We start from the raw sequence: 52,404 nt of genomic DNA, 5'->3' as shown, positions 1-52,404 counted from the left end.
TCGTGGTCGCGCGGGACGGCGAACGCCTGGAACATGTACTGGAGGGCGACGCGCATCTCCCCTTCGGCCCCGCCGATGGCCTGCTGGAGCATCTTCGCGAAGCGCGGGTTCGGTTCCTCGACTTCGACCTCGAACTGCAGGTCGTCCTGGTGGAAGAACATCTGTACTTCGACCGATACGACGCACGTGCTTCGGTGGCACGCTTGCGGAGGCAACGGCTCGTCGTCCGGTAGTTTGTGACCACCGAAAGAGTGGAAGTTTCCGCGCAGCTTACCGTTCGTCGACGCTCAGGACCTTCCCGGCGGCGATGGTCTGGCCCATGTCGCGGATGGCGAAGCTCCCGAGTTCGGGAATCTCGCTCGACGGCTCGATGCTGAGCGGCTTCTGCGGGCGCAGGGTGACGACGGCGGCGTCCCCGGCCTTGATGAAGTCCGGGTTCTCCTCTGCGACCTCGCCCGAGGCGGGGTCCAGCTTCTTGTCCAGTGACTCGAACGTGCAGGCCACCTGCGCGGTGTGCGCGTGGATGACCGGCGTGTAACCCGCCGTGATGACCGAGGGGTGCTGCATGACGACGATCTGCGCCTGGAACGTCTCGGCGACGCTCGGCGGGTCGTCGGCCGGGCCGCAGACGTCGCCGCGGCGGATGTCGTCCTTGCCGATGCCGCGGACGTTGAACCCGACGTTGTCGCCGGGGCCTGCCTCGGGCACCTCCTCGTGGTGCATCTCGATGGTCTTCACCTCACCCGAGACGTCCGACGGCTGGAACGAGACGTTGTCGCCGACGTTGAGCATCCCCGTCTCGACGCGGCCCACGGGTACCGTCCCGATGCCCGAGATGGTGTAGACGTCCTGAATCGGGAGGCGAAGGGGCGCGTCCGTGGGGGGTTGCGGTTCGGGCAGGTTGTTCAGCGCCTCGAGGATGATGGGCCCCTCGTACCACGGCATATTGCCCGTGCGCTCGGCGATGTTGTCGCCCTCGAAGGCCGAACACGGGATGAAACTCGCGTCGTCGGACTCGAAGCGGACCTGCTGGAGGAGCTTCTGGACCTCCTCCTTGACGACCTTGAACTCGTCCTCGCTGTAGTCGACGAGGTCCATCTTGTTGATGGCGACGATGAGGCGGTCGATGCCCAGCGTGCGCGCGAGGAAGACGTGCTCCCGGGTCTGGGGGGCGACGCCGTCGTCCGCCGCGACGACGAGGACGGCGTGGTCGGCCTGACTCGCCCCGGTGATCATGTTCTTCACGAAGTCGCGGTGGCCGGGCGTGTCCACGATGGTGAAGTAGTACTTGTCCGTGTCGAAGCGCTGGTGGGCGATGTCGATGGTCACCCCGCGTTCGCGTTCCTCCGCGAGGTTGTCCATGACGTAGGCGAACTCGAACCCGCCTTTGCCCTTCTCGGCGGCCTCCTCTCGGTACTGGTCGATGACGTGCTCGGGGACGCTGCCGGTCTCGAACAGCAGTCGCCCGACGAGCGTGCTCTTTCCGTGGTCGACGTGACCGATGATAGCCAAGTTCTGGTGTGGTTTGTCGCTCATGAGTGCCTCCACCCGCGGACGCGGGCAGTGTCAGGTAGGATAGATGTCGAGCGGGCAAAACCGTTGCGCCGGGGGTCGAGCAGTCCGAATTCGAGAGAGTCGGCGTTCCGATTACACGGCCGGTCAGTCGCCGCCGGGGCGCCCGCGACGCGAGAGGTTCCAGTAGGCCGTCGCGGCGGCGCTCCCCGTCGCGGTGAGCGTCACCGGAACGCCCTCGCGGTGGCTCCGGTCGACGGCGGGGTCGTGCGGGATGGCTGCGAGGACGGGCGCGTCGAGTCCCGACCGGACCGGTTCGATGTCGGCGCGCTCCCGGACCGAGGTGACGACGCAGCCCTCGACGCGACAGTCCAGACGCTCGGCGAGGACGCGCGTCTTCTCGGCGGCGGCGACGGCGGCGTTCGCCGGCGTCGTCACGACGAGGACGCGGTCGGCGAGTCCCAGCGGGACCGCCGTGTCGTGCGAGAGGCCCGCGCCCACGTCGAGGACGACCACGTCGTAGCGCTCGCGCAGGGTCTCGACGGCCGGGCGCAGGCGCTCGACGTCCGCCCCGGCGAACGCCGCAACCGAGCCGTCGCCCGGCACCACGTCGAACCCGTCGAGGCTCGTGACCACCGACTCGACGCCGACGTCGCCCGCCAGCACCGCGTGGAGGGTGTCACCGCGCGGGGGCGAGAGGTCGAGTTGGTCGGTCAGCGAGGCCGTCGCGAGGTCGGTGTCGACGACGACGACGGAGCGCTCGCCGGAGCCGAACATCGCGGCGAGGTTGGCCGCCGTCGTCGTCTTGCCGACGCCGCCTTTCGCCCCCGCGACGGCGTAGACGAGGCCGAGCGGGGCCGACCCGGACGCGTCCGACGAGTCGAGCGGGGCCGGTCGGTCCTCCTCTCGCCCCTCCCCGGTCGCGTCGGCACCCATCTCAGAGGACCTCCTCGTGCCCGTCGGCCGTCGAGACCCGCACCTCGCCGGTCGCGGTGTCGAACTCGACGGTCCGCCCACGCGAGCCACCGACCGCCATCCCGGCGAGCGCGACGTCGAGGGCGGCCAACTGCTCGCGGGCGGCCGCGACGTTGCGCTCGCCCGCCCCATCGGCGATGTCCGGCAGGGCGAATATCTCGGCCCCGCCGACCAGCCACGCCTCCGCCGCCTCGTAGTCGCCGCCGCGAGCGACCAGTTCGCGCAGCATCGTCCGCACCGCCTCGTCGGCGTACTTCCCCGGCGACCCGCCCTCGGCAGGCTGGTGGGGGAGCATCGTGTGCGCCAGCGCGCCGACGCCCGCCTCGGGGTCGTAGAGGGCGACGGCCACGCACGCGCCCAGCCCATAGGCGACGAGCGTCTCGCCGTCCTCCGCGACCACGTAGTCGGAGACGCCGACGAGAAGCCGGTCTGGAGCCGTCGGCGCGTCCGCGGCCGCGGACTCGAAGGTCTTCACAGGTCCACCCCCTCCATCTCCGCGAGTTCGCGCAGGTCCTCGCTGTCCGGGCCGTCCGCGGCAGCGGTGAACTCGGCGCGCGTGGGGGTGTCGTCGACGCGTCCGACCTCGAGGCGTTCCAGCGCCCGCTCCAGGTCGCCCTCGTCCGGGATGGCGAAGATGTCGAGGTCGAACTCGATGTCGGCGTCGACGGCCTCGATGCGCGTGTCGAAGACGAACGCGAACTCCTGGCCCTCGCTCAGGCCGACGATGAGCGGGTCGACGACGGCCGCGCCCATGTCGTGGGCGTACGTCGGGGTGGTGTGGTCGATGGTCGTATCGAGCAGGTTCGCCCAGCCGTCGAGCAGGCCCGAGGCCATCACGTTCGACAGCTCCTGGACGGCGTCCTGTCCGAACGCGCCGATGCCGGACTCGTCGAGTTCGCTCTCGCCGACGGTCGCCGAGACGAGCGACCGGGCCGAACGCTCGCCGAACAGGAAGAGGAGGTAGCCCGAGGGGAGGCCGTCGAAGCTGAACGCGACGCTCACCTGCGGTTCGGCGGGAACGTCCTCCGGGATGGCGTCCAGCGAGACGAAGTTGATGCGCCGGATGTCGACGTCCATCTCGATGCCCGTCATCTTCGTCAGGTTCTCGGCGACCGTCTCGGCCCCGCGGTGGGCCATCCGGTCGAAGCCGACCAGCTTCTCGTACTCCAGGGCGTAGCCCGCGGTCCGACGCTGGAACAGCGCCTCGATGGACTCGGCGGTGGGGACGAAGTAGTGTCTGAAGGCGAACTCCGTCCCGACGGCTTCGATCTGCGAGCGGAACACGACCGCGAGGTCGTCGCCCGTCGCCACGTCGTCGGGGTCGACGAACGCCTCGGGTTCGGTGCCCGCGACGAGGTCCGGCGTCGAGACGTCTATCTCGGTCCGGAGGACGTCCGCCCAGCCGTCGACGAAGCCGCTGTTCATGATCTGGCTCACCTCCGCGATGGCCGAGCGCGTGAGGGCCTCGTCGCTCCCGTCGAGGCCGTCGGTGAGGGTACCAGCCACTGCCTCGGCGCTCGCCTCGTCGAACAGGAGGAGGGCGGTGCCGTCCATCCCCCCCGTCAGCTCCACGCGGATGCCCACCTTCTCGACGTCGTCGTCGAGTTCGGCGCGGATGGCCTCCCCCGTCGTGAAGTCGAGGCGGGTGACGCCCACCCGCGCCTGGATGTCCGTCATCGGCGTCAGGCGGTCGGCCGCCAGCTGTGCGCCCTCGCGAGCCATCTCGTAGAACGTCCCGAGGGCGTCGACGTCGAGCCTCACGGCACCACCCGTTCGACGTCGATGCGCCGCAGTATCTCGATGAGGATGTCCGTCCGCGGGAAGAGGTACACCTGCACGGTGATGTCGTACGCCGGGAGGGTGAGCCGCGAGGCGACGTATATACCGAGGTCCTCGTCCTCCTCGATGAGCGTCCCGACGATTTCGGCCTCCGTGTCCTGGATGGGCGTGGGCGCGCCCACGTCGATCTCCTGTTCGAACGTGTCGGCCCAGGCGTCGAGGAAGCCGCTGGCGATCATCCCGCCGAGCTCCGTGATGGCGCTCTGGGCCATCTTGTGGCTGGGCGCTTCGCCCTCCGAGAGCACGTCCCGTACCATGAGTCGCGCCGCGTTGTTCGCACTCGCGAGGGGGAACAGGACGAGGGCGCTCCCGAAGGGTGCGCCCGGCAGTCGGCTCCTGACGCCGACGCGTTCCTCGCCGACGAAGGTCGCCTCCAGCAGGTCCGCACGGGCGTAGCCGTGGGCGACCTGCTCCGACGTGACCGTCGCCTCGGGATGGAGTTGCTGGAGACGACGCTCGACGCCGCCGATGCCGATCTCTCCGAGTCGGTTCATGACGGCGAGGGACTCGACCGCGATGGTCCGCTCCGCCGGGGTCGGGGAGTCCGCTCGCCCGCTCGTCTTGGTGTCGTTCGGTTTACTCGTATTGCTCATATCGTTGCTACGTCGATGATGTTCACCAGCTCCCCGCCGCCGAGGAGCGTCGCGCCGCTCACGCCCGTCACGTCGCCGAGTAGCCCCTCGTAGGGGCGGACGACGACCTCCCGCGTCTCCAGTACCTCGTCGCACTGCAGGGCGACCCGCCGCGTCTCGGGGCGCAGTCTGACGACGGTGCCGCCCTCGCTCGCGGGACCGGGCGTCTCCAGTGCGGTCGCCAGTCGGACCAGGGGGTAGCGCTCGACGCTCCCGTCGGCCGGGTCGCCGTCCTCGTCCGTCCGCGTGACCGCCAGCGTCGCCTCGCCGTCGACCGTCTCGACGGCGTTCGCGCCCGCCGCCTCGACCTCCTCGACGGCCGTGAGGGGGATGCCGTAGCGCTCGTCGCCGACGCCGACGAACAGTACCTCGGCGACGGCGACGGTGACGGGCAACTGGAGGCGGACCGTCGTCCCCGCGCCGGGCGTGCTCTCGACGGTGACGCTCCCGCCGAGGTCGCTCGCCACGCGGTCGACGACGTCCATCCCGACGCCGCGGCCGCTCACGTCGGTCACCTCCTCGGCCGTCGAGAACCCCGGTTCGAGGACGAGCGGGAAGCACTCCTCGTCGGGGAGGTCGGCGGCCGCCTCGGCGTCCAGCAGGCCGGATTCGACCGCCTGCTCGCGGACCGCCTCGGCGTCGATGCCGCGGCCGTCGTCCCTGACCTCGATGACGACGCCGTCGCGGATCCGTTCGGCGCGTACCTCGACGCGTCCCTCGGTGGGCTTGCCGGCCGCCTCGCGGGCCTCGGGGGCCTCGATGCCGTGGTCGACGGCGTTGCGCACGAGGTGGACCAGCGGGTCGCCGATGCGGTCGATGACCGAGCGGTCCAGCCCCACCTCGCGGCCGGTCACGTCGAGGGTCACGCGCTTGTCCTGTGCGCGGGCGATGTCGCGCACCAGGCGCGGGAGGTTCCGCGTCGCCCGCTCGAACGGCATCAGGCGCACGTCCATGACGGTCCCGCGGAGGTCGGCCGTGACGCTCCCGAGGGCCGTCAGCGCCTCCAGCGCCTCCTCGGAGACGGTCCCGCCGAGGGACGACTCGAGGCGGTAGCGCGCCGTCGTCAGCGCCTCGACCTGCGAGAGCAACGCGTCGGCGTCGGCCACGTCGACGGAGATGGACTGCACCGCGTCGCCGGACCGCTCCGGGGTCGGCGGCGCGTCGGGCGCGAACGTGTCCCCGACGCTACTGTCGTCGATGGTCGTGACCGTCCGCGTCGGCGTCGACGGACCCTCGCCGAAGAGCCCGCCGAATCGGTCCTCGAACGCTGCCGTCTCCGCGTTGCGCTCGAAGCCCACCGGTTCGTCGTCCGCCTCGGCGAACGGCGCGTCCAGCAGGTCCTCGACGTCCGGGTCGATGCCGTCGTCCGCGCCGACCGCGTCGGCGTCCGCCTCGGTCTCCGCCGGGGCGGGGTCGGACTGCTCGGAGTCGAGTCCCTCGAAGGAGTCGTCGAGGAGCGCCGCCACCTCCGGGTCCACCTCGTCGGCGGCCTCGGCGTTCGGGTCTGCCGCCGCGGACGCCGGCGACGGGTCGTCGCTCCCGGTGCGGACGACCGCCGGGACGAGGTCGTCCGGGTCCGCCGGCGGGTCCACGGCCGGCACGACGGCGGGACGCAGGTCCGCTGGCGGGTCCACCGGCGGGTCGGGCGCGACCGCGCGAACCGCCGAGGTGAGTCCTACTGGGTGGTCGGACGGGGCGGGCGGGGCGGGGGCCTCGTCCGTCGCACCCTCCGGGGCGGGGACGATGGCGGGACGACCCGATCCCGCGACGGCGTCCGCCGGCGGGTCGGGTGCCGTCGCGGGCACGATGGCCGGCAACGCCTCGCCGTCGGGGACGGCGGGCGGGTCGACGGCCCGGACGACGGCCGGCGTCAGGTCGTCCGGGTGGGCAGGTGGCGACGGGGCGGGCGGGACGCGGACCACCGCAGGTTCGAGCGAATCGAGGGGGTCCGCCGGCGGGTCCGGCGACGGGGACTCCCCGCTCGTCCCGGCGGGGTCCGTCCCCGTCTCGTCCGGCCCGGGCGGCGTCCCCGCCGCAGAGCCCTCGATGAGGTCGGCGATGCCCAGTTCGTCGTCCTCGTCGAACTCCCCGAACGACACCGCGTCGATGTCACGCTGGAGGTCCGCGAGGTCAGCCGGGACCGACTCGGACTCGACCTCGGCCTTGACGGCCGCGAACGGGTCCTCGGAACCGTCGGAGCCGACGGAGCCGTCCGGGTCGGCGTCGGCGGGGTCCGGGCGGGACGCCGTCGAATCCTCGGGGGGCGCGAACGGGCCGGAGCCGTCGAAGCCCGACTGGCGCTCGGGGTCCGCCGCGGACCCCGCCCCGAACGGGTCGAAGGCGTCGGACTGGTCGTCCGGTCCGCCGTCCAGTTCGCCCTCTAGTTCGCCGCTCGCCGTCTCGTCCGACGCGGGAGTGTCGTCCGCCGCGTCGTCCGCTGCGGTCCCGGTCGGGTCGTCCTCGCCGAGGCCGGACCCCTCGATGAGGTCGGCGATTCCCAGTTCGTCGTCCTCGTCGAACTCCCCGAACGACACCGCGTCGATGTCACGCTGGAGGTCCGCGAGGTCAGCCGGGGCCGACTCGGACTCGACCTCCGACTTCACCGCCGAGAAGAGGTCCTCGCCGTCCTCGGGGGCGGATGCGTCGTTGGCCAGCGTCGCCGCCTCCGGGAGGTCCGGCAGGGTATCCGGGTCGTCCATCGTCCCCATCAACTCGTCGAGGTCGTCGTACTCCGCGACGCTGTCGAGCGCCGAGCGCACCTCGTCGTCGAGCGACGGGTCGTCGAGGCCGTCGTCGGGGTCCGACGGCGGGGTCTCGGGAGTCGGGTCGGCGGACGACGCGCCGTCACCCGGGTCGACCGCCCGGGTCGCGAGCGACGCGCGGAGCGCCTCCGCGACCGCCTCGGCGTCCACGTCGGCCGAACCGCCGTTTCCGGCGGCCCTGACGACCGCCTCGATGGCATCGGTGGCGTCCAGCGCCGCGTCCACGAGGTCGGCCTCGGGCGTGACCTCGCCCACCCTGACCGCCGCGAGGAGGTCCTCGACAGCGTGTGCGAGCGTGCTCGCGCCGGTCAGCCCCGCCATCGCGCAGTTGCCCTTCAGGCTGTGGGCGGCCCGGAAGGCCGCGTTCAGCGTCTCCGGGTCGACCTCGCGCTCGATGGCGAGCAGCGCGTCGCTCACGTCGCGCAGGTGCGCGGTACTCTCGCGGACGAACTCGTCGCTCACCGACATCGTCGGAGTGGGTCGTCCTCGTCGGTCCGGGTGCCGGTCGTCATGCGAGGATGCCGTCGATGGCCGTGACGATGTCCTCGTCGTCGAACGGTTTCGTGACGTAGCCGTCGGCACCCGCGCGGGCGGCCAGTTTCATCTTCTTGCGCTGGCCGACGCTCGTACACATGAGCACGCGCGCGTCCGGGTCGATGTGCTTGATGGCGGCGGTGGCCTTCACGCCGTTGGCCTTCCGCATCACGATGTCCATGAGGACGACGTCGACGTCCTCGCGGTGTTCCTTGTACTTCTGGACCGCCCACGCGCCGTTGGGTGCCTCGTCGACGACGACGTACGTGTCCTCGTCGAGGACGCTCTTCAGACGACTCCGCATGTAGTCGGAGTCGTCGACGATGAGGATGCCGATGGGATCGCTGTCTGTCATTTGAAGTCTCCGTGTCCGCGGGTGTTCGCAGTCGATACCGTCTCGGCGATGCGCTCGACGGACAGCACCGTCAGCGGGCCGGACTCGCGGTCGGCCACCGCCTTCGCCCACCCCGTGTCGTCGGGACCGGGACGACCGAGCGTCTCGACGGGACAGCGCTCGATGTCGGCGACGGCGTCGACCAGGAGGGCGACCGGCTGGGGCTGGTCGCCCCGGTCGAGGACCACGAGTCGGTCGCTGCCGTCGTCGGGCGAGGAGTCGAGGGCGACGCGGGCGTCGACGACGACCGTCACCTCGCCGGCGACGCTCGCGACGCCCCGGACCGCGGGTGCGGTCCGCGGGACGCGGGTGGTCGGCGGGCAGTCGTCGACCTGTCGGACCCGGCCCACCTCGAGGCCGTACCACGACTCGCCGACCCGACACGCCACCACCTCCAGCACCTCGACGGGGTCGACGTCGGGCGTCCCCCCGACCGCGCTCTCGGTCACTCGTCCCCTCCGCCCGGACGGTCGGCGGGCACCAGTTCCTCCTCGGGGCGGGGGTCGGCCTCCTCGACGGCCCCGGCGACCGACTCGTCGGCGTCCTCCAGTTCGGCGTCCCCCTCGTCGGACGCGCTCTCTGCCGTCTCGAAGCGGTCGAGGGCGTCGCTCAGGCGCGTCGCCTTCTCGGCGAGGTCGCCGGCGCTCTCGGACATCTCCTCCAGCGCCTCGGTCTGCGTCTCGGCGGCCGTCGCCACGAACTCGGACTCGACGGCCGTCTCCTGGCTGATGGCGGCCGCTTCGTCGACCGTCCGCACGAGGTGTTCCGTCGAGGCCGCCTGCTCCTCCGTCGACTCGGAGATGGCCTGCACGCCGTCGTTGGTCTCCTGTGCGTAGCCCGCAATCTCGTCCAGTGCGTCCACCGCGTCCTCGACGGACCCGGTGTTCGCGGAGACCCGGTCGCTGTTCTCGCGGACCTCCGCGACCGTCCGCTCGGTCTGCTCCTGGATGCGTTCGAGGCGCTCCTCGATGTCGCCCGCGGCCGTCTTCGTCTCGCTGGCGAGGGACTTGATCTCGTTCGCGACCACCGCGAACCCCTCGCCGGACTCGCCGGCGCGTGACGCCTCGATGTTGGCGTTCAGCGCCAGCATGTTCGTCTGCTCCGCCACGTCGGAGATGAACTCGATGAGTTCGTCGACCTGTTCGACCTCCGCTTCGAGGCGCTCCATCTCCGCGACCGTCTCGCCGGAGTGCGCCTCGATCTCGCGCATGCTCTCGATGGCGCGCTCGGCGGCCTGTCGCCCCTCGCGGCCCGTCTCGGCTGTCTCGCGGGAGATAGTCGCCACCTCGTTCGAGGAGTCGGCCATCGCCTCGATGGTCGTCAGGTGGCCGACCATGTCGTCCGAGGCCGTCTGGAGCGTCTCGTTCTGCGCGTTCGCGTCCGCCGAGATGTCCGTGAGGGAGTTGGTCGTCTCCGCGGACTCCTCGCGGATCATCTCCGCGGAGGTCGCCACCTGCTGGGTGGAGTGCGCCACCCGGTCGGAGAAGGCCTTGAGGCGGTCGACGGTCGCCTCTATCTCGTCCATCATCTCGTTGAACTCCTCGGCGACGGCGGTCATCGCCTCGCTCTCCCCGTCGACGTCCATCCGGCGGGTGAAGTCGCCGTCCGCACACGCCTGCATCACGTCGCTGTACTCGTCGGCCTGCCGTTCGAGGGCGACGTTGAGCGACTCCGTCTCCGCACGCGCGTGTTCCGTCTGTTCGATCTGTCCGCGGAGCGCGTCGCGCATCGACCCGAACGCCCCGTAGAGGCGGCCGATGTTGTCCACGCGCTCGGTCTCCAGTTCCACGTCGAAGTCACCGGCCTCCATCCGCTCTGCCTTGCCGCGCAGGCGGTCGATGGAACGGGCGGTGTTCATCCCGATGGCCGTCCCGAACGCGCCGATGAGACCGACGCCCACGAACGTGCCGAGCAGCCCCCAGCTGACGATGTCGGTGGGGTAGGCGACGGCCATCGGCGTCTCCAGGAGGACGGTGAACGCGCCGTCGTCCGTGCTGGCGTGGCCGACGAGGTCACCGGACCCGCCGAACAGCAGACCGCCGAAGGGGCCGGGGGCGCTCCCCTCCCGAATCGACCCGGCGGACTCGGCGTCGCGCGCCGCCGTCAGGGTCTCGCCGGAGTAGTCCTGCACGCCGGCACCGGCGGTCGAGACGCCCCGTCCGGCGCTGTCGACGAGGGCCACGTCGCTCGCGTCGTACTTGCCGACGACGTTCGCGCCGAGGTACTGGTCGAGTCGGTAGGTGGCGACGACGTACGCCCCGCGGAAACTGGGGACGGGGACCGCGTACGAGACCACCGGGACGGACTCGCCGTCGACCGTCTCGGTGTAGACGTCCGTCACGAAGATGTCGTCGTGCTGGACGGCGGGTGCCGTCTCGTCCTCGTCGAGGCCGCGAAGCGACGTCTCGCTCCCCCACGGGGCGTCGACCGACTCGAGGTCGGCCCCGCGGTCGGCGGCCGTACTCGCGACGACGGTTCCCGACTCGTAGCTCACGTACCGCACGGCCTGTGTCTCGTTCGCCATGCGGTGAATCCACGCCTCGACGCCGTCCTGTCTGGCCTCGTCGTCCGGCGCGTTGAGTTCGTTCGACTCGGCGGCCCGGCGCACCTGATTGCGGTTGGTGCTGTGCCAGCTCTGGAGGGCCTGGGCCTCCTGCGAGGCGAAGCTCGCGTACTGCTGGTCGGCCCGGTCGTTCAGTTCCTGTTGCATCTGACCGGTCGTGACGATGCCGGCGAGCAGCACCGACACGCCGAGGACGGCGAGGATGACGGCGAACTTGCGCGCGTAGCTCTCCCGAATGGCGTCGGGGACGAGCGCGCGAAACGGTCTCGACATACGTCGACAGTCGACAGTATTGTAACTTAAACTTTGTCTAAATTCTATAAGTCTCAGAGCAAAGGAATGAGCGGCGGTGCCCGCCCCGCGGGAGGGCGACGACGAGGCCGCGAATCACGCCGCCCGGTCTGTGAAATCCCAGCGCGCACGGCCGTGCCGGTCGACGGGAGAGGACGCATGGACGAATCCGAGGTCCGCGACGCGGTCGCGGACCGACTCGACGACAGCGACGGCAGCGAGGCGGCGACGGTCGCCGTCTTTGCCACCGTGGACGACGCGGTGCGCGGAGGCGAGATCGACGACCTGCGCGACCAGTTGCCCGAATCCTACGGGGCCGTCCTGACCGAGGCCGGCGTGGACGACCCGTACTAGCACGGCACGTCGCCTGCCACGGCAGGGGGTGGATACAATCCGTCGGCGCGAGTTCCGCCCTGCATGGACATCTCGAACATCGCGACTCGGCAGTACGTCGACGTCACGCCCGACGAACGCCTCGGTCAGGTCCGCTCGACGCTGAGCGGCGACGAGGACGGCGTGCTGGTCGTCGAGGACGGCGACGCCGTCGGCGTCGTCACGCCCGGCGACCTCCTGCGCTCGCAGTACGACGACGACACGACCGTCGAACGCGTCGCTCGGGCCGTCCCGAGCGTCGACCGCACCGCAGACGTCCGCGAGGTGTCGCGCCTGCTCGTCGAGGGTGGGTCCACCCTCGCGCCCGTCGTCGAGGGCGGCGAGGTGTGGGGCGTCGTCACGACCGACGGCATCCTCGACGCCGTCACCGAGAACCTCGACGTGCTGACCGTGAGCGACGTCCAGACCACCGAGGTCGTCACGGTCCGCGAGGACGCCACACTCGGCGAGGCCATCAACCGCCTGCGCGAACACGGCGTCTCCCGCCTGCCCGTCGTCGAGGAGGACGGCACGCTCACGGGCGTCCTCACCACCGACGACATCGTGGAGTTCGTCGTCCGCGAGGGCGACCAGCCCAACAAGGGCGAGCGCGTCGGCGAGGACCAGCCCCTGCTCGACCTGCCGGTGTACGACCACATGAGCCGCCCGGCGGAGACGGTCGAACCGGACGCTTCCGTCGCCGACGCCGTGGCGACGATGCTGGAGAAGGGCTACGACGGCCTCGTCGTCTCGCCGGAGTACGCAGAGCGGGTCGCGGGCGTCCTCACCAAGACGGACGTGCTGCGCGCGCTCACCTACACCGAGGCCGAGCGCCTCGACGTCCAGATAACGAACGCGGACCTCCTGGAGACGACGAGCCGCGAGGCGGTCTACGAGCGCATCGAGGAGGTCGTCGGCAAGGACGAGGAGCTCGACGCCTACCACGTCCACGTCCGCTTCCAGCGCCACGACGAGGAGTTCCGCGGGACGAGCCTCGTGCGCTGTCAGATTCGCGTCCGGTCGGACGTCGACGACGTGGCCGGCACCGGCGAGGGCTACGGCGCGGAAGAGGCCCTCTCGCTCGCGCTGGAGAAACTCGAGCGCAACGTCCTCGAAGCGAAGGGCCGGCGTAACGACGAGGAGTACCGCGGACAGCTCCTCCGGAAGCTGAACGAACTGTAAGTCAGAGCGAGGTCCCGCCGCCGAGCGTCTTCCGGATGAGGCCGTCGTGGCCCCGACGGAGTCGTTCGGAGAGCGCCTGATGGGAGATGTCGAGGTCCTCGGCGAGGTCGCGCAGGCCGACCTGTCGGGGGATGTCGAAGTACCCGCGCTCACAGGCCGCCAGCAGCGCCTCGCGCTGCTGCCCGGTGATGCCGAAGCGCTCGGCCTCCTCGCCGTCGAGCGTGCTGACGTGGCCGAGTTCGAGTTCGATACCGTGGTCCAGACAGGCGTCGTGGGCGCGAGCGAGCGCGTCCCGGTCGGGGTAGAGCATCCGGAGCGCCCACTCGCCCTGCCGTGCTTCGGCGTCGACGATGGTGGCGTTCTCGCTCGCGACCAACTGGAGGACGAGGTGGAACCGCGAGTCCCACTGGACGCGATAGAGGTACTCGCCGTCGAAGTCCGCGAGGCGGTCGAAGCGCTCGACCGTCTCGTCGTTCGCGAGACCCTGCTCCAGCGACTCTCGGTCGGCGGCAGTCGCCCGGAGCAGGGGCATGTCGACGCCGTCGCCCGAGGCGACGGTCGGCTCACAGCTGAACTCCGCGTCGGGGACTGCCCCCAGAGTCCCCCCGAGGACGAACGAGTCCGCAGAGACGGTGACGCCCGCGACAGTTGTCATATGAAGCTTGCAGACTCGGGACGCCCGGCTAACTCTTGTGCTTCACGGGTGTGTGTGTGAGATATAATTACAACGACATCCGGAGGCGGAGTCGGTACCCCAACAGCCCTCGGGAGCCTCACGTGTCGCCCGTGTGACGGTGAGCCTCATATCCCTCCGCGGGCAGTGGAGGGCATGAACGCCCAGTGGGGGCCACTCGACCGACTCCGGCGGCCCGAGTACACGGGGGCGAACCGCTGTCTCCCGTGTACCGTGGTGAACGTGGCCCTCGCGGTCGGACTCTCTCTCGTCGTCGCCCTCGTCTCGCCGGAGGCCGCACTCGCCGTCCTCGTCGCCTCGCTCGCCGGAATCTGGCTCCGGGGGTATCTGGTCCCCGGCACGCCGGAACTGACGAAGCGCTACCTCCCGCGGCGGGTGCTCGCGTGGTTCGGGAAGGTGCCCGTCGCGGTGCGGGCGACGCCCGACTTCGACCCCGAGACGGCGCTCTCCGGGATGGGTGTCATCGAGGACGACCCGGAGACCGAGGACGTGCGCCTCGTCCCCGCGTTCGCGGCGGCCCTCGACGAGGCCACCCCGTCCCCGGACGCGGTCGACCGCCGGTCGCTCGCGGCGGCCCTCGGCGCACCGGACGCCGCGTTCGAGGACTACGGGGAAGCGGTCGTCTCGCGGGCGCGGGCACGCGACGCTGGCGAGGGGACGGCGGCGGACGGAGACGGGGTGGAGAGCGACGGCGAGGGCGAGAGCGGTGACGACGACTCCATCGCGCAGTGGGAGTCGCGCGCCGCCCTCGCCGCGGACGCGGGCGCGGCCCGAACGCTTCCCGGGTGGGACGAGTCGTGGGCGCGTCGCCCGCCCGCCGAACGCGCCCTGCTCTGCCGGTCGGTCCGGACGCTCCTGCCGACCTGTCCCGCCTGCGACGGCCTCCTCGCCCCCTCCGCCTCGACGGTGGAGTCCTGTTGCTCGCGCTACGAGGTGCTGGCGCTCTCGTGTACGGCCTGCGAGGCGCGCCTGTTCGAGACGGCGGTGGCCTGATTTCTTCCCGACACCTGCGCGTCGAAAGGGTTTTGCGTCCTCTCGGGATATGTCAACGGAGCACTGAGTCGAGCACGATAGCCCTGACGCTCGACGTGGAGCAGTACGACTGCCCGTTCATCGCCGCGAGCGACGCGCACGACGTGGCGTTCTCGGCGGCCCACTGGGAGTTCGACCGGACCGCCGACCGACTGGAGACGCGGATGGTCGTCGAGGGGCCGGACCGCGAGGGGTGGGCCGACATCGCCCTCTCGGAACTCGACCGGGACAACGGCGTCGTCTCGCGCGAACGGGTCGAACTCGCCGAGTTGCAGGGGTTCGTCCAGAACGTCGGCGCGGCGATGACGCTCATCGAGGGCTGTCGCGACCTCTCGGACCGCGAACGCGAGACGCTCGAAGCCGTCGACGCGGGCTACTTCGACAGTCCCCGCGGGGCGACCCTCGACACCCTCGCCGACCGCTTCGAGGTGTCGAAACCCGCCGTCTCGAAGACCCTCCGTCGGGGACAGGCGAAGACCATCTCTCGCGTGACGGAGGTGCTGGAGTCGCTGGACGAGGAGGAGCGCGACGGGTGCGACGGCTGAGAGAGGACCCGGCTCAGGCCTCCCGGTCCCAGCCGTGGTCGGCGCGTTCGCGTTCCGCCTCGGCCAGTTTCGTCCGCTGGATGCGCTCGCTCGGCGTCTTCGGGAACGAGTCGACGAACTCGACGTACCTCGGCACCTTGTACGCCGCGAGGTGGGCGGCCACCTGTTCGACGACGTCCCGTTCGGTCACGCCCCCGTCGACTCGCTTGACGAGCGCCTTTATCTCCTCGCCCCGAACCTCGTCGGGGACGGGGATCACCGCCGACTCCTCGACGCCCGGCAGTTCGTCGACGACGTCCTCTATCTCGCGGGGGGCGATGTTCTCGCCGGACCGCCGTATCATGAACTTCTTGCGGTCGACGTAGTAGCAGTAGCCATCCTCGTCCGTGCGGGCCACGTCGCCGGAGAAGATACGCCCGTCGCGGAGCGTCTCGGCCGTCTTCTCGGGCATCTCGTAGTAGCCCGCCATCGCGCCGGGGTCGGTGCGGGTGAGTTCGCCCTCCTCGCCGGGGTCGACAGGGTTCCCGCCCGCGTCCACGAGCGTCACCTCGTGGCCCAAATCGGGGAACATCGGCATCCCGATGGCCCCCACCCTGACCTGTTCTGGGTCGGGGTGGTTCATCAGCAGGGTCGGACTCTCCGTCTGGGAGTATATCTGGACGACGCGGAGGCCGAACTTCTCCTCGAAGGCCTCCCACAGTTCGGTGCCGATGGGGCCGATGGCGAGTTCGAGGTCCGTGTCGGGGACCTCCTCCGGGTCGAACGCCGAGTCGAGCATCTTCGGCGTCCCGCCGAGGACGTTGAACGAGGTGACGCCGTTGTCGGCGACGTGGTCCCAGAAGGCACTCGTCGTGAATCGCTCGGCGAGGACCCACTCGGTGCCCGCGAGGAGGGGGCCCGTCATGGAGTAGAACTGGTTGTTCCCGTGGAAGAGGGGAAACGGGTTGTAGTTCACGTCGCCCTCGGGGAACGGCGCACCGAGGAAGCTCTTGCCCCCGAGCAGGTACGACCGGTGGGTGAGCAGGGCCGGCTTGGGGAGGCCCGTCGTCCCACTCGTGTACATGATGGCGAACGGGTCGTCGCCCTCGAGCGAGACGGTCGGGACCGCTGCCTCGGGCAGGTCAGAGAGTAGATGCGTCTCGGCTCCACTGACGCCCTCGAACCCGTCTGGGGCGTCGTCGGCCAGCACGACGTGTTCCAGCCCGTCGAAGTCGGGGGCCACCGAACCGAGGATGGCGAGGTACTCGAGGTCCGGGTCGGCGAGGACCACGGAGAGGCCGGCGGTGTCGGCGGCGTGGCGCACCTCGCGTTCCCGGTACTGCCAGTTGACCGGGACCTGCACCGCGCCGAGTTTCGCACACGCGAAGATTCCGACGACGTAGGTGGGGGAGTTCGTGAGGTAGAGGCCGACCCGGTCGCCCCGTCCGACGCCGAGGCCAGCGAGTGCGCCCGCCACGCGTTCCGCGCGGGCGTCGAGTTCGCCGACGGTGAGCGTCTCGCCCGTCGGCGCGAAGGTGAGGTACGGCCGGTCGGGCCACTCCGCCGCCGCCGTCGAGAGCACGTCGACCATCGACTCGGCCTCGCGCATCGCCGGGTGGAGGCGCTCCTGGACCGCCGCGTACTCGTGGGTTCGTCGCATGGGTCGAGGGAGCACTCCGGGGGTCGAAAAGGGGTGTGTTAGCGTCCGGACACGAACGGACCGGGGCAGGCAGTCCAAGAGAGCGGGTCGACGGACGCCGAGAACTGGGGCGCACCTATCATGCCCTCGGAGGCGGACGTGACCGCCGAGTCCGTGCCGTGGGGGCGGCGCTACCTCCGCGAACACGTCGTCCACGTCGCGGTCATCGCGTTCCTCGCGGCCTACCCCTGCTGTACGGGTGGGTCGTCGACGGGTCGCTGGCCGCCTTCGTGGGGGCGGAGCTCGTGACGCTCCTGCCGCGCGTCCAGACGAGGATCGTCGTCCTCTACTTCGGCCTGTTCGCGATGAGCCACCATCCTCCCACGTTCACTTTCGGTGAACGAAGGACCGACCGCCGCCGGCCACGTACTTCGTTTCGTGAGTGTATCCCACACTTTCACTTTCGCCCCGGGGACGGCTGAGGTTCAAGCCCCGAGCGGTGCGAGGAGGGGCATGGCAATCGACGTCGTGCGGATGCGGGAACGGAAGGGAACGCAATCGCGACGCGTCCTCGACGTGTCCGACGTGCCGGCGACGCGGGTGGCGGAGTACGCCCGCGAGGCACGCACCCTCGAGGACGCGGCGGAGACCGACGTCTACCTCGAACACAAGGGCGGTCGGACCTTCCTCGTCGCGGGAGGGCCTACGCGATAGACCGGTCGTCGCCGGGAATCGCCTCCTCGTCGAGGATGGCGATGAGGTTCGTGTACGGGACGAACGCGACGAACGTCCCCTCGTAGAACAGGTCGACCCCGAACTCGGCCTGTTCGTACTGGTCGCACTCGATGTCCCCGTCCGGAAGGATAGCACGGTACACCATACCACGATATTGGCGCGGAGACACAAGAACCTGTCACCGAAGCTCTTCGTCCCCGTCCGTCACCTCCCGCCCCTCGTCCGCCAACTGGTCGTCCAGTCCCCACTCGTCGGCCCGGCGCGCGGCCTCCGAGCGGGCCTCGGCCCGGATGGCCTCGATTCGCTCCTCGTCGGCGAGGAACGCCTCCACGGCGCCCGGCCCGTCCGACGGGGCGTCCCCCCGGTCGTCGGGGGCCCGCTCACGGGTCCGCTCCGCGAGTTCGTGGTCGCCCGCGAGTCGTTCCGCGGGCATCCCCGGCGGCACCCGCAGGGCGGGCGTGTCGTGGACCGTCTCGAGGTGCGCCGTATCGAGGCGGTACAGCGCCGCCCGACACGGACCCGACGCGGGGAGGTCCGCGAGCGCCTCGGCCCCGCCGACGTCGCTCGCGGTGTGGTAGGCGAGGACGGGGACGCCCGCCTCGAACGTCACGACGCCGCGGCCCGCGTCGTCGAGCAGGAGTGACGACTGTGGCGCGAGCACGGCGTACCCCGTCAGATCGCGTTCGAGAGCGTCCGCGAGGACCGTTCCGACGCCGGAGACCACACGCGAGCGGACGAGCGTCCCCTGCGGGAGGTCGAGCGCGTGACCGGGGAACGGCGAACTCATGGCGCGTCGGGGATGACCGCGCTCCGGAAGCGGGCGGCCACGTCGTCGGCGTCCCCCCCGCGCACGTCCAGCGACCGGGCGGCCCGGCGGTACGCCTCGGCCGCGTCGCTCCCCGGTGCGTGTGCGAGCAGCGGTTCGCCCGCGCGTCGCGACGCGCGGGCGGCGTCGCTCTCCGGGACGCGCGCCAGCATCGGCCCCTCGAAGTAGCGCTCGGCCTGTTCGGCGATGCGGGCGACGGCCTCGTCGTCGCGCACCCGGTTGAACAGCACGCCAGCGGTGCCCGTCCCGTAGGACGCGGCGTACTCCTGGACCTTCAGGCCGTCCGAGAGCGACGGGACCGTCGGCTGGAGGACGACGACGACCCGGTCGGCGAGGACGACCGGGAGGACGGCCCCCTTCGACCCGAGCGCCGCCGGGGAGTCGAGCAGGAGGACGTCCGTGTCCGCCGCGAGGTCCGCCACCGCCGTCCGCAACCGTCCGGGGTCGGCGTCGCGGAACGCCGCGAGACTCGTCCCGCAGGGAACGACGCGCATCCCGAAGCGGTCGTAGGCCGCCTCCGAGACGGGCGTCTCGCCGACGAGGACGTCGTGGAGCGTCGTCTCGACGCCGTCGAGTCCGGTGTGAAAGAGCAGGTTCGCCATCCCGGTGTCCGCGTCGACGACCGTCACGTCGTACTCCCGGGCGAGGGCCATCCCCAGCGCGAGCGTGGTCGTCGTCTTGCCGGTGCCGCCCTTGCCGCTGGCGACGGCGAACGCCTCCACCATTTGTCCGAACTGGACACCTTCTCAAAAATAAACCTTCGGGCTCGCGCTAGTCGTCCAGCGCGCCGGTCGCCAGGGGGAGTTCGACGACCGACCGCGGGTCCTCGTCGGGCGCGATGCGGGCAGCGTACCACCGGGTGAGATCGCCGAACGCCTCCCGGACGTCGTCCGCCCTGACCTCGTGGGTGGCGACGCCGTGGTCGGTCTTGACCGCGAGGTCGGCGGCGAACTGTTCGGGGACGCCGTCGGCGCACACTGCTTGCTCGACGCTCACCCCCGGCGCTTCTCGAGAGCGCAGAAGGCCCGCTTCGCCGTCGCCGCGGCGCGGGCGAGGTGGTCCACGTCGGACTGGGCGGTCGCTCGGCGTGAGTGAACCACGAAGCTGCGGGTGGGGAAGACCCGCAGTGAAAGGGGAGCGTGTGGCTCCCATCCTCCATCAGAGTGGGGGTGGCGGTCCGATAATGAGTCTTCTGTTCCCACGTCTTTCGTCCGCGTGACGGCTGTCCGACGACGGTCCCGCGCCTGACACGTCGCCGGTAGTGGGTCGCTACTCGCCCCCCGCGGGCGACTGGGGACGCGTCGTGTCACTCCGTGCTCCGACGATGCGTCACCCCCATCGTGGCACACGAAACGACTGTTTTCCCTCGGTACGTCTCTCATAACTATGGGTACTGTGAGAGAAAGACACGCCATGTCCCTCAGCGTCTCCGTCGAGTGTCCGCGCTGTCGGCGCGTCGTCTCCGCCGAACCCGACGAGTCCGTCGGGCGACGAGCGAACCTGCGCGGGACCGAGGTGGCCTGCGACTGCGGCCACAGCATCGACCTCTACTACTACTAGACGAGCAACTGGACGTCGGCCTCGCCCATGCGCTGGAGCGCCGTCGCCGCACCGACGCCGACCGTAACGCCGTCGTAGAAGTCGTTCTCGTCGTAATCGAGCAGGTCGATGGTCATCTGGCAGGCCTGCAGGTCGACGCCCATCTCCAGTGACGTCTCGACGAGTTCCTCGATGGTCGGCGTCTCGTTGTCGGCGATGCGCTTTCGCATCAGCCGCGTGGTCACCTCGTCCATGCCCGGGAGCGCCGCGAGGGCGTTCGGGACGGGCATGTTCGGGTTGCCGACCGAACTCAACTTGAGGTCCGCCGAGTGCTCCTCGTGGAGCAGTTCGAGCCCCCAGAACGTGTGGAAGACGGTGACGTCCCAGTCGAAGGCGGCCGCCGTCGAGGCGAGGATGAGCGGCGGGTAGGCCATGTCGAGGGTCCCCTTCGTCGAGACGATGACCATCGACTTGCCGTCCTCGCTCGTCTCGGACTCGACGTCCGCCAGCCGTGATTCGAGGTCCGCGACCCGGTCGCGGAGTGCGGCCACCGTCTCCGGGTCGGCATCCTCGTTCGCGTCCTGTGTGTTCGGTGTGTCCGTGCTCATCGGTTCAGGTTCACTCGGTCTTCCGCACGTAGTGGACGTAGACCTGGTCGCCGGCCTCGGTCGTCTCCTCCTGTTCGAGCAGTTCGACGCCGGGCGTGCCCTCGGCCCACCCGGCGATGTCGCTCACGCTCCCGGAGTCGGTCGCCCGGACCTCCAGAACGCCGTCCGGTTCGAGGCCGTCGATGGCCTGCTTCGTCTCTACGACCGGCATGGGACACGACAGCCCCGTCGCGTCGAGCGTCTCGGTGACGGTGTATTTCTGACTCATGTTCCGTATTGCCTCTGGGCCACAATACTGGGCGACCACTGAAAAGTGTATTGGTCGTTAGTCCCAATGCTGAGCCGGACCGCACAGGAGCACACCCCCACATCAGCACTTTCCTCCCGATAGTACTCCGACATCCCCTACTTCTCGCCACATAATCTTGTACCATTGGTGAAAGACTGTCCAAACCTTTTTCCGGAGGCAGCCGGTAGTCAGGGGTGATGAGTGAGCAATCGTTTCCCGACCCCGGCGTCCCCGTCGACTCGATGGACGCCGAGACGCTCAAAGGGCGTATCGACGACGCGCAGGACGTGACCGTCCTCGACGTGCGCGCCGAGAGCGAGTACGAGACGTGGCACGTCGACGGCGAGCGCGTCACGGACGCGAACGTCCCGTACTTCGAGTTCCTGGAGGGTGCGACCGACGAACTCCTCGAACGGGTCCCAGAGGCCCCCGACGGCGAACCCATCGTGGTCGTCTGCGCGAAGGGGCAGTCGAGCGAGTTCGTCGCCGGCCTCCTGAAACAGGAGGGCATCGACGCGGTGAACCTCGCCGACGGGATGAACGGGTGGGCGCGCCTCTACGAGGCGGCAGAACTCGACGCCGACACGGACGCGACAGTGCTCCAGTACCGCCGCCCGTCCAGCGGGTGTCTGGCCTACCTCGTCGTCAGCGACGGCGAGGCGGCCGTCGTCGACCCGCTTCGCGCGTTCGCCGACCGCTACGTCGAAGACGCACGGGAGTACGGCGCCGAACTGCGCTACGCGGCCGACACCCACGTCCACGCCGACCACGTCTCCGGCGCCCGCGAACTCGCCGAACGGGGGGTCGAACTCGTCTTCCCCGCACCGGCCGCCGCCCGCGGTGTCGAGTTCGACACCGAATACCGGGCCGTCGAGGACGGCGATTCGCTGACCGTGGGGAGCGTCGAAATCGACGTGCTCCACACCCCCGGCCACACCTCCGGGATGACGAGCTATCTCGTGGACGACGCGGTCCTCCTCACGGGGGACACCCTGTTCACCGAGAGCGTCGCCCGGCCCGACCTGGAGGAGGGCGACGAGGGCGCACCCGAGGCGGCCGCGCGCCTCCACGAGACGCTCCAGGAGCGCATCCTCACGCTCCCCGAGGACGTCCTCGTCGCCCCGGCGCACTTCGGCGACGCGGCGACGCCCCGCGAGGACGGCACCTACGCCGCCCACCTCGGTGACCTCGACGCCTCGATGTCGGTCCTCTCGATGGACCGCGACGAGTTCGTCGAGTTCGTCCGCTCGGACATGCCGCCGCGCCCGGCCAACTACGAGACCATCATCGCGACGAACCTCGGCCGGGAGGAGGTGGGCGACAACCGGGCGTTCGAACTCGAACTCGGGCCGAACAACTGCGCCGCGAGTTCGGACGCGATGACGAGCGACTGAGATGGTCGGACTCCAACTCGTCGCCGCGGACCTCTTCCCGCGCGGGGTCCTCCCGTACCTGCTCGGCGGCCTGTTCATCGGTCTCGGCGTCGCCGTCATCTACGTCGGGACGGGCATCTCGGCGGGCGCGAGTACGTTCCTCGAATCGACGCTGTCGTACGCCTCGTCGGTGCCCCGCTTCCAGCGCTACCGCGCCTCGCGAGACTGGCGCGTGCTGTTCACCCTGAGCATCGTCGCGGGAGCGGCGATGTACTCGCTGGCGTTCGGCGAGTTCGGGTGGACCACCGACGTCCAGCCGTGGCGACTGCTCGCCGGCGGCGTCCTCGTCGGCGTCGGGACGCGCGTCGGGAAGGGGTGTACCTCCGGCCACGGCGTCTGCGGCGTCGGGTCGGCCTCGCGGACGTCCATCGTGAACGTCGCGACGTTCCTCGCCGTCGCCATCGGCGTGGCGCAACTGGTCGCCGCACTGGGGGTGTCGCCGTGAGCGAACGCAGTGAGCGAACGGCGGCAGAGAGCGACGGAAAGCGGAGCGAGCCGGACGACCGAGGGAGCGGCACCCTCGCGCGCGACGCCCTCATCGTCGTCGGCGGGTTGCTGTTCGGGTTCGGTCTCGCGGCCAGTCGGATGGCCCGCCCGGAGATCGTCCTCGACTTCCTCCAGCTAGAGGACCTCGGCCTCCTGTTCGTCATGGGCGGGGCGTCCGCCGTCGCTGGACTGGGCTTCTTCCTCGGTCCGCGCCTGTTCGACGGCGCCCCGCTGACCGGGAAGGCCTACGAGCGACGGCTGAAGTCGATGGACCGCGACGTCCTCGTCGGGGGCGTCGTCTTCGGCGTCGGCTGGGGAATCTCGGGTATCTGTCCCGGTGCGGCCTACGCCAGCCTCGGCATCGGCAACGTCGCCATCCTCTGGGCCATCGCCGGGATGTTCGTCGGCGCGTACGCACAGGGGTACTGGCGCGCGCATCGGAGCGCGACGGGTCCAGAGGGACAGGGTGCGGACTGAACGGTGGCCGGGCAGTGTTGTGCCGGTTTCGCACAAGTGTTTTACCGGTGGATAGCCAACGATCACCAATGGTAGACTCGATGGGCGAGATGCTCCGGCAGGACATGGAGTGCGAGGGCCTCCTGGAGTGTTTCCACGGGCTGAAGGAACTCGACCGGGAGTGTTTCCGCGTGCTGGTCGAGGCGGAGGGACCCCTCACGGTGGACGAGGTGGCCGAGGTCGTCGACCGGGAGCGCTCGACGGCGTACCGCGCGCTCCAGCGTCTCAAACAGGCCGGCTTCGTCCAGAAGGAGCAGGTCAACTACGAGCAGGGCGGCTACTACCACGTCTTCCGGCCGACCGAACCGGACGCCGTGGCCGACGAGATGCAGCGAATGCTCAACGACTGGTACGCCATGATAGGTCAACTCATCGGCGAGTTCCGCGAGAAGTACGACGAGGAGACGCCGACGACGCAGGCGACCGCCGAGAACTGACGCCGGTACGTCGCCCGCGCTGCCTCGAACCCGCGTGCGGGACCCGACCGACGGCTCCGAACCGACGGCCGCCGAGGCCATCGAACGCCGTATCGCGAGGAACGCGGGGTCGGGGCGCGGTTCGGCGTGGCGTTTCAATTCGAGGCGGTGCCCCCGTCGGAGTACCGACTCAGCCCGAGAAGGGGTCCTCGAAATCGTTGCGGATGAAGTAGCGGACCCAGTTGCCGTGCGTGCGGTCGGCGGGGTGGTCCGCGACCTGTTCGTACTGGACCGTGCCGTCCTCGTCGATGACGTACACCGCGGCGATGCCCGTCAGGCCGTGGCTGGTCTCCTCGGTCCCGCTGTACTGTTCTGCGACCTCGCCGTCCGGGTCGGCGAGCAACTGGAAGTTCAGGTCGTAGCGGTCGCGCATCCCCGTGACCGGCCCGATGGGGTCCGTGACGACGGGTAGGATGTCGACGTTGTCGTTGAACCAGAGGTCGTACTCCACCTCGCTGAAGGTCTGGAGCTGTTCGGCGCAGAACGAACACCAGTGGCCGCGGTTGACGAGGACGACCGTCGGGCCGTCTTCGAGGGTGTCCGAGAGCGTGATCTCGTCGCCGCCGGTGTGTTCGAGCGTGAAGTCGGGCGCCTGCTCACCTTCGAGTGACATACGCGGGACGACGGCCGCCTCGTACATAGGCGTCCGGCGGTGTGTCCCGTGGGGTACACGGCAGCGAAAGGTACCAGTGGGTTTCGACACCGGCAACGCTCAGAGCGAGTCGACGAACCGGTCGAACGCGCCGCTGTCGGCGTGGACGTGCGCGTACGTGCCGAGCGTCCGGTGTTCCGTGAGACCGTCGTGTTCGCCGTCGACGCCGTGACCCCGGACCACGTCGAACGCGAACCGAGCGTCGCCGGCTACCGCGGCCCGCGAGTAGTGGAACTCGTGACCGCGGACCGTCCCCCCGGAACGGGTCGTGAGCGCCCCCGACCGGGCCCGGAGTTCGACGTGGTCGAGCGCCTGCGGCCGGTCGGTCATCTCGACGTCCGCGGGGAGGACACCGGCCATCTCGTGGGTCTCGCCCGCGACGGCGAGCGACTCGGCGAGAGCCATCAGCCCCCCGCACTCCCCGAGGACGGGCAGGCCGTCGGCCGCCCGGTCGGCCAGCGTGTCGAGTGCCGGACCCCCCGAGAGCGCCGCCGCGTGGTTCTCGGGGTAGCCGCCGGGGAGGTAGACCCCGTCGCAGTCGGGGAGGTCGTCCCCGTCCGCCGGCGCGAACGGGACGACCGTCGCACGCTCGCGGAGTCGCTCCAGAGTCGCGGGGTAGACGAACCGGAAGGCGTCGTCGCGAGCGACGGCGACCCGCTTTCTGGTCGGTCCCGACGATGGGGGCGGGGCGACGTCGGGGCCGGGACGCGGCGGGGGGCGGGCCACCTCACGGAGTCCGGCGACGTCGACGTGTTCGGCGGCCGCGTCGAGTGCGTCGGCCGGAACCGGGGACTCCCCGCCCCAGTGCAGGCCGAGGTGGCGCTCCGGTATCGAGAGGTCCTCTCGCGGAGGGATTCGGCCGAAGTACTGGAGTCCGTCGGGGAGCGCCTCCCGGATGCCCGCCTCGTGACGGCCGCCGTGGGCGCGGTTCGCGACGACGCCGACGACGTCCACCTCGGACGGCGTCCGGGCGGCGTACTCCCGGAACCCGAGTGCCGTCGCCGCGACGCTCTCCATGCCCGTGTTCGCGTCCACGACGAGGACGACGGGCAGGTCGAGGGTGGCGGCGACGCGGGCCGTCGAGACGTCCCCGTCGTACAGCCCCATCATCCCCTCGACGAGGCAGACGTCGCCCGCCCCCCGCCAGTAGTTCCCGAGCATCCCGTCGTCGCCCGAGAGCCACGGGTCGAGCGTCCGACTCGGCCGGCCGGTGACGGCGGCGTGGTGGCTCGGATCGATGAAGTCCGGGCCGGCCTTCGCCGTCGCGACGGTACGGCCCGCCCGCTCGAACGCCCGACAGACCGCGAGGGTGGCGACGGTCTTGCCGACGCCGGAGGCGGTCCCCGCGAGTACGATGCCGTCCATGCCCGCCGAACGGGGCGAGGGGGCTTCATCCCTCCCCCGGGTCGAACACAACCCCGCTTGTGGCTGTCGACAACCGGGGTGGGACGGGTCGGAAAGCTACTTGCGGCACGCGCCGGACGGTAGGGTATGACCGACGGCCTCGGCGAACGCGACGTCTCCGTCCTGCGGAGCAAGCGCGACGCCTCGCGCTACCAGATTCTCGTCGCCATCGCCGCCCGTCAACCGGCCGTGAGCCAGCAGGAGATAGCGGACGCCGTGGGCGTCACCGCGCAGGCCGTCAGCGACTACATCGGCGAACTGGTCGAGGCGGGCCACGTCGAGAAACACGGGCGAGGGCGCTACGAGGTGACCAAGGAGGGCGTCGACTGGCTCATCTCCTGTACGGAGGACCTGCAGGGCTACACCGAGTTCGTCGCACAGGAGGTCATCGGGCAGGTGGAGGTGGAGACGGCCATCGCCACCGGTTCCGTCCGCGAGGGCGACCGCGTGACGCTCACCATGCGCGACGGCACCCTCCACGCCGGTCCGGGCGAATCGGGGGGTGCGACGGCCATCGCCATCACGGACGCCGAGGAGGGACAGGACGTGGGCGTGACGGACTTCACCGGCCTCCTCGATTACGAGACGGGCCACGCGACGGTCCTCGTCTTCCCCGACGTGCGCAGCGGCGGGAGTCGGGCGCTTGACTCCGACCGGGTGGCCGGCCTCGCCGCGGACCACGATGTCGTGGCCGCCGCCGGGACGGAGGCCCTCGCGGCGGCACGGGCCGCCGGCGTCGAACCGAACGTGCGCTTCGGAACCGTCGTGGCGGTTCAGGAGGCCGCCGCGCGGGGCCTGTCGGTCCTCCTGCTGGTGACGACGCGTGAGCTCTCGACGCACACCGACAGGCTCCGCGAGCACAACATCGGGTACGAACTGGTCGACGAGCGATAGCGAGCGAGGAACAGCGTGACTCGCGCCACACCCCGCCTTCCTCGCACGCGCCATCCGGTCGATTCGACACCGGTAGAATCGCGGTACTGCGCGGTGGCCGAGCGAACTACTATCAGTCGAGCTATGTTTATCTCCTCTCCCACCCTACGGCCGCTCGATTATGTCCTACACCTACGGTCAGCCAGTGTACATCCTGAGCGAGGGAAGCCGCCGGACCCGCGGGCGCGACGCCCAGTGGATGTTCATCCGGGCGGGCAAGGCCGTCTCGGAGGCCGTCCGAACGACGCTCGGCCCCAAGGGGATGGACAAGATGCTCGTCGACCCCTCCGGCACCGTCGTCATCACGAACGACGGCGTGACCATCTTGGAGGAGATGGACATCGAACACCCCGCCGCCCAGATGATCGTCGAGGTCGCCTCCACGCAGGAGGAGGAGACGGGCGACGGCACGACGACGGCGGTCATCATCGCCGGCGAACTCCTCGCGAAGGCCGAGGACCTGCTGGACGACGACATCCACCCGACGGTCATCGCCAACGGCTACCGCTTCGCGGCCGCCGAGGCGCGTAGCGTCCTCGAAGCCCTCGCGATGCAGGTCGACGCGGACGACGAGGACACCCTCCGGAAGATCGCCATGACCGCGATGACCGGCAAGGGAGCCGAGGCCAGCAAGGACCTCCTGGCAGGCCTCGTCGTCAGCGCCGTGCAGGCCGTCGCCGACGAGGACGGCATCGACCTCGACGACGTCGTCATCGAGACGGCAGTCGGCGGGAGCGTCGCCGACTCGCGCCTCGTCGAGGGCGTCGTCGTCGACAAGGAACGCGCCCACGAGAGCATGCCCACCCGCGTCGAGGACGCCTCGGTCCTCCTGCTGGAGACCCCCATCGAGGTCCGCGGTCTGGAAGCCGACGCCGAACTCTCCATCACGACGCCCGCCCAGTTGGAGGAGTTCATCGCCCGCGAGGAGGGCGAACTGCGCGGCGTGGTCGACAGCATCGTCGAGTCGGGTGCGAACGTCGTCTTCTGCCAGCAGGGCATCGACGACCTCGCGCGCCACTTCCTCGCCCGGAAGGGCGTCCTCGCGCTCCGGCGCGTCAAGAAGAGCGACATGCACGCCCTCGCCCGGGCGACCGGCGCGAAGTCCGTCGGTGACCTCTCGGACATCGAGTCCGCACACCTCGGACACGCGGGCCTCGTCGAGGAACGCCGTATCGGCGACGACACCCTGCTGTTCGTCGAGGAGTGCGAGAACCCCAAGAGCGTCTCCATCCTCTTGCGCGGCGGCACCGACCACGTCGTCACCGAGGTCGAACGCGCACTCACCGACGCCCTCGGCGTCGTTCGCGTGACGATGCAGGAAGGCACCGTCGTCCCCGGCGGGAGCGCGCCCGAAATCGAACTCGCCCGCGCCATCCGCGACTTCGCCGACGGCGTGAGCGGCCGCGAGCAACTCGCCGTCGAGGCGTTCGCCGACGCCCTCGACGTGGTTCCCCGCACCCTCGCGGAGAACGCGGGCCTCGACCCCATCGACACGCTGATCGAACTCCGCGCCCGCCACGACCGGGGCGAGACGAGCGCGGGCCTCGACGCCTACACCGGCGAGGTCGGTGACATGGAGGACCTCCACGTGGTCGAACCCCTGCGCGTGAAGCTACAGGCCATCGAGAGCGCGACGGAGGCCGTCGAACTCCTCCTGCGCATCGACGACGTGGTCGCCGCTCGCCTGAACAACAGCGGCGGCGACGACTTCGGCGAAATGGACTTCTAAGGTCCGACCGCGAACACCGATTTTTCGGGTACTATCGCCACCAGCGACCGCTCCAGCGAGAACCTACACCTCGAACAGCGACGCCCGCCGCGTCGTCGCCACACCGTACTCTGCGTCCTCGACGCCCTCGGGCCACTGGCCCTCCGGGTAGCGCGCATCGAGACTCGCGCCGACCGCCTCGCGGACGCAGGCCCGCGCGCAGGCCCCGACTTCGGTCGCGCTCCCGGCGAACGCCTCGGGCGGGCCGGTCCGCTCACACCCGACGACGGCGGCATCGCTGGTCGTCCCCGGCACCCCCACCCGCGCGAGGAGCGTCGCCGCCTTCGCCTCCGCGGCGAGGGCGAGGAGGGACGCGAGCGCCCCGTCCGTGAGCGCCCGTCCCGTCCACAGGAGGACGTTGACGGTCCCCGGTCGGGACGACTCGTCGCCCCCGTCCGCCGACCCGTCCGGGTCCATCGGGAGTTCCGCGGGGTTCGAGACGCCCGCCGTGGCCACCGCCGCCACCGGGCCACAGCGCGCGCCGCGGGCGTGACGCATCTCGACGCCCGTGAGGAGCGTCGGCCCCGATTCTGCGAACCCGGCCCGGTCCCGGCGCGCTCTGATGTACCCGTCGAGGTCGGTGTCGGTCCACCCCTCCGGGACGGCGACGTTGTACGCCGTCTCACCCTCCGAGAAGCCGCCGCGCCACCCCGAGGAGAGCCACCGCGTGTGGGGCCGCCGGACCCGGAGAACGCCGTCGCGGACCGCCGTCTCCACGTTCGTCATTTGGTGCACTCGTCCAGCGCGCTCAGCAGTCGGTCGTGGTCGTCCCGGGTCCGGACCGCGACCCGGACGTGCGTGTCCAGCCCCCGGAAGGTGGTCGCGTCGCGGAGCGCGATGCCCCGCTTCCGGAGGGCGGCGAGCAGGTCCGAGGGGTCCTCGCCCACGTCACAGAGGAGGAACGGGGCGTCGGAGGGAGCCACGTCGAAGTACTCCTCCAGTCCGGCCCGGAGATACCGGCGTTCCTCGCGGACTCGCTCGCGGGTCGCCTCGACGAACCCCGACTGCCGCATGCAGTACGCCCCGACCCGCGCGGCGGGGGTCCCGAGCGCCCACGCCGGGACCGCCCGTCGGAGTCGCTCGCCCAGACGCCCCGTCGCCACCGCGAACCCCGCCCGCAGGCCGGGAAGGCCGAACATCTTGGTGAGCGAGCGGGCGACGACGACGCCCTCGCGGCCCGCGAGGGAGGGCCTGTCGGTGAAGTCGAGGAACGCCTCGTCCGCGAGGAGGGGCGTCCCCGCCCCCAGACAGCGCTCGTGGAGGCCCTCGAGGGCCTCGGGAGAGGGCAGTTCCCCCGTCGGGTTGTTCGGCGTGCAGACGACGACCATCGCGTGGTCGGCGGGGTCGGCGTCCCGGACGGCGTCGTGGGCGACGAACTCGGGGACGCCGCCCTGCAGACGGACCTCGCGGGCGTACTCGCCGAAGGAGGGTGCCGGGACGAGTATCGAGTCGCCCGGCGAGACGGTGACGCCGAGGGCGAGGCGGATGGCGGCGAGGCCGCCCGCCGTCGGGACGACGTCCCCGGGCGAGCCACCGACGTAGTCGGCGGCCACCCGACGGAACTCGGGGGAGTCGTCGCGGGGGTACGACCGCGAGGCGTCGAACGAGTCGGCGAACACCGCCCGGGCGCCCTCGGGGACCATCGGGTTGCAGTTGGCGCTGAAGTCCAGTTCGACGCCGTCGTCGCTCCCGTGGGGCACGCGCTCGACCGACCCGACGCTGTCCGGGTCCATCAGGGCTCACCCCCCTCGTCGCCGAGCAGACGGTCGTACACCGTCACGATGCGCTCGCGGACCGCGGGAAGCGAATCCTCGCGGTCGGCCAGCGCGAGCACCCCGCCCATCCCGACGCCCTCCTTGCCCTCGCCCGCGAGGTAGCGCGCCATCGCGACGTGGTCGTCGGTGAACCCCGGGTCGGTGACGGTCAGCGAGAGGTCGAGGTCGGCGCAGGCGGTCGCGAGGTCCGGCGTGGCGTCGGCGACGAACGACGTGGTGGCGACGTCGAGGGGCGCGTCGCTCCAGTGGCGGACCAGCGCGCCCGCCGCGACCAGCTGGGTCCCACCGGCGAGGGTCACCTCGGTGCCGGCCTCGCTCGCGCCGACGACGAGTCCGGCGACGGCGGTGAGGACCGGGTCGCCGACCGCCCTTACCGCCCGAATCGGGTCCCCGGTCCCGTCGTCGAGGCCGGCGGCGGCGAGGCCCTCGGCGACCACTCGCTCCTTCAGGTCGAGGGGGTTGTCGGGGAGCGAGGAACAGACCGAGTGGTCGTACCCGAGAGCGCGGAGCACGCCGAGGGCCGTCGTCGTCCCGCCGGGAACCGTCTCGCCAACGAGGAGGGGCCCCGGGAGCGACGCGCCGAGTCGCCGGGCACGCTCGAACACCCCCCTCGCGTCAGGGACGGTCCGACCCTCGCGGACGTCGTTCCCGGGGACCGCCCCGAGGTCGACGGTCGGTGCGCTCGACGGTGCCCCGAGGCCGGCGTCGAGGACGGTGACGTCGAACCCGAGTACCTCACGGACCGCACGGGTGACGACGGCGGGCGTCGGGCACCCCGTCGGACTGACGGGCGTCGGGTGGGCCTCGCCCTCGGGCGGGGCCACCGGCCGGCCGTACGTCAGTATCTCGGCGTCCGCGCTCGGCGTGTGGCGCAACAGGTCCGGGTGTGCGCCCGCGGCGCTGATGCCCTCGATTCCCGCGGTACGGGTCGTCCCCGCGACGAGGACTAGTCGCACAGCGCCTCCGCCACGCGGGTGTCTCTCGGTCGGTTCACGTTCACTGCCAGTCGGTAGGTGTCTCGTGTCACGATGGTGTCCTCCGCGTCGGCGACGACGTTCAGTCCCGTCGGAGCGAGCGCCCGCCCCCCGCGCTCGAACGTGGTGTCCGCGCTCACGCCCAGTCGCTCCTTCAGCGCGAGGGGGACGCAGACGACGAGTGCGCACTCCCCCGTCATCGCGCGCTCGCGGTACTCGGCCAGCACGGCGTCGACGGTCGGCCCGTCCAGCAGGGGCAGGTCCGCGACGACGGTGAGGGCGGGGCGGGTCACGGCACCCGCGTCGAGTGCGTGGGTCAGGTCCGCGACGTACCCCTCGCCGGGCGTCTCCACCGTCGGGACGCGCTCACGGACGTGGTCGGCGGTCCGGGGGGCGTTCGGGGAGACGGCGGCGACGGTCCTTTCGACGTCCGAGTCGGTGAGAGCGTCGAGCACCCGGTCGACCATCGCCCGCCCGCAGATAGAGAGGAGCGGTTTCTCGGTCCCGAGCGAGAGGCGCGTCCCGCGCCCGCCGCACATCACCAGAGCGTCCACGCGACCACCCCCGCGTGCAGCGCACAGACGCGACCGACCTCGTTGGCCGCGCCGAAGACGTCGCCGTTCACCCCGCCCAGTGCCCTGCGTGCCCACCAGAGGACGGCGAGGCCGCCCGCGAGACCGCCGACGACGGCGACCCCCGCGGCGGGCGAGGGGAGTACCAGCAGGCAGGCGGGGAGCGCCGCCACCGCGGGGCCGAGCAGCAGTGAGGGGTCCGCCCGGCGGGTGAACGCCGCCCCGAGGCCGTCGTGGGTCGCCTCGCCGAGGCAGGCGATGGCGGCCATCGAGAGCTTCGCGCCCACCTCGCTCGCCACGACGACGGCCGCGAGCGTGAGGGCGGGGAGCGCCGCCAGCGCGAGGCCCGCCAGCGCGAGACCGACGAGGACCGTTCCGAGGGCGAGGACCGCACCCACCCCGACCGTCGTGTCCTTCAGCACGCGCCGTCGCTCCTCGGAATCGCCGTGGACGACGGCGGCGTCCCCGAGGTCCGCCACCCCATCGGCGTGGTTGACGCCGGTGACGAGGACCAGCGCGAGGAGGTAGAGCAGGGCGAGCGTCGGGGCCGGGAGCGCGAGCGTCGCGCCGACGGAGACGGGGACGGCGACCAGCGCGCCCACGAGGTAGCCCGCCAGCGGGAAGGCGACCGGCGCGGCGCCGAACGCGTCCCACGCATCGCGCGAGCGCCCGACCGGGAGTCGCGAGAGGAAGCCGAGCGCGCCGGCGAGGGCGAGGCCGAGGCGTCGGGCGTGTCCCGTGGCGGGGGACGCCTTCCACGTCTCGTCCCCGGTCCGCCCGGTCATCCGACGACCTCCGCCAGCGCCAGCCACGCCGCGCCCAGCGCGAACGCCAGCAGACTCGCGAGCGAGACGACCCGCAGACCGCGTTCGGCCGGTTCCCGTTCCGGGAGCGGCGCGTCCGGGTTGAGCGTGTAGACGCCCGGTTTCTCCAGTCTGACGCCCGTCGCGGCCGCGAGCGTTCCCATCGGCCATCCGGAGTTCGGCGAGGGGACGCCGTCGAGCCACGCGCTCGCGGCCCTCACCGAGCGACCCGACCCCGCCGCGAGCGCCAGCAGGAGCGCGCTCGCCCGCGCGGGGAGCCACATGACGACGTCGTCGAGGCGGGCGCTCGCCGTCCCGACGGGTTTCGAGCGGTAGCCGAGCATCGAATCGAGCGTGTTGACCGCCTTGACCCACGCGGCCGCCGCCGCGCCCAGCGGGAGCGAGACGGGCGCGAGCAGGCAGAAGGCGAGCAGTGGCGCCACGAGACCGTCAGCGAGGTTCTCGGCGGCGCTCTCGACGGCCGCGCTCCGGACCTGTCCGGGCGAGAGGTCGGTCGCGTCCCGGCCCGCGAGTGCGAGGAGCGACCGGCGGGCGTCGGGGAGGTCCGTCGCCGACCCCGCGACCACCTCGCGGGCGGCGTCCAGCAACATCCGGCGACTCGTGGTCGCGAACAGGACGAGTCCGGCGGCGAGCGCACCCGTGAGCGGAGAGCCCCGGTCCGCCAGCGCGACGGTCCAGTAGGTGACACCGCCCGCGAGAAGCGGGAGGGCGAGGGCTACGAGGCCACCGACGAGTCGGGGGGCGCGCCACTCGCGGTCGACGGGCGCGACGAGGTGGCCGAACCACGCCACCGGGTGGAGTCGGGTCGGTGGCTCCGCGAGGAGGGTATCGAGTGCCAGCGCCAGCAGCACGCTCCCGGCGGCGAGCATGTCAGGCGGGGTCCTCCGCGTTCTCCCGCGCCAGCCAGTCCGGGAAGTCAGCGAGGGAGACGGTCGAGACGTCCACGAACCGCCCGCCGACGGCTTCGATACCGCCGTCGGTCCGCGGGTCGTCGCCCACGTGGACGAGGGGCGCGGGGGGGACGCCGAGGGCGTCGGCGACTCGCTCGAACATCTGTTCGGAGGGCTTTCGCCACCCGCAGGCGACGCTCGTGACGGTGGCGTCGAACAGCGACCGGTCCACCTCAGAGCGGATGAGCGTGCGCGCGGCGAGTTCGGGGACGCTGCAGTTCGAACAGAGGGCGACGGGGCCGACGTCGGCGGCCGCCGCGACGGCCTCGGGCGCGCCGGGACGGGTCGTCACCTCGGGGTCGAACGCGGCGACGACGGCCCGGCGGGGCGCGTTGCCGGGGGCGTCGACCTCCCGACTGGCGAGGGCGCGGGCGACGTGCGCCGGGAGAGGCACCTCCGCGCCCTGGGGGGCTTCGACGTGTCGCTCGCGGTAGGCGGTCGCCCAGTCGTCGGGGACCGCGACCCCCCGCGACGCGAGTTCCCGCGCGACCGCTCGCGCCGGGTCCTCGGGAGTGCGAACCGAGACGAGCGTGCCGAAGAGGTCGAACGAGACTGCCACTGGGCCGAGATTAGCGCAACTCCACTTGAAGACAGCGGTCGGAGCCCTCCTAGTATCCGACGACGGAGAGGTCGGCGTGATCCCGGAGGAGGGCGGCCGCGCGGTCGTGCGGCGAATCCGTCGTCCCGCCCGCGGGCCGGTCGAGGCCGGCACGCGCGAACAGGCCGCCGAGGAACGCCTCGCGGGGGGCGGGGTTCTCGAAGAGGCCGTGGAGGTAGGTGCCGAGGACACCCTCGACGGCGGCCCCCTCTCCCTCGAACGGGCGGTCCGCGGGGCCGGTGAGCGTCGTCCGGCCGGTGTGAATCTCGTAGCCCGAGACGGGTCCCGACGCGCCCGCCAGCGGCCCGACTCCCCGGAGGTCACGCTCGACCCGTTCGACGCACTTCTCGCCGGAGAAGCGCGTCTCGACGGGGAGGAGACCGAAGCCGGACAGGGCACCCTCGGCGTCGGCGCTCTCGCGTTCGACGCTCGACAGCCGTTCGCCGAGCAACTGGTAGCCCCCGCAGAGGCCGACGACGGGCCCGTCGAACCGGTCGAGTCGGTCGTCGAACCTCGCCTCGCGGAGCGCGAGCAGGTCGTCGACGGTGTTCTTCGTCCCCGGCAGGACGAGGGCGTCGGCGTGGTCGAACGGGTCGGCGGGGGGGAACACCTCGACGCGGACGCCCGGACACTCGGTGAGTGGGTCGAGGTCCGCGACGTTCGAGACCCGAGGGAGGCGCGGGACGGCGACGGTGACGCACTCGTCGGCGGGCGTCGGGTCCCCGTCGGCGCCGAGAACCGTCCGCTCGTCGGCGGGGAGCGAGACGCTGTCCTCGGCGGGCAGGCCGGGGTCGTCGTACGGGAGGACGCCGACGACGGGGACGCCGTAGCGCGCCTCGAACATCTCGATGCCCGGGTCGAGCAGTGACTCGTCGCCACGGAACTTGGTAATCAGACAGCCCCGGACCCGCTCGCGCAGGTCGTCGGGCATCAGGTCGAGGGTGCCCGCGAGCGCGGCGAAGACGCCGCCGCGCTCGATGTCCCCCACGAGGAGGATGTCGGCGTCGGCGAACCGGGCCGTCTCGACGTTCGCGAGGTCGCGGTGCCGGAGGTTCGGTTCCGCGATGCTCCCCGCGCCCTCGGCGACGACCACGTCGTACTCCGCGGCGAGGCGCTCCCACGAGCGTTCGGCGGCGGCGCGCGCCCGTCCCCAGCGCTCGTCGAAGTACTCCCCCGCACGGAACGTCCCGACGGCCTCGCCGTGTATCACCAGTTGCGAGCGCCCGTCGCCGCTCGGTTTCAGGAGGACCGGGTTGCAGTCCGTCGTGGCGGTGACGCGGGCGGCGCGGGCCTGTACGTACTGGGAGACGCCGATTTCGCCGTACGCGTGCCCGCTGGCACGAGCGTGCCCGCTGGAACGAGCGTCCTCGCCGGCACGGGCGTCCCCCGAACGGGTGTCGGCGGACTCCCCGACGACGGGCACCGCCCGGGCGTTGTTGCTCATGTTCTGGGCCTTGAACGGAGCGACCGACACCCCGCGGTCGGCCAGCAGGCGACAGAGACCCGCGACGACGGTGGACTTCCCGACGTGGCTCGCCGTCCCCGCGACGAGTATCGTGCGAGTCATCCTCACTCCCCGCCGTGGCCCTCTTGTTCCTCCGAGGTGGAGACGGGACATGGCCGACCCGGACCCCTCGACCCTCGCCGCACGACTCCACGAGCACCTCGCGGCGACGGCCGAGCGACCCGTCGAGCGGTCGGCGAGTCGGTGGCTCGGCGAGGCGGAAGCGGTGGCGGCCGACGCGGCGCGCGAGGACGCCTCGCCCGCGGTAGTCGAGAAGCGCGTCGGGCAGGTCCGGGACCTGCTGAGCCACGTCGACGGCACGGGTGACCCCGAGGCGGACAACCACGTCGCCGCCGCCCGTGACCTCGCTGCGCGCGTCCTCGACGGATGGTCGGGAGAGTAGTCACGGTCAGAACTCCGTCCCCTTCCGGGCGCGTCGCCCGGCGTCGAAGGGATGCTTGACTTTTCGGACCTCCGTGACGAGGTCGGCGGCCGTCAACAGGTACTCCGGTGACTCGTGGCCGCCCGTCAGGACGAGTTCGAGGGATGCGGGTTTCGACTCCACGAGGTCGACCACCGCGTCCGGGGCCACGAGGCCGCGTTCGGCGGCGTACAGTAGTTCGTCCACGACGAGCATGTGGACCCCGTCCTCGGGCGGGCCGTCGGGGGAGAGCGGGGCGGTCAGGTCCGCTTCGCCCGCCGCGGCGACGAGTTCCCGACAGCGCTCGAACCCAACTCGTGCCTCCGCCTCGTGGTCGCGGTCCTCGCTCCCGTCGTTCAGGGCGTGCCAGCCGTAGTGTCCGAGGTTCTCGTAGGAGATTCCGGGGACGGCGGCGATGGCGTTGTACTCGCCGCGGTCGGGTTCGACGCTCGCCGCGCCACCTTTCATCAACTGGAGGAGGTGGACGCGAAAGCCGTGGCCGGCGGCGCGGAAGGCCATCCCGAGGGCCGCGGTGGTCTTGCCCTTACCGTCGCCCCACCACACCTGCGTGCACCCGAACTCGTCGGGGGCGCTCGGTTCGATGGGACGGGCCTCGGGGCGGACGCCGCGGCCGGGGTCGTCGGGTGGGTTTGCGGACTCCGGCGGGTCGGACTGGTCGTCCATACCTCCCGCTGGCGGGGAGTCGAGGTGGGGTTTTCGGCGCGACCCGTCGGTCGCGGGCGAGTCGTCGGGCGTCGGAAGAAGGGGCGTTCGCGGGCGGTTCAGACGAGTTGCCGGATGTCCCGGCTCTCGCAGTAGGGGCAGGCCACCTCACCCATGTGGGACTCGGTGGACTCGAAGGTGGCGTCGCAGTCCCGGCAGTTGTACGTGAACTCGGTCTCGCTACCCGCACCGACCGCCGACTTGACGCGTTCGAGGATGCTCATAGTCCAGTTCGAGAGAGACCCGAGCGGCGCGTAAACCCGGGACATCGTTGCACCGTTGCGGATAGTTCCGGACGGTTTCCGACTCGAAGATAGTCGCCGAGCGGGGGCGGCGAGAGTCGGGGACGGGTCGCTCGCGGCCCGGCGAACCGTTCGAGGTGGGGTGAAACAGTTACCCGTGGGAGAGAGTCACAGGTCGAAGGCGTCCCGTCGGGAGTCGAACCCGACGCGCTCGGGGGTCCCACCGGGGACCGGGACGCTGGTCGGTCGGTCGTCACCACCCGTCGTGCGGTCACATGTCGATGCTCGCCTCGATGACGCCGAAGCCCGATTCGAGTGTCGACTCGTCGGCACCGGCCGCGAGAGCGACCTCCGCTTCGAGGTCGACGCGGATGTCGGTCGCCGTGGGGCGGAAACCGACCACTTCGAGGCGGTCGACGGCCGCGACGCTCTCGACGCCGTCGAGGACGTCCCGCGCGCCGCCAGCGAGGTCGCCGGCCGCGCCGCGGGGTACCCAGACTCTGACGGCCACGGACGTGGCCCTGAGTTCCACTGACATGGATGCGTCCGCCGGGGGTCGAACCCGCGCGGTGGCCGCTCCACGCGGACGCGTCCCTGCTCACGTTCGCGACACGAGTGCGTCGCTACGGCGGAACGTCGGGAGAAAGACCTGCTCGGTCCCCCACCCGACGCACTGCCGGACGAGGTGTCGCGTCCGGATTACGCGAGCGGGGTGAACCGAGCTGCGTTGTCGCAGACCTTCCCCGTCACGCCCGCCCCAGTGCTGCCGCTGGCGGAAGCGTCGCCAGCGTACATCCGGGGTGCGTGAATCGAGGTCATCGGTCTGCAGCCGCCCGTTGCGGGCGGTCGTACCACCTGCTTTCGCTGGCACCATAATATTCTTTGGGTGGGGTTGACAGGAAGTGACACGCCGAGCGTCGGGCGAACGACACCACGACTGCTACGAGGTGGGCGAGACGTACCTCGGCGACCCCGTCGAGATTCCGGTGACGGTGGTCAACGTTCGAAAATCGCCGTTGCGATTTTCGAGCCAGCCGAATCGTGAAGCGATTCGGTGACGGGGAGGAAGACGGGCCGACGCTGTTCTGTTCGGCGACCATCCACGGAGACGAACTGAACGGGGTGAAGGTGTGTCAGGAGGTGGCGACGGCGTACTCGCCCGCGGACGTCCGCGGGACGCTGGTCGTCCCGCACGTCCTCACCGTCCCGGGCTTTCTCGCCCAGCAACGGTACCTCCCCATCGACGACCAGGACCCGAACCGGGCGTTCCCGGGACGAGAGGGGTCGGCGACGGCGGGGCGGATGGCCGCCCGCATCTACGAGACGTTCGTCTCGCAGTGCGACTACGGCCTCGACTTCTACACCTCGACGCGCGGGCGGACGACGATGTACCACTTGCGGACGGACCTCTCGAACCCGGAGGTGGAGCGTCTGGCCCGCGCGTTCGGCGCGAACGTCATTCTCTCCGGGACGGAGGACCCGGGGTCGCTCCGGGGGACGGCGACTGCGGCGGGCATCCCGGTCCTCACGGTGGAGATGGGCAAGGCCCACCGCTTCCAGCCCTGCTCATCCGGAAGGCCCTCGACGGCGTCACCGGACTACGTCTGGTTGCCTGCCGAGCGTACGCTCGGCAACGTCGAGAGCGTCCTCGCACAGCTCGGGATGCTCCCGGGGCGACCCGTCCAGTGGCCGGGGTGGTGGCAGGTCGTCCAGGGCGACGGCGAGAAGGCGTGGCTCCGGCGGACAAGGGCGGTCTCGTCGATATGAACGGGGGGCCGTACCCACTCGTCGAGGAGGGCGACACCATCTGTACCGTCTCGGACCACTTCCACGAGGAGGAAGAACGGGTCGTCGCGCCGTTCACCGGTCTCGTCGTCGGCGTCCTCGAGAACCCCGTCGCCGCGCCGGGCCACCCGCTCTGTCACCTCGTGCGTATCGACGAGACCACCCACCAGGAGATTCGCGCCGAGATCGACCGCGGGGAGTTCGACGGCTACCGGATGCGCGGCCCGACGACGTGACCGCCCGGCGACGATTGTCATGGGTTAACAAGCGACACAACACTTTTGCACTGTCACCGAGTACCACACGAACACTCATGGAGCGAACACCACTCCAAGCGGCGGGTACGGAACTCGTCACCGCCGCGGGCTGGACCGAGGGGCGGACCGAGCGACGGCTCCACGGCGAGGTCATCGAACTCGCGAAGCTCGGCGTCGGGGACGAGCCGACGCCGGAGGCGCTCGACGGCCACGTCGCCGCCCTCCGGGAGCTCGCCACCGAGGCGGGACCCGGCGCAGAGCACGTCGAGCGCGCGCTGGCCCACGTCCGCGAGTACCGCGAGACGGTCGAGTAAGCGCGGTCGGCCTCCCCACGAACGTTTTTGCCCACCTCCGCTGTACGGTGAGCCATGAGCCGCGAGGAACTCCGGGACGCCGCCGAGACTCTCCGCGAGGGAGCGACGCACGCCGACGGTGACCGCCGACGCCGCATCGAGGGACAGGCCGACGCCCTCGAGACACTCGCCGACCGAGAGCGGGGCCCCGACCAGGGGCGGCTGGACCGACACATGAACATCCTGCGAGAACTCGGCGAGGAAGAGGACGGCGCGACGGACTACGTCGACCGCGCGCTGGAGTACGTCAGACAGTACCGCGAGGGCGTCGGCGGCATCTGAACGCCGACGACGGTCCCTACCGGCGGGACAGGAACAGGCCGACGTTGAGCGCGATTCCCGTGAGGAACAGCCCCCAGTTGACCAGCGGGTCGTTGTACCAGACGACGTCGATGCCGAACGACTGCTGGTAGAGCGGCCAGAGCGGTTCGACCGAGTCCGCGATGTCCGGCGCGGAGAGCATGTCCGCGAAGACGTGCGCGACGCCGGCGACGAACACCATCACGACGCCGAACCCAGTGGCGTGGTCGACGGCATCGTCGGAGAACCAGTCCGTCCCGCCCAGCGTCCGCTTCAGGACCGCACCCAGCAGGGGACCGATGAGGGCGGCGAGCACCCCGGCCATCAGGACGGTGTGGAACACTCCGTGGTGTTTCACCGTCGGGAGGATGCCCTTGAGGACGAGGTCGACGTCCGGTAACATCCCGAACCAGACGCCCACGGCGGCGAACGTCGCTGCCGTCTTGCGTTCGTCGATGATGAACCACGCCGGCACGAACCAGATGAGTGCCATCCCGAGATGGCCGACTACGTCTACCATGCACCGACTTTCACGAGTTAGTGTAATACCTTTGGTGCCTGTCGTGGCACGCGAACGTCCGGCGCTGGACTACGCGTCACCCGCGAGCACCTTCCGGAGCGCCACCGACACCTCCTCGAAGGCGTCGATGTCCATCTCGTCGGTCGTCAGGAGGACGCCCCGGTCGCCCACGACGACCCGCCCGACGAACCCCTCGGAGAACAGTCGAATCGTCGCCTCGTACTCCCCGATGGCGGGTTCCGCTCCGGACGTCGTCGCGAGGTCGCCGTACCCGTCCCGCTCCGCGAACACCCCGCGCTCGATGGCGACGAACCGCTCGATATCCGGCCGGACGTCACGTTCCTCGTCCCGGAGGTCCGACCGGAGGTACAACGGCGTGCAGTCCTCGGGCGTGAACGCGACGACGGCACGGAGCGCGTCTCCCAGTCCCGTCCGCGCGGTGCCGACGACGCTGTCGCTCAGGGTAGTGTTGTCGCCGATCATGGCACTCTGTAGGACGCGCGAGGAGATGAACCCGCCGTCGGACGGTTCCGCGTCCGTCCGTTCGAGCGCCGGCGCACGGGACCGCCCGCCGAGTCGAAGGGACTCGAACGAATCGTCGACCGGACTACCACGCGAACAGTTACCACATCGGCGACCCCACGACTCCTGATGACCAGCATCACAGACATGTTCCGTCGGGTGCGAGAGGGGCGTGAGGCCACTCCACCGTTCCTCGGCGACGCGACCGGGGGCACGCTGGCGGTCGCCCGGGACTGCTTCGAACACCCCGAGACGGTGACGCTCCCGGACGGACGCACGCTCGGGTACGCTGAGACCGGCGACCCCGACGGGACCCCGGTCCTGGCCTTCCACGGCGTCCCCAGCGGTCGGCTAGGTGCCGCAGTGTTCGACGGGGCGGCACGGGCGGCCGGCCTCCGACTCGTCGCCCCCGAACGTCCGGGCGTCGGCGTCTCCGACCCAGACCCGGACCGAACCCTGACCGACTGGCCCGCCGACGTGACCGCGCTGCTGGACGCCCTCGGTGTCGAGGAGGCACCCGTGGTCGGCGTCTCCGGCGGCGGACCGTACGCGCTCGCGTGTGGTGCCCTCGTGCCGGAGCGAGTCCCCCGGGTCGCCGTCTGCTGTGGTGTCGGTCCGATGGCCGCAGTCGGGCCCGCAGAGCGCCTCCTGTTCCTCCTCGCTCGGGGCGTGCCCGGCGTCGTCAGGGCGTTCCTGGGAGCGGAGGAACGTTCGGCCCGCTACGCACCCGAGCGGACGGTGAAGCGACGGGCGGCGGCCGCCGCGCCCCACGACCGCGAACGTTGGTCGGGAGAGATCGGCAGGGTGCTCGTGGCGTCGATACCGGCGGCCTGCCGGCATCACGGCGTCGAGGCGTTCGTCAGGGACCTGCAACTGTTCGCGAGCGACTGGGGGTTCGACCTCGCGCTCGACGTCCCGGTCGGACTCTGGTACGGCCGCGCCGACCGGTACGTCCCGGTCGCGATGGGTCAGTACCTCATGGAGGCGGTTCCGACCGCCGAGGCGCACTTCTACCCCGACCTCGGACACCTCTCCACCGTCATGGAGAACGACTCCGCGATGTTCGGTTGGCTCCGAGAGTGACGGTGGTCTGGTCGGAGGCGGACCTCACTCGCTCCTTCTCTCCTCAGTTCGAATCCCCCTCCCGAACAGATTTGTGACTCACCGTTGGGTTCGTCACAAAATCTGATGGGCCCGGGCGGATTCGAACCGTGAGGACTTCGCTCCGCTCGTCCTCTGGGTTCGGAATCCGTGGCATCAGGAGAATACCGCTCGCTGTCGCTCGCGGATGCTCATGGGCCCGGGCGGATTCGAACCACCGACTTCGGCCTTGTAAAGGCCGCGTCATAACCAACTAGACCACGAGCCCTCGGTTCGTGAAACCCGACCCACCGGAATAACGCTTGCGACCCACCTCTCGGGTGTTCTGCGTCGCGTGCGTTCCCGTCGTACCAGCCACGAGGCGACCCCAGAACCCTTACGCCGGACCGCCGCCTCCTTCGGGTGATGGCACCGAGTCCCCGTCGCGTCGGCACCCTCCTCGCGGGCGTGTTCGCTGCCCTTCTGGTCGGCGTCGCCCTCGTCCTCTCGGGCGTGATTCCGCTCCCGGCACCCGCAGCGGACGACTACGAGCGAACCACCGTCGCGGTGTACGACGAGGACGGGACCGAACTGGGGAGCGTCGACGCCCGCGTCGCAGATACGTTCCGCAAGCGCTACACCGGCCTGAGCAGTACGACGTCCCTCCCGCCAGGCGAGGGGATGTGGTTCGCGTTCGACGAACCGGGCGAGCACACCTTCGTGATGCGCGACATGGACTTCGGCATCGACATCGTCTACGTCGCCGCGAACGGGACCATCACCTCGATTCACCACGCGCCGGAACCGCCCGAGGGGGCGGACGGCAAGGACTTCCGCTACCCCGGCGAGGGGCAGTACGTCCTCGAGGTGAACTACGGGTGGACCACCGACCACGGCGTCGAGGTGGGCGACCGAGTGGTCGTCGGGGACGACGCGTTCGGGCCGACGAACGAGACAGTGAGGTCGGTCGCCCCGCCGGAACCCGTGCGGGTCGCCGCGGCCTGAACCGGGCCGCGCCACCAGTCGCACACTCGCTGTGCGGCACGGTCACACCCTTTGCCAACCCTTTTCAAAACGCCACCTGTAGGAACAGCAATGGGAATCACCGCCGACGAGGACGACCCGTTCGAGGAACAACGGGAGAAGGCGGACGACCCGATGAAGCGCCTGTTCTTCGAGTACGGGGGCGAGAACCGCCTCGCGTTCGTCGTCGGACTGCTCTCCAGCGTCGTCGCCCGCGTCCTCGACCTGTTGCCGCCCCTCCTGCTCGCGCTCGCCATCGACGCCGTCTTCCTCGAGAACCGTGCGTTCGACCTCTGGCTGGTCCCCGAGGTGTGGGAGCCAGCGACCAAGACCGGGCAACTGTGGCTCGCATCCGGGCTCATCGCCTTCGCCTTCTTCGGCGGGGCCGCCTTCCACTGGAGTCGCAACTGGGGCTGGAACTCCTTCGCTCAGAACATCCAGCACGCCGTCCGCACCGACACCTACGACAAGATGCAGCGCCTGAACATGGACTTCTTCGCCGGGAAACAGACCGGCGAGATGATGTCGGTGCTGTCGAACGACGTGAATCGGCTGGAGCGATTCCTCAACGACGGGATGAACTCCGCGTTCCGCCTGTCGGTGATGGTCGTCGGCATCGCCGTCATCCTGTTCGTCACGAACTGGCAACTTGCGCTGGTGGCCCTCGTCCCCCTGCCGCTCATCATGTACTTCACGTACAAGTTCGTCCAGATCATCCAGCCGAAGTACGCCGACGTGCGCTCCTCGGTGGGGAAGGTCAACTCCCGACTGGAGAACAACCTCGGGGGCATCCAGGTCATCAAGACGTCGAACACGGAGAACTTCGAGTCCGACCGCGTCGAGGGCGTCTCGAAGGACTACTTCGACGCCAACTGGGACGCCGTCGAGACGCGCATCAAGTTCTTCCCCGGCCTCCGGGTCATCGCGGGCGTCGGGTTCGTCGTCACGTTCACCGTCGGCGGCCTCTGGGTCATCACGCCCGGCGGATTCGGCCCGTTCACGGGGACACTCTCGCCGGGCGACTTCGTCCTGTTCATCCTCTACACCCAGCGCTTCATCTGGCCGATGGCGCAATTCGGACAGATAATCAATATGTACCAGCGCGCCCGGGCGTCCAGCGCCCGCATCTTCGGCCTGATGGACGAACCCTCGCGCATCACCGAGGACCCAGACGCCGACGAACTCGTCGTCGACGAGGGGCACGTCGTGTACGACGACGTCACCTTCGGCTACGACGAGGGCGAGACCATCGTCGAGGACGTCTCGTTCACCGTCGAGGGCGGCGAGACGCTGGCGCTCGTCGGACCGACGGGCGCGGGCAAGTCGACGGTCCTGAAGCTCCTCCTCCGGATGTACGACGTGGACGAGGGGACCATCGAGATCGACGGTCAGGACCTCCGGGACGTGACCATCCCGAGTCTGCGCCGGCGCATCGGCTACGTCTCGCAGGACACCTTCCTGTTCTACGGCACCGTCGCCGAGAACATCGCCTACGGGACGTTCGACGCGGACGAGGAGTCCATCGTCGAGGCCGCCAAGGCCGCCGAGGCCCACGAGTTCATCGAGAACCTCCCCGAGGGCTACGACACCGAAGTCGGGGAACGCGGCGTGAAACTCTCCGGCGGGCAACGTCAGCGCATCAGTATCGCGCGAGCCATCCTGAAGGACCCCGACATCCTCGTCCTCGACGAGGCGACGAGCGACGTGGACACCGAGACGGAGATGCTCATCCAGCGCTCGCTGGACCGCCTCACGGAGGACCGGACGACGTTCTCCATCGCCCACCGCCTCTCGACCATCAAGGACGCGGAACAGATCGTCGTCCTCGAGGACGGCCGCATCGCCGAACGCGGCACCCACGAGGAGTTACTGGAGAACGACGACCTGTACGCCCACCTCTGGGGCGTGCAGGCCGGCGAGATAGACGAACTCCCCGAGGAGTTCATCGAACGCGCCCAGCGACGACAGGCCCGGACGGAAGCCGACGACTGAGAACGGGAGCGGTCGAGTTCGGGGTCCGTCAGCCTAATTCAAGGTGGAGCCTCCGGCCTCAAGGAGCGACCGAAGCGTAGCGGAGGGAGCGAGTAGGCCGGAGAGGAAACCGACATGGCAGACACAACCGGCATACTACGACCGCACCCCCCGGGAGTGGGGGTGGGTGCTCGGTCTGCTCACCTACGCCGCCACCGTGTCCAGTTCGGACTGGAGAACTTCGTCGGGGCGGTGTTCGCGGCGCTCTCCTTCACCTACCTCGCCCACCACGAGGAGACCTATCGGGACGCCGACTGACCGATTCAGGCCGACTTGTCCTCGCTCTCCTGTGCGCTCTCGGCTTCGGACCCCCGGTCGGAGTAGTCCTCGCGCCCGATGGCGTCGTCCTCGACCATGGTGAGGACCGCCTGTCTGACCGCCTCGGCGTCCTCGAACTCCTCGCTGTAGCCCTCGAGGACCTCGCCGAGCGTCGTCGACCCGTCGGGCAGGCCGAGTTCCTCGTCGCCGTACGCCTCCCGAATCTCGTCGGCGTCGGCGGGGTAGTCGTGGTCCTCCAGTTTCTCGTCGAGGTCACCGAAGTCGATACCGTGCGTTCGACTGTCGTCGTCGTCGACACTCATACCGTCGGGACTCCCGGCGAAGGGATACGGCTTGGGCCGGCAACTGCGGGCCGAAGCCTGTCACCCAGACACCCTTATCCCCTCGGAGCGCCCTCTGGACGGGCATGACCGACGTGAGCACCGCCAGCACCGCCGGTACCACGAGCACCGCCGCCGGGACGACCAGTCTCCGACCGTTCACCGGCCTCTCGCTTCCCGGCGTCTGTTTCGAGAGCGGCCACTGCGTCTGGCTGCTCGACTTCGAGTCGACGCCGACGCCGTACGGCGGCTACACCGAGGTGTGGGTCATCGGTCCCGACGGGGACCGGACGCTCTACGTCTCCGAGGAGGAGGCCATCGACACCGTCTGCGAGTACCACGACTTCGACGCCACGCACGCCGCCGAGGTGACGGTCGAACGCGACGACGAGCGCCTCACGCTGTCGACGACCGGCGAGGACGGGACCCGTCTCGACTGCTCGCTGGCGTTCGAGTCGACGCCCGCGACCCGACTGCTCGGGGCCGTCGCCCGCGCGACGCCGAGTGCAATCGCCCGGAGCGGTGTCGGTCGGGCCGTCTCGACGTTCAGCCTGAACGCGCTTCTCGGCCTCGGCGGCCTCCCCGTCGGCGGGCGAACCGAGACGGGCCGGGAGTACTTCGCCGCCGCCGACCGGATGTACCTCGTCGGCGACGCGACGGCCACCCTCGACGGCACCGACCTCGGGGGCGTCGTGCGACCGCCCGAACGCATCGCGTTCGGCGACATCGTCACCACCGACCGACCCGTGGCGTTCGTCGGCGACCTCTTCCTCGAGTACGCCGACTGAGGTCGCCACCGGTGGCCCTGCATCGCCCCGCCCCCTGCCCCCACCCTTCAAGTCCGCGAGCGCGGACCCTTCTCCCATGCACCTCGCCGACGCCACGTGGACCGACGTGGACGAACTCGACGCGGACCTCGCGCTCCTCCCCGTGGGGAGTACCGAACAGCACGGCCCGCACGCCCCCCTCGGGACGGACGTGTACACCGCCGAAGCGGTCGCCGAGGCCGGAGCCGGGGCCTACGGGGGCGACCTCCTCGTCGCTCCCGCGATACCCGTCGGCGTCGCGGAGGAACACCGCCGCTTCCCGGGGACGCTCTGGGTCCGCGAGGACACCTTCAGACAGTACGTCTCCGACGTGGTCGGGAGCCTCGCCCACCACGGCGTCGAGCGGTGCGTCGTCGTGAACGGCCACGGCGGGAACGTCGCCGCACTTCGGGAGGTGTGTGGCCGCCTGACGCGCGACGAGGTGGCCTACACGCTCCCGTTCACGTGGTTCGACTCGGTGTCACACGAGGTGCCGATGGGCCACGGCGGTGCGCGCGAGACGGCACTCCTGCGCCACGTCGCGCCGGACCTCGTCCGCGAGGGGCGAATCGACGAGGCTCGCGAGGGGGCCAGCGAGCGCTGGGGGGAGTGGGTGTCGGGTGTGAACCTCGCCTACGACTCGGACGAGTTCAGCGAGAACGGCGTCGTCGGCGACCCGGGGGCGGGGACGGCCGAGGACGGCGAGGCGATGCTGACGGCGGCGGGGGCGTTGCTGGCCGACCTCCTCGAAGCGGTCGAGACGCGGCGCTAGTCGTCGTCTTCGTCCTCGTCGTCCTCGGGGTCTTCCTCCGCTTCCGCGTCGTCGGCGTCGTCCTCCGCCTCCTCCGCCTCCTCCGCGTCGGCGTCCGCGGCCTCCTGCAGGTCCTGAAGCGTCCCGCGCAGGCCGGGGATGGTGCTGGCGAGTTCGCCGACCTGTTCGCGGGCGGCGACGACGTCCTCCATGACCTCGGTGAGGGCCTCCAGTTCCTCCTGCAGGTCGTCGGCGTCCTCGAAGGCGTCGGCGCGAACGCCCATCGTGTACCACTTGCGGGCGTCCCGGAGGTGCTGTTCGGCCTCGCCCACGTCGAGAGCGCTCCGGAGGGCGTTGAGGACGCCGAGCGTGTTGTCCGACTCCACCTCCCAGACGGCCTCGGGTGCGGGGAGTTCGGCGCGGGCGGCCGCGAGGTGGTCTTCGACGTCGGTGCGAATCTCAGTCGCGGCCTCGCCGAAGAGTTCGTCGTCGTCGAGTGAGGACTGGCTCATGCCACCGGGTTTGGTAGCTGTCAGTATAAATACCCGCCCGAAAGTGAAAGTGAAATTCCCCCCGAGAGCGACCGTTCGGTCAGTTCAGGCGCTCTCGTCCCTGGCCGTCTCGGGCCGGGTCCGCGCCCGCGCCGCGGGGACGAGGTCGAACGCCGCCTCCGTGTCCCCGAGGACGAACAGCGAGTAGTAGCGCAGGTAGGTCCGCACGGGCACGAGGGCCACCGCGAGCGCGACGAGCAGGCAGGCGACGTACAGTAGGCCGATACCCGCCAGCGCCGCACCCGCGAGCACCGAGAGGCCGCCGGTCCCGAGGGCGGCGAGGACGACGAGGCCGCCGACCAGTCCGAACGGGACGAGGAGCGTCAACGCCACCAGCGTGCCGACGACGGCGAGGCCGATACCCGCCACGAAGTTGAGCGCGACGCCGACCAGCGCGTACGCGAGGTACTGCTTCCACTCCCGACGGAGCGTCGGCCAGAAGCGCCGCCACCCGGCGACGACCCTCCGCGATTCGAGGAGCATCACGGGCGCGACGAACGCGGCGGTGAACCCGTCGACGACGGCCGCGAGGCCCGCGACGAGCAGTACCAGCGGGACGACGAGGACGACGATGCCCACGGACGCCGGGTCGGTCGGGCCGCCAGCCAGCGTCAGCACGACGGGTGCGACGAGCAGCGCCACCGTCGTCAGGACGGCGAGACCGAGTGCGACCCGGAACCCGAACAGTCGCAGGCCCCGGCGAGCGTGCCGCCGGACCGACCGGCGAAGTGCGACCTCGGGCGAGTCGCGCCGCACCGCGTCGAGCAGCACGAACTCCATCACGCTCCCCAGATAGAGAAAGCCCAGCGCGAGGAGAACGCCGAGGGCGACGAGCGCCACCGCCAGCGTGAGGAGGTCGACGGGGAGGGCGGCGGGGAACTCGCCGAATTCGCCGAACTCGCCCGGCACGTCGTCTCCGGAGAACTGGAAGTTCGTCCCGGAGAACTGGGCGCTCGCGCCGCCGACGAAGAACACCACGACGGCGAGGCGCAGCCACGTCCGGGCGTCGAACGGCAGGAGGAAGTCGCGGGTCGCCTCGAACGCCTCGTCGAGGTCGGATATCGCGTGCAGTACCATGGGACCGGGAGGCCCTCGGCGGGGATAGCGGTTGCGCGGGGTCCCGGCGCGCCGGTTCAGCCCTCGTGGACGTCCACGACACGCATCAGGGGATAGCCGTCCTCCATCGCCATCTCGGTGTGGACGGTACAGCCGTCGTACTCGATGCGCATCCGCACCTCCATGTACTCGCCCGTGAGTTCCGTGTAGCCGTGGGTGGTGTCGAGGGCGTCCTCGAGGATGTCGACGGACACCGCCTCGCAGTACGGCTGGTTCTCGATGGCGTCCTCCATCGCCCGTTCGAGGCTGGGCGCGCTCGCGGGACTGACGGGCGTGCCGGCGAACTGGTGGTAGAGCGTGCCGAACTTCACCCCGGCCTCGAAGCAGGCGACCTCCCGGTCGGTCGGGTTCATGTGGGGGGTGGTCGGCGACGGGACTAAAGGGACGCGAAACCGCGAGCGTCCCGTCGGGGCCGAGGCGGGCGAGACAGTGTGAGACCGCCACTCCCGGTCGTGTGGTGTGTGGCGGTCCATCACGCAACGGGTTTAGGTGCGAATCACCTTTCACCCGCTATGGACTACGAATCGAGCCTCGGCCGGGCCATGGACGAGGTCCCGGACATCGAAAGCAGCGGCGAGCGACTCTCCGTACCGGACGCGCAAGCGCAGAAGGACGGCGCGTTCACCCGCCTGACCAACCTCGAAGCCATCGCGGACACCCTCTCGCGCGAGACCGACCACGTCCACCGGTTCGTCCAGCGCGAACTCGGCACCAACGGGAAACTCGAGGAGGGCGTCGGGCGCTACAACGGGAACTTCTCGGGGTCCGACTTCGACGCCACCATCGAGAGCTACGTCGAGACGTACGTGCTCTGTGGCGAGTGTGGCCTCCCCGACACCCGACTCGTCACCGAGAACCGCACGCCGATGCTCCGCTGTGACGCCTGTGGTGCCTTCCGGCCCGTCTCGAAGCAGCGCCGGACCAGCCAGGACCAGCAACAGCGAGAGGCCGTCGAGGAGGGCAAGACCTACACGCTCGAGATCACCTCCACGGGCCGCAAGGGCGACGGCGTCTCCGAGAAGGGCAAGTACACCATCTTCGTCCCCGGCGCACAGGAGGGCGACGTCGTCGAGGCGTACATCGAGAACATCTCCGGGTCGCTCGCGTTCGCCCGCCTCGAATCCAAGCACGACTGACGATTCGCGTCTTCTCCCCGTTCTCCGCGGTCGAGAGCCACGGGTGCCGACCGACCGCCGGCCTCCCGGAACCACCTTCCCCCCGCATCACCAACTCCACCCGTGACTCGATTCCGCGCGGTGCTGTTCGACATGGACGGCGTCCTCGTCGACTCGGAACCCCACTGGCGGCGCGTCTGGCGGGAGGAGGTGTTCGTGGACGCCGAACGCGGGACGCCCTCGCTCGACGAGGTGACGGGCCGCAACTACCGCGAGAGCCTGCGGGAGCTCGCCGACGAGTACGGCTTCCCGAAGGACGTCGAGCACTACGCCGGCCTGTTCGACGACGCCGCCGACGAGGTGTACGGCGAACGGGTGACTCTCACGCCCGGCGTGACCGACCTGTTCGCGACCCTCCGGGACCGCGGCCACGCCGTCGCCATCGTCTCCTCGTCGCCCCGCGAGTGGATTCGGGCCGTCGTCGACCGGTTCGACCTCCCCGTCGACGCCGTCGTGAGCGCGATGGACGTCGACGGGCCGGGGAAACCCGCGCCCGGCGTCTACGAACACGCCGCCGAACGACTCGACGTCGCCCCGGTGGAGTGCATCGTCGTCGAGGACTCGGCCCACGGCGTCCGGGCAGGGGCCGACGCGGGCGCGACCGTCGTCCGCTTCCGGCGCGACGAGGCGGCCACCGCCATCGAGGGGGCGGACGCGGTGGCCGAGGACCCCGCGGACCTTCGCGAGACGGTACTCGGCCTGCTCGACGGGGAGTGAGAGCGTACCCGCGTACCCCCGCTCGCTGTGCTCGCGGGAATCGCGTGAGACGCACTGCTCGCGGTTCCACCGCTCGCCTCGTCGCGGCCCTCCCGACGGTCGCGCCGCGCGTCGTTCGTCTCACTGATTCTACGTCGGTCGCTCACTGCGTTCGCTCGCGGGAACTGGGCGGGACGCGGAGCGTACCCGTGTACCCCCGCTCGCTGTGCTCGCGGGAATCGCGTGAGACGCACTCCGTTCGTCTCACTGATTCTACGTCGGTCGCTCACTGCGTTCGCTCCCTCCGTAGAACTCGGTCACACCTTCGGTGCTCCCTGCTCCGTGTCGCTCACTTCGCTCGCTCCACGGAACCGCTCCTTTCTTGCCCCCCACTCACCTCTCGTCGCCTGAATGGACCGGGTGTTACTCACGGGGGCCGCCGGTCGCGTCGGGAGCGCCATCCTCGACACCATCGGCGACGAGTACGACTGGCGACTGCTCGACCGCGACCCGCCGACGGGCGACCTGACCGAGTTCGACTACGTGACCGCGGACATCACCGACGAGGAGACCCTCCGCGAGGCGATGGACGACGTGCAGGCGGTCGTCCACCTCGCGGGCGACCCGCGTCCCGAGGCCCCGTGGGACAGCGTCCTCCACAACAACATCGACGGCACCCACGCCGTCTTCGAAGCCGCCGTCGACGCCGACGTGGAGAAGGTGGCGTTCGCCTCCTCGAACCACGCCGTCGGTGCCTACGAGGAGTCGCGCAAACCCGACATCTACCGCCCCGAGAGCGAGTACCGCCTCGACGGGTCAGAACTCCCCCGGCCCTCGAACCTCTACGGCGTCTCGAAGGCCGCCGGCGAGACTCTCGGGCGCTACTACCACGACCACCACGACCTGTCGGTCGTCTGCGTCCGCATCGGGAACCTCACGAAGGGCCACCCGCCCATCGACTACGAGCGCGGACAGGCGATGTGGCTCTCGTATCGCGACTGCGCGCACCTCTTCGACCGCTGTGTCAAGGCGGAGTACGACTACGAAATCGTCTACGGCATCTCCGACAACGACCGCAAGTACTACTCCATCGACCGGGCGCGCGAGGTGCTGGGGTACGACCCGCAGGACAACTCGGCGGAGCACGGCGACTAACCGAAAGCCACCCCTCCGGTCGTCGTCTGGGACCCGGAGTCGAACGCTCGACAGTTCTGACCTGAAGCTCCAGAGACTGTAGATCCCTCTTTCCCAGAGCGGTCGCTCTCCGGTGTCGGGTTCGTCAAAAGCTGTGATACGCGGTGTCGCCGTGTGGCGACGGTGCGAACGCTTATGCGCGGACGACGTTCGTCGCGCGGGGGCCCTTGGGGGCCTGTTCGATGTCGAACTCGATGTCCGTCCCCTCGGTGAGGTCCTCGCCGCCGACGTCTTCCATGTGGAAGAACACGTCGTCGTCAGAGTCGTCAGTCTCGATGAAACCGTAGCCGCCCGTGTCGTTGAAGAAGTCAACCGTACCGTTTGCCATTACGAATAGACAAGGGTGAACCACACGGGTAAGTGTTCTGGAATCAGTTTCAAAATCCCGATGTTTGCTGAACGAATTTCGAATCGATCGTGCCTTCGCAATACTTCTGTCCAGTCGATGGTTC

63 protein-coding genes, 1 tRNA gene and 1 pseudogene (1 of these 65 only partly in view) are annotated in these 52,404 nt (G+C 70.4%); 26 read left to right on the top strand and 39 right to left on the bottom strand.

Going from position 1 to position 52,404, the window contains the following annotated elements:
* The 10 genes from NKG96_RS03015 to NKG96_RS02970 form a co-directional block, all read right to left on the bottom strand.
* Positions 1–161, bottom strand: the start of a protein-coding gene (locus NKG96_RS03015) for a manganese catalase family protein (protein WP_254536976.1). Its footprint begins 649 nt before the window's first position; only the first 161 of its 810 coding nucleotides appear in the window; its start codon is at positions 159–161; its stop codon lies beyond the left edge, outside the window.
* Positions 162–270: 109 nt separating this feature from the next.
* Positions 271–1,536, bottom strand: coding sequence for a translation elongation factor EF-1 subunit alpha (gene tuf / locus NKG96_RS03010; protein WP_254536975.1), 1,266 nt, complete (start codon positions 1,534–1,536; stop codon positions 271–273).
* A gap of 123 nt (positions 1,537–1,659) precedes the next feature.
* On the bottom strand, positions 1,660–2,448 hold the full coding sequence (locus tag NKG96_RS03005) for a MinD/ParA family ATP-binding protein (RefSeq protein ID WP_254536974.1): 789 nt from the start codon (positions 2,446–2,448) through the stop codon (positions 1,660–1,662).
* Position 2,449: 1 nt separating this feature from the next.
* Positions 2,450–2,962 (bottom strand): chemotaxis protein CheD, encoded by a 513-nt coding sequence (locus tag NKG96_RS03000; RefSeq protein WP_254536973.1) that lies wholly within the window; start codon positions 2,960–2,962, stop codon positions 2,450–2,452.
* Complete coding sequence (locus NKG96_RS02995; protein ID WP_254536972.1) at positions 2,959–4,248, bottom strand: chemotaxis protein CheC; 1,290 nt, start codon at positions 4,246–4,248, stop codon at positions 2,959–2,961. Before NKG96_RS02995 ends, NKG96_RS03000 begins: the two co-directional genes overlap by 4 nt.
* Positions 4,245–4,919 (bottom strand): chemotaxis protein CheC, encoded by a 675-nt coding sequence (locus NKG96_RS02990; protein ID WP_254536971.1) that lies wholly within the window; start codon positions 4,917–4,919, stop codon positions 4,245–4,247. Before NKG96_RS02990 ends, NKG96_RS02995 begins: the two co-directional genes overlap by 4 nt.
* Positions 4,916–8,182, bottom strand: a complete 3,267-nt coding sequence (locus NKG96_RS02985; protein WP_254536970.1) for an ATP-binding protein — start codon at positions 8,180–8,182, stop codon at positions 4,916–4,918. Before NKG96_RS02985 ends, NKG96_RS02990 begins: the two co-directional genes overlap by 4 nt.
* Before the next feature lie 46 nt (positions 8,183–8,228).
* Complete coding sequence (locus tag NKG96_RS02980; RefSeq protein ID WP_254536969.1) at positions 8,229–8,609, bottom strand: response regulator; 381 nt, start codon at positions 8,607–8,609, stop codon at positions 8,229–8,231.
* Positions 8,606–9,097, bottom strand: coding sequence for a chemotaxis protein CheW (locus tag NKG96_RS02975; RefSeq protein WP_254536968.1), 492 nt, complete (start codon positions 9,095–9,097; stop codon positions 8,606–8,608). The genes NKG96_RS02980 and NKG96_RS02975 overlap by 4 nt, the downstream gene beginning before the upstream one ends.
* Positions 9,094–11,484 (bottom strand): methyl-accepting chemotaxis protein, encoded by a 2,391-nt coding sequence (locus NKG96_RS02970; protein ID WP_254536967.1) that lies wholly within the window; start codon positions 11,482–11,484, stop codon positions 9,094–9,096. The genes NKG96_RS02975 and NKG96_RS02970 overlap by 4 nt, the downstream gene beginning before the upstream one ends.
* 66 nt (positions 11,485–11,550) lie before the next feature.
* On the opposite strand from NKG96_RS02970, the gene NKG96_RS20855 reads away from it, so the two are divergent.
* Positions 11,551–11,856 (top strand): DUF2267 domain-containing protein, encoded by a 306-nt coding sequence (locus NKG96_RS20855; RefSeq protein ID WP_256558103.1) that lies wholly within the window; start codon positions 11,551–11,553, stop codon positions 11,854–11,856.
* 63 nt (positions 11,857–11,919) lie between these two features.
* On the top strand, positions 11,920–13,056 hold the full coding sequence (locus NKG96_RS02960) for a CBS domain-containing protein (protein WP_254536965.1): 1,137 nt from the start codon (positions 11,920–11,922) through the stop codon (positions 13,054–13,056).
* A gap of 1 nt (position 13,057) precedes the next feature.
* Here NKG96_RS02960 and NKG96_RS02955 read toward each other — a convergent pair whose 3' ends face one another.
* Positions 13,058–13,711 (bottom strand): helix-turn-helix domain-containing protein, encoded by a 654-nt coding sequence (locus NKG96_RS02955; RefSeq protein WP_254536964.1) that lies wholly within the window; start codon positions 13,709–13,711, stop codon positions 13,058–13,060.
* Positions 13,712–13,885: 174 nt separating this feature from the next.
* Between NKG96_RS02955 and NKG96_RS02950 the strand changes: the two genes are divergently transcribed.
* A complete protein-coding gene (locus tag NKG96_RS02950; RefSeq protein ID WP_254536963.1) occupies positions 13,886–14,743 on the top strand; it encodes a DUF8054 domain-containing protein in 858 nt (285 codons plus the stop codon).
* Positions 14,744–14,838: 95 nt separating this feature from the next.
* The gene (locus NKG96_RS02945; protein ID WP_254536962.1) at positions 14,839–15,327 is read left to right on the top strand and encodes a helix-turn-helix domain-containing protein; all 489 of its coding nucleotides are present in this window, start codon (positions 14,839–14,841) and stop codon (positions 15,325–15,327) included.
* A 13-nt stretch (positions 15,328–15,340) separates the two neighbouring features.
* Here NKG96_RS02945 and NKG96_RS02940 read toward each other — a convergent pair whose 3' ends face one another.
* Positions 15,341–16,966: a class I adenylate-forming enzyme family protein gene (locus NKG96_RS02940; protein WP_254536961.1), complete on the bottom strand. Its 1,626-nt coding sequence runs from the start codon at positions 16,964–16,966 to the stop codon at positions 15,341–15,343.
* 120 nt (positions 16,967–17,086) lie between these two features.
* On the opposite strand from NKG96_RS02940, the gene NKG96_RS02935 reads away from it, so the two are divergent.
* Complete coding sequence (locus NKG96_RS02935; protein WP_254536960.1) at positions 17,087–17,254, top strand: hypothetical protein; 168 nt, start codon at positions 17,087–17,089, stop codon at positions 17,252–17,254.
* Between the two features lie 204 nt (positions 17,255–17,458).
* Positions 17,459–17,659, top strand: coding sequence for a hypothetical protein (locus tag NKG96_RS02930; protein ID WP_254536959.1), 201 nt, complete (start codon positions 17,459–17,461; stop codon positions 17,657–17,659).
* Here the strand turns inward: NKG96_RS02930 and NKG96_RS02925 are convergent.
* The 4 genes from NKG96_RS02925 to NKG96_RS02910 are packed head-to-tail and all read right to left on the bottom strand — an operon-like array spanning position 17,649 to position 19,502.
* Positions 17,649–17,825: a hypothetical protein gene (locus NKG96_RS02925; RefSeq protein ID WP_254536958.1), complete on the bottom strand. Its 177-nt coding sequence runs from the start codon at positions 17,823–17,825 to the stop codon at positions 17,649–17,651. The genes NKG96_RS02930 and NKG96_RS02925 overlap by 11 nt on opposite strands.
* A gap of 33 nt (positions 17,826–17,858) precedes the next feature.
* The gene (locus tag NKG96_RS02920) at positions 17,859–18,467 is read right to left on the bottom strand and encodes a DUF8054 family protein (protein ID WP_254536957.1); all 609 of its coding nucleotides are present in this window, start codon (positions 18,465–18,467) and stop codon (positions 17,859–17,861) included.
* Positions 18,464–19,231: a nucleotide-binding protein gene (locus NKG96_RS02915; protein ID WP_254536956.1), complete on the bottom strand. Its 768-nt coding sequence runs from the start codon at positions 19,229–19,231 to the stop codon at positions 18,464–18,466. The genes NKG96_RS02920 and NKG96_RS02915 overlap by 4 nt, the downstream gene beginning before the upstream one ends.
* Before the next feature lie 46 nt (positions 19,232–19,277).
* Positions 19,278–19,502, bottom strand: a complete 225-nt coding sequence (locus NKG96_RS02910; protein ID WP_254536955.1) for a DUF7500 family protein — start codon at positions 19,500–19,502, stop codon at positions 19,278–19,280.
* Between the two features lie 417 nt (positions 19,503–19,919).
* Between NKG96_RS02910 and NKG96_RS02905 the strand changes: the two genes are divergently transcribed.
* The gene (locus NKG96_RS02905) at positions 19,920–20,066 is read left to right on the top strand and encodes a hypothetical protein (RefSeq protein WP_254536954.1); all 147 of its coding nucleotides are present in this window, start codon (positions 19,920–19,922) and stop codon (positions 20,064–20,066) included.
* Here the strand turns inward: NKG96_RS02905 and NKG96_RS02900 are convergent.
* Positions 20,063–20,653 (bottom strand): DsrE/DsrF/DrsH-like family protein, encoded by a 591-nt coding sequence (locus tag NKG96_RS02900; RefSeq protein WP_254536953.1) that lies wholly within the window; start codon positions 20,651–20,653, stop codon positions 20,063–20,065. The genes NKG96_RS02905 and NKG96_RS02900 overlap by 4 nt on opposite strands.
* Positions 20,654–20,663: 10 nt before the next feature.
* Positions 20,664–20,921, bottom strand: a complete 258-nt coding sequence (locus NKG96_RS02895; RefSeq protein WP_254536952.1) for a sulfurtransferase TusA family protein — start codon at positions 20,919–20,921, stop codon at positions 20,664–20,666.
* Between the two features lie 218 nt (positions 20,922–21,139).
* Between NKG96_RS02895 and NKG96_RS02890 the strand changes: the two genes are divergently transcribed.
* The 4 genes from NKG96_RS02890 (at position 21,140) to NKG96_RS02875 (ending at position 23,814) form a co-directional block, all read left to right on the top strand.
* Entirely contained in the window at positions 21,140–22,336 is a 1,197-nt protein-coding gene (locus tag NKG96_RS02890; RefSeq protein ID WP_254536951.1) for an MBL fold metallo-hydrolase, read from the top strand.
* A 1-nt stretch (position 22,337) separates the two neighbouring features.
* Complete coding sequence (locus tag NKG96_RS02885) at positions 22,338–22,820, top strand: YeeE/YedE family protein (protein WP_254536950.1); 483 nt, start codon at positions 22,338–22,340, stop codon at positions 22,818–22,820.
* Between the two features lie 92 nt (positions 22,821–22,912).
* Positions 22,913–23,338, top strand: a complete 426-nt coding sequence (locus NKG96_RS02880; protein ID WP_254538109.1) for a DUF6691 family protein — start codon at positions 22,913–22,915, stop codon at positions 23,336–23,338.
* A gap of 68 nt (positions 23,339–23,406) precedes the next feature.
* The gene (locus NKG96_RS02875) at positions 23,407–23,814 is read left to right on the top strand and encodes a helix-turn-helix domain-containing protein (RefSeq protein WP_254536949.1); all 408 of its coding nucleotides are present in this window, start codon (positions 23,407–23,409) and stop codon (positions 23,812–23,814) included.
* Between the two features lie 169 nt (positions 23,815–23,983).
* Here the strand turns inward: NKG96_RS02875 and NKG96_RS02870 are convergent, their stop codons facing one another.
* Entirely contained in the window at positions 23,984–24,466 is a 483-nt protein-coding gene (locus NKG96_RS02870; protein ID WP_254536948.1) for a peroxiredoxin family protein, read from the bottom strand.
* A gap of 99 nt (positions 24,467–24,565) precedes the next feature.
* Positions 24,566–25,870 (bottom strand): cobyrinic acid a,c-diamide synthase, encoded by a 1,305-nt coding sequence (locus NKG96_RS02865; protein ID WP_254536947.1) that lies wholly within the window; start codon positions 25,868–25,870, stop codon positions 24,566–24,568.
* A gap of 126 nt (positions 25,871–25,996) precedes the next feature.
* Between NKG96_RS02865 and NKG96_RS02860 the strand changes: the two genes are divergently transcribed.
* Positions 25,997–26,803: a DUF7839 domain-containing protein gene (locus tag NKG96_RS02860; protein WP_254536946.1), complete on the top strand. Its 807-nt coding sequence runs from the start codon at positions 25,997–25,999 to the stop codon at positions 26,801–26,803.
* 160 nt (positions 26,804–26,963) lie between these two features.
* Positions 26,964–28,571 (top strand): thermosome subunit alpha, encoded by a 1,608-nt coding sequence (thsA, locus tag NKG96_RS02855; RefSeq protein WP_254536945.1) that lies wholly within the window; start codon positions 26,964–26,966, stop codon positions 28,569–28,571.
* Positions 28,572–28,634: 63 nt separating this feature from the next.
* On the opposite strand, the gene NKG96_RS02850 is transcribed toward thsA, so the two are convergent.
* Genes NKG96_RS02850 through NKG96_RS02815 form a run of 8 tightly spaced genes read right to left on the bottom strand, consistent with a single transcriptional unit; the run spans position 28,635 to position 35,870 of the window.
* Positions 28,635–29,336, bottom strand: a complete 702-nt coding sequence (locus tag NKG96_RS02850; protein ID WP_254536944.1) for an adenosylcobinamide amidohydrolase — start codon at positions 29,334–29,336, stop codon at positions 28,635–28,637.
* Positions 29,333–30,343 carry a threonine-phosphate decarboxylase gene (locus NKG96_RS02845; RefSeq protein ID WP_254536943.1) on the bottom strand — a complete coding sequence of 337 codons (1,011 nt, stop codon included), beginning with the start codon at positions 30,341–30,343 and terminating at the stop codon, positions 29,333–29,335. Before NKG96_RS02845 ends, NKG96_RS02850 begins: the two co-directional genes overlap by 4 nt.
* On the bottom strand, positions 30,343–31,341 hold the full coding sequence (locus NKG96_RS02840) for a nicotinate-nucleotide--dimethylbenzimidazole phosphoribosyltransferase (protein ID WP_254536942.1): 999 nt from the start codon (positions 31,339–31,341) through the stop codon (positions 30,343–30,345). The genes NKG96_RS02845 and NKG96_RS02840 overlap by 1 nt, the downstream gene beginning before the upstream one ends.
* The gene (locus NKG96_RS02835; protein WP_254538108.1) at positions 31,332–31,898 is read right to left on the bottom strand and encodes an NTP transferase domain-containing protein; all 567 of its coding nucleotides are present in this window, start codon (positions 31,896–31,898) and stop codon (positions 31,332–31,334) included. Before NKG96_RS02835 ends, NKG96_RS02840 begins: the two co-directional genes overlap by 10 nt.
* On the bottom strand, positions 31,898–32,716 hold the full coding sequence (gene cobS, locus NKG96_RS02830; RefSeq protein WP_254536941.1) for an adenosylcobinamide-GDP ribazoletransferase: 819 nt from the start codon (positions 32,714–32,716) through the stop codon (positions 31,898–31,900). Before cobS ends, NKG96_RS02835 begins: the two co-directional genes overlap by 1 nt.
* Positions 32,713–33,624, bottom strand: coding sequence for an adenosylcobinamide-phosphate synthase CbiB (cbiB, locus tag NKG96_RS02825; RefSeq protein WP_254536940.1), 912 nt, complete (start codon positions 33,622–33,624; stop codon positions 32,713–32,715). The genes cobS and cbiB overlap by 4 nt, the downstream gene beginning before the upstream one ends.
* A 1-nt stretch (position 33,625) precedes the next feature.
* A complete protein-coding gene (locus NKG96_RS02820; RefSeq protein ID WP_254536939.1) occupies positions 33,626–34,264 on the bottom strand; it encodes an HAD family hydrolase in 639 nt (212 codons plus the stop codon).
* A gap of 49 nt (positions 34,265–34,313) precedes the next feature.
* Positions 34,314–35,870: a cobyric acid synthase gene (locus NKG96_RS02815; RefSeq protein WP_254536938.1), complete on the bottom strand. Its 1,557-nt coding sequence runs from the start codon at positions 35,868–35,870 to the stop codon at positions 34,314–34,316.
* Between the two features lie 49 nt (positions 35,871–35,919).
* Between NKG96_RS02815 and NKG96_RS02810 the strand changes: the two genes are divergently transcribed.
* Complete coding sequence (locus tag NKG96_RS02810) at positions 35,920–36,210, top strand: DUF8152 family protein (RefSeq protein ID WP_254536937.1); 291 nt, start codon at positions 35,920–35,922, stop codon at positions 36,208–36,210.
* A 6-nt stretch (positions 36,211–36,216) separates the two neighbouring features.
* Here the strand turns inward: NKG96_RS02810 and NKG96_RS02805 are convergent, their stop codons facing one another.
* From NKG96_RS02805 to NKG96_RS02795, 3 genes are all read right to left on the bottom strand, one after another.
* Positions 36,217–36,912 carry a cob(I)yrinic acid a,c-diamide adenosyltransferase gene (locus NKG96_RS02805; RefSeq protein WP_254536936.1) on the bottom strand — a complete coding sequence of 232 codons (696 nt, stop codon included), beginning with the start codon at positions 36,910–36,912 and terminating at the stop codon, positions 36,217–36,219.
* A gap of 98 nt (positions 36,913–37,010) precedes the next feature.
* On the bottom strand, positions 37,011–37,175 hold the full coding sequence (locus tag NKG96_RS02800) for a hypothetical protein (RefSeq protein WP_254536935.1): 165 nt from the start codon (positions 37,173–37,175) through the stop codon (positions 37,011–37,013).
* 289 nt (positions 37,176–37,464) lie between these two features.
* Positions 37,465–37,704, bottom strand: coding sequence for a hypothetical protein (locus tag NKG96_RS02795; RefSeq protein WP_254536934.1), 240 nt, complete (start codon positions 37,702–37,704; stop codon positions 37,465–37,467).
* A 391-nt stretch (positions 37,705–38,095) separates the two neighbouring features.
* On the opposite strand from NKG96_RS02795, the pseudogene NKG96_RS21000 reads away from it, so the two are divergent.
* From NKG96_RS21000 to NKG96_RS02775, 3 genes and pseudogenes are all read left to right on the top strand, one after another.
* Positions 38,096–39,214, top strand: a pseudogene (locus tag NKG96_RS21000) (succinylglutamate desuccinylase/aspartoacylase family protein).
* A gap of 77 nt (positions 39,215–39,291) precedes the next feature.
* On the top strand, positions 39,292–39,549 hold the full coding sequence (locus tag NKG96_RS02780) for a DUF7553 family protein (protein WP_254536931.1): 258 nt from the start codon (positions 39,292–39,294) through the stop codon (positions 39,547–39,549).
* Positions 39,550–39,603: 54 nt separating this feature from the next.
* Entirely contained in the window at positions 39,604–39,870 is a 267-nt protein-coding gene (locus NKG96_RS02775; RefSeq protein WP_254536930.1) for a DUF7553 family protein, read from the top strand.
* A gap of 16 nt (positions 39,871–39,886) precedes the next feature.
* On the opposite strand, the gene NKG96_RS02770 is transcribed toward NKG96_RS02775, so the two are convergent.
* Together NKG96_RS02770 and NKG96_RS02765 are read right to left on the bottom strand one after the other, a co-directional pair.
* A complete protein-coding gene (locus NKG96_RS02770) occupies positions 39,887–40,408 on the bottom strand; it encodes a metal-dependent hydrolase (protein WP_254536929.1) in 522 nt (173 codons plus the stop codon).
* A 69-nt stretch (positions 40,409–40,477) separates the two neighbouring features.
* Positions 40,478–40,891, bottom strand: a complete 414-nt coding sequence (locus NKG96_RS02765) for a DUF7522 family protein (RefSeq protein ID WP_254536928.1) — start codon at positions 40,889–40,891, stop codon at positions 40,478–40,480.
* Between the two features lie 168 nt (positions 40,892–41,059).
* Between NKG96_RS02765 and NKG96_RS02760 the strand changes: the two genes are divergently transcribed.
* Positions 41,060–42,013: an alpha/beta fold hydrolase gene (locus NKG96_RS02760; RefSeq protein ID WP_254536927.1), complete on the top strand. Its 954-nt coding sequence runs from the start codon at positions 41,060–41,062 to the stop codon at positions 42,011–42,013.
* A gap of 212 nt (positions 42,014–42,225) precedes the next feature.
* Here the strand turns inward: NKG96_RS02760 and NKG96_RS02755 are convergent.
* A tRNA-Val gene (locus tag NKG96_RS02755) sits at positions 42,226–42,299 on the bottom strand.
* A 137-nt stretch (positions 42,300–42,436) separates the two neighbouring features.
* On the opposite strand from NKG96_RS02755, the gene NKG96_RS02750 reads away from it, so the two are divergent.
* The 3 genes from NKG96_RS02750 to NKG96_RS02740 all read left to right on the top strand — a co-directional run bounded on the left by NKG96_RS02750 (position 42,437) and on the right by NKG96_RS02740 (position 45,322).
* Positions 42,437–43,015 carry a DUF192 domain-containing protein gene (locus NKG96_RS02750; protein WP_254536926.1) on the top strand — a complete coding sequence of 193 codons (579 nt, stop codon included), beginning with the start codon at positions 42,437–42,439 and terminating at the stop codon, positions 43,013–43,015.
* Between the two features lie 90 nt (positions 43,016–43,105).
* On the top strand, positions 43,106–45,025 hold the full coding sequence (locus NKG96_RS02745) for an ABC transporter ATP-binding protein (protein WP_254536925.1): 1,920 nt from the start codon (positions 43,106–43,108) through the stop codon (positions 45,023–45,025).
* A 114-nt stretch (positions 45,026–45,139) separates the two neighbouring features.
* Complete coding sequence (locus tag NKG96_RS02740) at positions 45,140–45,322, top strand: hypothetical protein (RefSeq protein ID WP_254536924.1); 183 nt, start codon at positions 45,140–45,142, stop codon at positions 45,320–45,322.
* Between the two features lie 5 nt (positions 45,323–45,327).
* Here the strand turns inward: NKG96_RS02740 and NKG96_RS02735 are convergent, their stop codons facing one another.
* Positions 45,328–45,645 carry a DUF5789 family protein gene (locus NKG96_RS02735; RefSeq protein ID WP_254536923.1) on the bottom strand — a complete coding sequence of 106 codons (318 nt, stop codon included), beginning with the start codon at positions 45,643–45,645 and terminating at the stop codon, positions 45,328–45,330.
* 104 nt (positions 45,646–45,749) lie between these two features.
* Here NKG96_RS02735 and NKG96_RS02730 point away from each other — a divergent pair, with 104 nt between their 5' ends.
* Together NKG96_RS02730 and NKG96_RS02725 are read left to right on the top strand one after the other, a co-directional pair.
* Positions 45,750–46,451, top strand: coding sequence for a hypothetical protein (locus tag NKG96_RS02730; protein WP_254536922.1), 702 nt, complete (start codon positions 45,750–45,752; stop codon positions 46,449–46,451).
* A 76-nt stretch (positions 46,452–46,527) separates the two neighbouring features.
* Complete coding sequence (locus tag NKG96_RS02725; RefSeq protein ID WP_254536921.1) at positions 46,528–47,241, top strand: creatininase family protein; 714 nt, start codon at positions 46,528–46,530, stop codon at positions 47,239–47,241.
* Here the strand turns inward: NKG96_RS02725 and NKG96_RS02720 are convergent.
* From NKG96_RS02720 to NKG96_RS02710, 3 genes are all read right to left on the bottom strand, one after another.
* Positions 47,238–47,732, bottom strand: a complete 495-nt coding sequence (locus NKG96_RS02720) for a DUF5790 family protein (protein ID WP_254536920.1) — start codon at positions 47,730–47,732, stop codon at positions 47,238–47,240. The genes NKG96_RS02725 and NKG96_RS02720 overlap by 4 nt on opposite strands.
* Positions 47,733–47,816: 84 nt before the next feature.
* A complete protein-coding gene (locus tag NKG96_RS02715; RefSeq protein WP_254536919.1) occupies positions 47,817–48,848 on the bottom strand; it encodes a DUF7544 domain-containing protein in 1,032 nt (343 codons plus the stop codon).
* Between the two features lie 56 nt (positions 48,849–48,904).
* Positions 48,905–49,240, bottom strand: coding sequence for a dihydroneopterin aldolase family protein (locus tag NKG96_RS02710; protein ID WP_254536918.1), 336 nt, complete (start codon positions 49,238–49,240; stop codon positions 48,905–48,907).
* Between the two features lie 159 nt (positions 49,241–49,399).
* Between NKG96_RS02710 and NKG96_RS02705 the strand changes: the two genes are divergently transcribed.
* From NKG96_RS02705 to azf, 3 genes are all read left to right on the top strand, one after another.
* Positions 49,400–50,023, top strand: a complete 624-nt coding sequence (locus tag NKG96_RS02705; RefSeq protein WP_254536917.1) for a translation initiation factor IF-2 subunit beta — start codon at positions 49,400–49,402, stop codon at positions 50,021–50,023.
* A 102-nt stretch (positions 50,024–50,125) separates the two neighbouring features.
* Positions 50,126–50,779, top strand: a complete 654-nt coding sequence (locus tag NKG96_RS02700; RefSeq protein WP_254536916.1) for an HAD family hydrolase — start codon at positions 50,126–50,128, stop codon at positions 50,777–50,779.
* A gap of 390 nt (positions 50,780–51,169) precedes the next feature.
* Positions 51,170–51,913, top strand: coding sequence for an NAD-dependent glucose-6-phosphate dehydrogenase Azf (azf, locus tag NKG96_RS02695; RefSeq protein ID WP_254536915.1), 744 nt, complete (start codon positions 51,170–51,172; stop codon positions 51,911–51,913).
* Positions 51,914–52,085: 172 nt separating this feature from the next.
* Here the strand turns inward: azf and NKG96_RS02690 are convergent, their stop codons facing one another.
* The gene (locus NKG96_RS02690) at positions 52,086–52,280 is read right to left on the bottom strand and encodes a cold-shock protein (RefSeq protein WP_254536914.1); all 195 of its coding nucleotides are present in this window, start codon (positions 52,278–52,280) and stop codon (positions 52,086–52,088) included.
* Positions 52,281–52,404: the final 124 nt, after the last annotated feature.

This window comes from Halomarina litorea (assembly GCF_024227715.1).
GTDB classification, from domain to species: Archaea; Halobacteriota; Halobacteria; order Halobacteriales; family Haloarculaceae; genus Halomarina; species Halomarina litorea.
Note: the sequence above shows the minus strand (reverse complement) of the source record. Positions and strands in the feature narration are given on the sequence as shown.

Excerpts from the sequence above, each read along its gene's own strand:
- NKG96_RS02750 (WP_254536926.1), top strand. The coding sequence starts at position 42,437 with ATGGCACCGAGTCCCCGTCGCGTCGGCACCCTCCTCGCGGGCGTGTTC.
- cobS (WP_254536941.1), bottom strand. The coding sequence starts at position 32,716 with ATGACCGGGCGGACCGGGGACGAGACGTGGAAGGCGTCCCCCGCCACG.
- NKG96_RS02720 (WP_254536920.1), bottom strand. The coding sequence starts at position 47,732 with ATGAGCCAGTCCTCACTCGACGACGACGAACTCTTCGGCGAGGCCGCG.
- NKG96_RS20855 (WP_256558103.1), top strand. The coding sequence starts at position 11,551 with ATGAGCGGCGGTGCCCGCCCCGCGGGAGGGCGACGACGAGGCCGCGAA.
- NKG96_RS02895 (WP_254536952.1), bottom strand. The coding sequence starts at position 20,921 with ATGAGTCAGAAATACACCGTCACCGAGACGCTCGACGCGACGGGGCTG.
- NKG96_RS02745 (WP_254536925.1), top strand. The coding sequence starts at position 43,106 with ATGGGAATCACCGCCGACGAGGACGACCCGTTCGAGGAACAACGGGAG.
- NKG96_RS02905 (WP_254536954.1), top strand. The coding sequence starts at position 19,920 with ATGTCCCTCAGCGTCTCCGTCGAGTGTCCGCGCTGTCGGCGCGTCGTC.
- NKG96_RS02930 (WP_254536959.1), top strand. The coding sequence starts at position 17,459 with ATGGCAATCGACGTCGTGCGGATGCGGGAACGGAAGGGAACGCAATCG.
- NKG96_RS02940 (WP_254536961.1), bottom strand. The coding sequence starts at position 16,966 with ATGCGACGAACCCACGAGTACGCGGCGGTCCAGGAGCGCCTCCACCCG.
- tuf (WP_254536975.1), bottom strand. The coding sequence starts at position 1,536 with ATGAGCGACAAACCACACCAGAACTTGGCTATCATCGGTCACGTCGAC.
- NKG96_RS02865 (WP_254536947.1), bottom strand. The coding sequence starts at position 25,870 with ATGGACGGCATCGTACTCGCGGGGACCGCCTCCGGCGTCGGCAAGACC.
- NKG96_RS02955 (WP_254536964.1), bottom strand. The coding sequence starts at position 13,711 with ATGACAACTGTCGCGGGCGTCACCGTCTCTGCGGACTCGTTCGTCCTC.
- NKG96_RS02915 (WP_254536956.1), bottom strand. The coding sequence starts at position 19,231 with ATGGTGGAGGCGTTCGCCGTCGCCAGCGGCAAGGGCGGCACCGGCAAG.
- NKG96_RS02715 (WP_254536919.1), bottom strand. The coding sequence starts at position 48,848 with ATGGTACTGCACGCGATATCCGACCTCGACGAGGCGTTCGAGGCGACC.
- NKG96_RS02890 (WP_254536951.1), top strand. The coding sequence starts at position 21,140 with ATGAGTGAGCAATCGTTTCCCGACCCCGGCGTCCCCGTCGACTCGATG.
- thsA (WP_254536945.1), top strand. The coding sequence starts at position 26,964 with ATGTCCTACACCTACGGTCAGCCAGTGTACATCCTGAGCGAGGGAAGC.
- NKG96_RS02690 (WP_254536914.1), bottom strand. The coding sequence starts at position 52,280 with ATGGCAAACGGTACGGTTGACTTCTTCAACGACACGGGCGGCTACGGT.
- NKG96_RS02800 (WP_254536935.1), bottom strand. The coding sequence starts at position 37,175 with ATGAGCATCCTCGAACGCGTCAAGTCGGCGGTCGGTGCGGGTAGCGAG.
- NKG96_RS02860 (WP_254536946.1), top strand. The coding sequence starts at position 25,997 with ATGACCGACGGCCTCGGCGAACGCGACGTCTCCGTCCTGCGGAGCAAG.
- NKG96_RS02710 (WP_254536918.1), bottom strand. The coding sequence starts at position 49,240 with ATGAACCCGACCGACCGGGAGGTCGCCTGCTTCGAGGCCGGGGTGAAG.
- NKG96_RS02950 (WP_254536963.1), top strand. The coding sequence starts at position 13,886 with ATGAACGCCCAGTGGGGGCCACTCGACCGACTCCGGCGGCCCGAGTAC.
- NKG96_RS02990 (WP_254536971.1), bottom strand. The coding sequence starts at position 4,919 with ATGAGCAATACGAGTAAACCGAACGACACCAAGACGAGCGGGCGAGCG.
- NKG96_RS02835 (WP_254538108.1), bottom strand. The coding sequence starts at position 31,898 with ATGTGCGGCGGGCGCGGGACGCGCCTCTCGCTCGGGACCGAGAAACCG.
- NKG96_RS02780 (WP_254536931.1), top strand. The coding sequence starts at position 39,292 with ATGGAGCGAACACCACTCCAAGCGGCGGGTACGGAACTCGTCACCGCC.
- NKG96_RS02815 (WP_254536938.1), bottom strand. The coding sequence starts at position 35,870 with ATGACTCGCACGATACTCGTCGCGGGGACGGCGAGCCACGTCGGGAAG.
- cbiB (WP_254536940.1), bottom strand. The coding sequence starts at position 33,624 with ATGCTCGCCGCCGGGAGCGTGCTGCTGGCGCTGGCACTCGATACCCTC.
- NKG96_RS02885 (WP_254536950.1), top strand. The coding sequence starts at position 22,338 with ATGGTCGGACTCCAACTCGTCGCCGCGGACCTCTTCCCGCGCGGGGTC.
- NKG96_RS02970 (WP_254536967.1), bottom strand. The coding sequence starts at position 11,484 with ATGTCGAGACCGTTTCGCGCGCTCGTCCCCGACGCCATTCGGGAGAGC.
- NKG96_RS02935 (WP_254536960.1), top strand. The coding sequence starts at position 17,087 with ATGCCCTCGGAGGCGGACGTGACCGCCGAGTCCGTGCCGTGGGGGCGG.
- NKG96_RS02740 (WP_254536924.1), top strand. The coding sequence starts at position 45,140 with ATGGCAGACACAACCGGCATACTACGACCGCACCCCCCGGGAGTGGGG.
- NKG96_RS02900 (WP_254536953.1), bottom strand. The coding sequence starts at position 20,653 with ATGAGCACGGACACACCGAACACACAGGACGCGAACGAGGATGCCGAC.
- NKG96_RS02805 (WP_254536936.1), bottom strand. The coding sequence starts at position 36,912 with ATGGACGACCAGTCCGACCCGCCGGAGTCCGCAAACCCACCCGACGAC.
- NKG96_RS03005 (WP_254536974.1), bottom strand. The coding sequence starts at position 2,448 with ATGGGTGCCGACGCGACCGGGGAGGGGCGAGAGGAGGACCGACCGGCC.
- NKG96_RS02730 (WP_254536922.1), top strand. The coding sequence starts at position 45,750 with ATGACCGACGTGAGCACCGCCAGCACCGCCGGTACCACGAGCACCGCC.
- NKG96_RS02760 (WP_254536927.1), top strand. The coding sequence starts at position 41,060 with ATGACCAGCATCACAGACATGTTCCGTCGGGTGCGAGAGGGGCGTGAG.
- NKG96_RS02775 (WP_254536930.1), top strand. The coding sequence starts at position 39,604 with ATGAGCCGCGAGGAACTCCGGGACGCCGCCGAGACTCTCCGCGAGGGA.
- NKG96_RS02960 (WP_254536965.1), top strand. The coding sequence starts at position 11,920 with ATGGACATCTCGAACATCGCGACTCGGCAGTACGTCGACGTCACGCCC.
- NKG96_RS02845 (WP_254536943.1), bottom strand. The coding sequence starts at position 30,343 with ATGGACCCGGACAGCGTCGGGTCGGTCGAGCGCGTGCCCCACGGGAGC.
- NKG96_RS02850 (WP_254536944.1), bottom strand. The coding sequence starts at position 29,336 with ATGACGAACGTGGAGACGGCGGTCCGCGACGGCGTTCTCCGGGTCCGG.
- NKG96_RS02870 (WP_254536948.1), bottom strand. The coding sequence starts at position 24,466 with ATGTCACTCGAAGGTGAGCAGGCGCCCGACTTCACGCTCGAACACACC.
- NKG96_RS02925 (WP_254536958.1), bottom strand. The coding sequence starts at position 17,825 with ATGGTGTACCGTGCTATCCTTCCGGACGGGGACATCGAGTGCGACCAG.
- NKG96_RS02725 (WP_254536921.1), top strand. The coding sequence starts at position 46,528 with ATGCACCTCGCCGACGCCACGTGGACCGACGTGGACGAACTCGACGCG.
- NKG96_RS02735 (WP_254536923.1), bottom strand. The coding sequence starts at position 45,645 with ATGAGTGTCGACGACGACGACAGTCGAACGCACGGTATCGACTTCGGT.
- azf (WP_254536915.1), top strand. The coding sequence starts at position 51,170 with ATGGACCGGGTGTTACTCACGGGGGCCGCCGGTCGCGTCGGGAGCGCC.
- NKG96_RS02705 (WP_254536917.1), top strand. The coding sequence starts at position 49,400 with ATGGACTACGAATCGAGCCTCGGCCGGGCCATGGACGAGGTCCCGGAC.
- NKG96_RS02810 (WP_254536937.1), top strand. The coding sequence starts at position 35,920 with ATGGCCGACCCGGACCCCTCGACCCTCGCCGCACGACTCCACGAGCAC.
- NKG96_RS02920 (WP_254536957.1), bottom strand. The coding sequence starts at position 18,467 with ATGAGTTCGCCGTTCCCCGGTCACGCGCTCGACCTCCCGCAGGGGACG.
- NKG96_RS02875 (WP_254536949.1), top strand. The coding sequence starts at position 23,407 with ATGGTAGACTCGATGGGCGAGATGCTCCGGCAGGACATGGAGTGCGAG.
- NKG96_RS02765 (WP_254536928.1), bottom strand. The coding sequence starts at position 40,891 with ATGATCGGCGACAACACTACCCTGAGCGACAGCGTCGTCGGCACCGCG.
- NKG96_RS02980 (WP_254536969.1), bottom strand. The coding sequence starts at position 8,609 with ATGACAGACAGCGATCCCATCGGCATCCTCATCGTCGACGACTCCGAC.
- NKG96_RS02770 (WP_254536929.1), bottom strand. The coding sequence starts at position 40,408 with ATGGTAGACGTAGTCGGCCATCTCGGGATGGCACTCATCTGGTTCGTG.